The sequence below is a fragment of the Streptomyces sp. NPDC048258 genome (assembly GCF_043201995.1).
Taxonomy (GTDB): domain Bacteria; phylum Actinomycetota; class Actinomycetes; order Streptomycetales; family Streptomycetaceae; genus Streptomyces.
In genome coordinates this window covers 1-55,903 of record NZ_JBICZH010000030.1, presented here as the reverse complement: position 1 = coordinate 55,903, position 55,903 = coordinate 1, and the positions used below count along the sequence as shown (strand labels likewise).

Annotated in this window: 55 protein-coding genes and 3 pseudogenes (1 of these 58 cut by a window edge); 32 read left to right on the top strand and 26 right to left on the bottom strand. The window is 67.9% G+C overall.

Annotated elements, in window-relative coordinates:
* The 4 genes from ACGFYQ_RS38170 to ACGFYQ_RS38155 all read right to left on the bottom strand — a co-directional run.
* Positions 1 to 859, bottom strand: partial view of a tyrosine-type recombinase/integrase gene (locus ACGFYQ_RS38170; protein ID WP_393751334.1) — the 5' portion only. It extends 74 nt beyond the left edge of the window; 859 of the gene's 933 nt are visible here — the first part of the coding sequence; its start codon is at positions 857 to 859; the stop codon falls past the left edge of the window.
* A 723-nt stretch (positions 860 to 1,582) separates the two neighbouring features.
* The gene (locus ACGFYQ_RS38165; RefSeq protein ID WP_393751332.1) at positions 1,583 to 1,897 is read right to left on the bottom strand and encodes a helix-turn-helix domain-containing protein; all 315 of its coding nucleotides are present in this window, start codon (positions 1,895 to 1,897) and stop codon (positions 1,583 to 1,585) included.
* On the bottom strand, positions 1,894 to 2,538 hold the full coding sequence (locus ACGFYQ_RS38160; protein WP_393751330.1) for a tyrosine-type recombinase/integrase: 645 nt from the start codon (positions 2,536 to 2,538) through the stop codon (positions 1,894 to 1,896). The genes ACGFYQ_RS38165 and ACGFYQ_RS38160 overlap by 4 nt, the downstream gene beginning before the upstream one ends.
* A gap of 43 nt (positions 2,539 to 2,581) precedes the next feature.
* The gene (locus ACGFYQ_RS38155) at positions 2,582 to 2,956 is read right to left on the bottom strand and encodes a hypothetical protein (RefSeq protein ID WP_393751328.1); all 375 of its coding nucleotides are present in this window, start codon (positions 2,954 to 2,956) and stop codon (positions 2,582 to 2,584) included.
* 100 nt (positions 2,957 to 3,056) lie between these two features.
* Here ACGFYQ_RS38155 and ACGFYQ_RS38150 point away from each other — a divergent pair, with 100 nt between their 5' ends.
* The 5 genes and pseudogenes from ACGFYQ_RS38150 (at position 3,057) to ACGFYQ_RS38130 (ending at position 8,187) form a co-directional block, all read left to right on the top strand.
* Positions 3,057 to 3,266: an ATP-binding protein gene (locus tag ACGFYQ_RS38150; RefSeq protein ID WP_393751326.1), complete on the top strand. Its 210-nt coding sequence runs from the start codon at positions 3,057 to 3,059 to the stop codon at positions 3,264 to 3,266.
* An 854-nt stretch (positions 3,267 to 4,120) separates the two neighbouring features.
* Positions 4,121 to 4,560: pseudogene (locus tag ACGFYQ_RS38145) on the top strand (transposase).
* A gap of 111 nt (positions 4,561 to 4,671) precedes the next feature.
* Positions 4,672 to 6,330, top strand: a complete 1,659-nt coding sequence (locus ACGFYQ_RS38140; protein ID WP_393751324.1) for a hypothetical protein — start codon at positions 4,672 to 4,674, stop codon at positions 6,328 to 6,330.
* A gap of 11 nt (positions 6,331 to 6,341) precedes the next feature.
* Positions 6,342 to 7,262 (top strand): hypothetical protein, encoded by a 921-nt coding sequence (locus ACGFYQ_RS38135; protein ID WP_393751322.1) that lies wholly within the window; start codon positions 6,342 to 6,344, stop codon positions 7,260 to 7,262.
* A 28-nt stretch (positions 7,263 to 7,290) separates the two neighbouring features.
* Positions 7,291 to 8,187, top strand: a complete 897-nt coding sequence (locus ACGFYQ_RS38130; protein WP_393751320.1) for a helix-turn-helix domain-containing protein — start codon at positions 7,291 to 7,293, stop codon at positions 8,185 to 8,187.
* Positions 8,188 to 8,343: 156 nt separating this feature from the next.
* Here the strand turns inward: ACGFYQ_RS38130 and ACGFYQ_RS38125 are convergent, their stop codons facing one another.
* Both ACGFYQ_RS38125 and ACGFYQ_RS38120 read right to left on the bottom strand, forming a co-directional pair.
* On the bottom strand, positions 8,344 to 8,559 hold the full coding sequence (locus tag ACGFYQ_RS38125) for a hypothetical protein (protein ID WP_393751318.1): 216 nt from the start codon (positions 8,557 to 8,559) through the stop codon (positions 8,344 to 8,346).
* Positions 8,560 to 8,804: 245 nt separating this feature from the next.
* A complete protein-coding gene (locus ACGFYQ_RS38120) occupies positions 8,805 to 9,074 on the bottom strand; it encodes a lamin tail domain-containing protein (protein WP_393751316.1) in 270 nt (89 codons plus the stop codon).
* A gap of 484 nt (positions 9,075 to 9,558) precedes the next feature.
* Here ACGFYQ_RS38120 and ACGFYQ_RS38115 point away from each other — a divergent pair, with 484 nt between their 5' ends.
* A complete protein-coding gene (locus ACGFYQ_RS38115) occupies positions 9,559 to 9,990 on the top strand; it encodes a hypothetical protein (RefSeq protein WP_393751314.1) in 432 nt (143 codons plus the stop codon).
* A 108-nt stretch (positions 9,991 to 10,098) separates the two neighbouring features.
* Complete coding sequence (locus tag ACGFYQ_RS38110) at positions 10,099 to 11,133, top strand: ATP-dependent DNA ligase (protein WP_393751312.1); 1,035 nt, start codon at positions 10,099 to 10,101, stop codon at positions 11,131 to 11,133.
* A gap of 17 nt (positions 11,134 to 11,150) precedes the next feature.
* Here ACGFYQ_RS38110 and ACGFYQ_RS38105 read toward each other — a convergent pair whose 3' ends face one another.
* Entirely contained in the window at positions 11,151 to 12,098 is a 948-nt protein-coding gene (locus ACGFYQ_RS38105; protein ID WP_393751310.1) for an AraC family transcriptional regulator, read from the bottom strand.
* Positions 12,099 to 12,241: 143 nt separating this feature from the next.
* Between ACGFYQ_RS38105 and ACGFYQ_RS38100 the strand changes: the two genes are divergently transcribed.
* The gene (locus tag ACGFYQ_RS38100; protein ID WP_393751308.1) at positions 12,242 to 12,958 is read left to right on the top strand and encodes an SDR family oxidoreductase; all 717 of its coding nucleotides are present in this window, start codon (positions 12,242 to 12,244) and stop codon (positions 12,956 to 12,958) included.
* A 320-nt stretch (positions 12,959 to 13,278) separates the two neighbouring features.
* On the opposite strand, the gene ACGFYQ_RS38095 is transcribed toward ACGFYQ_RS38100, so the two are convergent.
* From ACGFYQ_RS38095 to ACGFYQ_RS38085, 3 genes are all read right to left on the bottom strand, one after another.
* Entirely contained in the window at positions 13,279 to 14,826 is a 1,548-nt protein-coding gene (locus ACGFYQ_RS38095; protein ID WP_393751306.1) for an IclR family transcriptional regulator C-terminal domain-containing protein, read from the bottom strand.
* A gap of 67 nt (positions 14,827 to 14,893) precedes the next feature.
* Entirely contained in the window at positions 14,894 to 15,445 is a 552-nt protein-coding gene (locus ACGFYQ_RS38090) for an RNA polymerase sigma factor (protein ID WP_393751304.1), read from the bottom strand.
* Between the two features lie 44 nt (positions 15,446 to 15,489).
* Complete coding sequence (locus ACGFYQ_RS38085; RefSeq protein WP_393751302.1) at positions 15,490 to 15,753, bottom strand: hypothetical protein; 264 nt, start codon at positions 15,751 to 15,753, stop codon at positions 15,490 to 15,492.
* Positions 15,754 to 16,083: 330 nt separating this feature from the next.
* Between ACGFYQ_RS38085 and ACGFYQ_RS38080 the strand changes: the two genes are divergently transcribed.
* Positions 16,084 to 16,530, top strand: a complete 447-nt coding sequence (locus ACGFYQ_RS38080) for a hypothetical protein (RefSeq protein ID WP_393751300.1) — start codon at positions 16,084 to 16,086, stop codon at positions 16,528 to 16,530.
* A gap of 69 nt (positions 16,531 to 16,599) precedes the next feature.
* Here the strand turns inward: ACGFYQ_RS38080 and ACGFYQ_RS38075 are convergent, their stop codons facing one another.
* From ACGFYQ_RS38075 to ACGFYQ_RS38060, 4 genes are all read right to left on the bottom strand, one after another.
* On the bottom strand, positions 16,600 to 17,529 hold the full coding sequence (locus ACGFYQ_RS38075) for an SMI1/KNR4 family protein (protein ID WP_393751298.1): 930 nt from the start codon (positions 17,527 to 17,529) through the stop codon (positions 16,600 to 16,602).
* Between the two features lie 72 nt (positions 17,530 to 17,601).
* On the bottom strand, positions 17,602 to 18,012 hold the full coding sequence (locus tag ACGFYQ_RS38070) for a DUF6262 family protein (RefSeq protein ID WP_393751296.1): 411 nt from the start codon (positions 18,010 to 18,012) through the stop codon (positions 17,602 to 17,604).
* Complete coding sequence (locus ACGFYQ_RS38065) at positions 18,009 to 20,258, bottom strand: tyrosine-type recombinase/integrase (protein WP_393751294.1); 2,250 nt, start codon at positions 20,256 to 20,258, stop codon at positions 18,009 to 18,011. Before ACGFYQ_RS38065 ends, ACGFYQ_RS38070 begins: the two co-directional genes overlap by 4 nt.
* Entirely contained in the window at positions 20,248 to 21,468 is a 1,221-nt protein-coding gene (locus tag ACGFYQ_RS38060) for a tyrosine-type recombinase/integrase (RefSeq protein ID WP_393751292.1), read from the bottom strand. Before ACGFYQ_RS38060 ends, ACGFYQ_RS38065 begins: the two co-directional genes overlap by 11 nt.
* A gap of 85 nt (positions 21,469 to 21,553) precedes the next feature.
* Here ACGFYQ_RS38060 and ACGFYQ_RS38055 point away from each other — a divergent pair.
* The 5 genes and pseudogenes from ACGFYQ_RS38055 to ACGFYQ_RS38035 form a co-directional block, all read left to right on the top strand.
* A pseudogene (locus tag ACGFYQ_RS38055) lies at positions 21,554 to 21,871 on the top strand (HNH endonuclease family protein); the annotation flags it as partial.
* 231 nt (positions 21,872 to 22,102) lie between these two features.
* Positions 22,103 to 22,411 (top strand): DUF6247 family protein, encoded by a 309-nt coding sequence (locus tag ACGFYQ_RS38050; RefSeq protein WP_393751290.1) that lies wholly within the window; start codon positions 22,103 to 22,105, stop codon positions 22,409 to 22,411.
* On the top strand, positions 22,408 to 22,668 hold the full coding sequence (locus tag ACGFYQ_RS38045) for a hypothetical protein (protein ID WP_393751288.1): 261 nt from the start codon (positions 22,408 to 22,410) through the stop codon (positions 22,666 to 22,668). The genes ACGFYQ_RS38050 and ACGFYQ_RS38045 overlap by 4 nt, the downstream gene beginning before the upstream one ends.
* Positions 22,669 to 22,698: 30 nt before the next feature.
* A pseudogene (locus tag ACGFYQ_RS38040) lies at positions 22,699 to 23,731 on the top strand (transposase); the annotation flags it as partial.
* Positions 23,732 to 24,005: 274 nt separating this feature from the next.
* Complete coding sequence (locus ACGFYQ_RS38035; protein WP_393751286.1) at positions 24,006 to 24,410, top strand: hypothetical protein; 405 nt, start codon at positions 24,006 to 24,008, stop codon at positions 24,408 to 24,410.
* Positions 24,411 to 24,694: 284 nt separating this feature from the next.
* Here the strand turns inward: ACGFYQ_RS38035 and ACGFYQ_RS38030 are convergent, their stop codons facing one another.
* The 6 genes from ACGFYQ_RS38030 to ACGFYQ_RS38005 all read right to left on the bottom strand — a co-directional run bounded on the left by ACGFYQ_RS38030 (position 24,695) and on the right by ACGFYQ_RS38005 (position 36,099).
* A complete protein-coding gene (locus ACGFYQ_RS38030) occupies positions 24,695 to 25,861 on the bottom strand; it encodes a PIN domain-containing protein (protein ID WP_393751284.1) in 1,167 nt (388 codons plus the stop codon).
* Positions 25,862 to 26,469: 608 nt separating this feature from the next.
* Positions 26,470 to 26,952, bottom strand: coding sequence for a hypothetical protein (locus tag ACGFYQ_RS38025; RefSeq protein ID WP_393751282.1), 483 nt, complete (start codon positions 26,950 to 26,952; stop codon positions 26,470 to 26,472).
* A 212-nt stretch (positions 26,953 to 27,164) separates the two neighbouring features.
* A complete protein-coding gene (locus tag ACGFYQ_RS38020) occupies positions 27,165 to 27,698 on the bottom strand; it encodes a transposase (protein ID WP_393751356.1) in 534 nt (177 codons plus the stop codon).
* Between the two features lie 26 nt (positions 27,699 to 27,724).
* Entirely contained in the window at positions 27,725 to 28,114 is a 390-nt protein-coding gene (locus tag ACGFYQ_RS38015) for a winged helix-turn-helix domain-containing protein (protein WP_393751280.1), read from the bottom strand.
* Positions 28,115 to 28,388: 274 nt separating this feature from the next.
* Positions 28,389 to 28,811, bottom strand: coding sequence for a DUF4259 domain-containing protein (locus ACGFYQ_RS38010; protein ID WP_393751278.1), 423 nt, complete (start codon positions 28,809 to 28,811; stop codon positions 28,389 to 28,391).
* A gap of 4 nt (positions 28,812 to 28,815) precedes the next feature.
* A complete protein-coding gene (locus ACGFYQ_RS38005; protein ID WP_393751276.1) occupies positions 28,816 to 36,099 on the bottom strand; it encodes a ricin-type beta-trefoil lectin domain protein in 7,284 nt (2,427 codons plus the stop codon).
* 566 nt (positions 36,100 to 36,665) lie between these two features.
* On the opposite strand from ACGFYQ_RS38005, the gene ACGFYQ_RS38000 reads away from it, so the two are divergent.
* The 7 genes from ACGFYQ_RS38000 (at position 36,666) to ACGFYQ_RS37970 (ending at position 42,739) form a co-directional block, all read left to right on the top strand.
* Positions 36,666 to 39,791 (top strand): DNRLRE domain-containing protein, encoded by a 3,126-nt coding sequence (locus tag ACGFYQ_RS38000; protein WP_393751274.1) that lies wholly within the window; start codon positions 36,666 to 36,668, stop codon positions 39,789 to 39,791.
* Between the two features lie 156 nt (positions 39,792 to 39,947).
* A complete protein-coding gene (locus ACGFYQ_RS37995) occupies positions 39,948 to 40,070 on the top strand; it encodes a hypothetical protein (protein ID WP_393751272.1) in 123 nt (40 codons plus the stop codon).
* Between the two features lie 107 nt (positions 40,071 to 40,177).
* Positions 40,178 to 40,612: a hypothetical protein gene (locus ACGFYQ_RS37990; RefSeq protein WP_393751270.1), complete on the top strand. Its 435-nt coding sequence runs from the start codon at positions 40,178 to 40,180 to the stop codon at positions 40,610 to 40,612.
* Positions 40,594 to 40,758 (top strand): hypothetical protein, encoded by a 165-nt coding sequence (locus ACGFYQ_RS37985; RefSeq protein WP_393751268.1) that lies wholly within the window; start codon positions 40,594 to 40,596, stop codon positions 40,756 to 40,758. Before ACGFYQ_RS37990 ends, ACGFYQ_RS37985 begins: the two co-directional genes overlap by 19 nt.
* A 110-nt stretch (positions 40,759 to 40,868) precedes the next feature.
* Positions 40,869 to 41,249, top strand: a complete 381-nt coding sequence (locus tag ACGFYQ_RS37980; protein WP_393751266.1) for a hypothetical protein — start codon at positions 40,869 to 40,871, stop codon at positions 41,247 to 41,249.
* Between the two features lie 96 nt (positions 41,250 to 41,345).
* Positions 41,346 to 42,032 (top strand): hypothetical protein, encoded by a 687-nt coding sequence (locus ACGFYQ_RS37975; protein ID WP_393751264.1) that lies wholly within the window; start codon positions 41,346 to 41,348, stop codon positions 42,030 to 42,032.
* Between the two features lie 86 nt (positions 42,033 to 42,118).
* Entirely contained in the window at positions 42,119 to 42,739 is a 621-nt protein-coding gene (locus ACGFYQ_RS37970; protein ID WP_393751262.1) for a hypothetical protein, read from the top strand.
* 81 nt (positions 42,740 to 42,820) lie between these two features.
* Here ACGFYQ_RS37970 and ACGFYQ_RS37965 read toward each other — a convergent pair whose 3' ends face one another.
* Positions 42,821 to 43,774 carry a helix-turn-helix domain-containing protein gene (locus ACGFYQ_RS37965; RefSeq protein WP_393751260.1) on the bottom strand — a complete coding sequence of 318 codons (954 nt, stop codon included), beginning with the start codon at positions 43,772 to 43,774 and terminating at the stop codon, positions 42,821 to 42,823.
* On the bottom strand, positions 43,771 to 44,283 hold the full coding sequence (locus tag ACGFYQ_RS37960; RefSeq protein WP_393751258.1) for an RNA polymerase sigma factor: 513 nt from the start codon (positions 44,281 to 44,283) through the stop codon (positions 43,771 to 43,773). The genes ACGFYQ_RS37965 and ACGFYQ_RS37960 overlap by 4 nt, the downstream gene beginning before the upstream one ends.
* Positions 44,284 to 44,711: 428 nt before the next feature.
* On the opposite strand from ACGFYQ_RS37960, the gene ACGFYQ_RS37955 reads away from it, so the two are divergent.
* The 7 genes from ACGFYQ_RS37955 to ACGFYQ_RS37925 all read left to right on the top strand — a co-directional run bounded on the left by ACGFYQ_RS37955 (position 44,712) and on the right by ACGFYQ_RS37925 (position 49,030).
* Entirely contained in the window at positions 44,712 to 45,713 is a 1,002-nt protein-coding gene (locus ACGFYQ_RS37955; protein WP_393751256.1) for an NUDIX domain-containing protein, read from the top strand.
* Entirely contained in the window at positions 45,668 to 45,904 is a 237-nt protein-coding gene (locus ACGFYQ_RS37950; protein WP_393751254.1) for a hypothetical protein, read from the top strand. The genes ACGFYQ_RS37955 and ACGFYQ_RS37950 overlap by 46 nt, the downstream gene beginning before the upstream one ends.
* 91 nt (positions 45,905 to 45,995) lie before the next feature.
* Positions 45,996 to 46,676: a GGDEF domain-containing protein gene (locus ACGFYQ_RS37945; RefSeq protein ID WP_393751252.1), complete on the top strand. Its 681-nt coding sequence runs from the start codon at positions 45,996 to 45,998 to the stop codon at positions 46,674 to 46,676.
* Complete coding sequence (locus tag ACGFYQ_RS37940; protein WP_393751250.1) at positions 46,673 to 47,131, top strand: hypothetical protein; 459 nt, start codon at positions 46,673 to 46,675, stop codon at positions 47,129 to 47,131. Before ACGFYQ_RS37945 ends, ACGFYQ_RS37940 begins: the two co-directional genes overlap by 4 nt.
* A complete protein-coding gene (locus tag ACGFYQ_RS37935; RefSeq protein ID WP_393751248.1) occupies positions 47,128 to 47,688 on the top strand; it encodes a WhiB family transcriptional regulator in 561 nt (186 codons plus the stop codon). The genes ACGFYQ_RS37940 and ACGFYQ_RS37935 overlap by 4 nt, the downstream gene beginning before the upstream one ends.
* Entirely contained in the window at positions 47,688 to 48,536 is an 849-nt protein-coding gene (locus tag ACGFYQ_RS37930) for a histone-like nucleoid-structuring protein Lsr2 (RefSeq protein WP_393751246.1), read from the top strand. Before ACGFYQ_RS37935 ends, ACGFYQ_RS37930 begins: the two co-directional genes overlap by 1 nt.
* A 2-nt stretch (positions 48,537 to 48,538) precedes the next feature.
* A complete protein-coding gene (locus ACGFYQ_RS37925) occupies positions 48,539 to 49,030 on the top strand; it encodes a hypothetical protein (protein ID WP_393751244.1) in 492 nt (163 codons plus the stop codon).
* A 259-nt stretch (positions 49,031 to 49,289) separates the two neighbouring features.
* Here ACGFYQ_RS37925 and ACGFYQ_RS37920 read toward each other — a convergent pair whose 3' ends face one another.
* Positions 49,290 to 50,213 (bottom strand): hypothetical protein, encoded by a 924-nt coding sequence (locus tag ACGFYQ_RS37920; RefSeq protein WP_393751242.1) that lies wholly within the window; start codon positions 50,211 to 50,213, stop codon positions 49,290 to 49,292.
* 141 nt (positions 50,214 to 50,354) lie between these two features.
* Here ACGFYQ_RS37920 and ACGFYQ_RS37915 point away from each other — a divergent pair, with 141 nt between their 5' ends.
* The gene (locus ACGFYQ_RS37915; RefSeq protein ID WP_393751240.1) at positions 50,355 to 50,870 is read left to right on the top strand and encodes a hypothetical protein; all 516 of its coding nucleotides are present in this window, start codon (positions 50,355 to 50,357) and stop codon (positions 50,868 to 50,870) included.
* Positions 50,871 to 50,934: 64 nt separating this feature from the next.
* Positions 50,935 to 51,177, top strand: coding sequence for a hypothetical protein (locus tag ACGFYQ_RS37910; protein ID WP_393751238.1), 243 nt, complete (start codon positions 50,935 to 50,937; stop codon positions 51,175 to 51,177).
* 211 nt (positions 51,178 to 51,388) lie between these two features.
* Here ACGFYQ_RS37910 and ACGFYQ_RS37905 read toward each other — a convergent pair whose 3' ends face one another.
* From ACGFYQ_RS37905 to ACGFYQ_RS37895, 3 genes are all read right to left on the bottom strand, one after another.
* Positions 51,389 to 52,522: a ParB/RepB/Spo0J family partition protein gene (locus ACGFYQ_RS37905; RefSeq protein ID WP_393751236.1), complete on the bottom strand. Its 1,134-nt coding sequence runs from the start codon at positions 52,520 to 52,522 to the stop codon at positions 51,389 to 51,391.
* Complete coding sequence (locus tag ACGFYQ_RS37900; RefSeq protein WP_393751234.1) at positions 52,519 to 53,667, bottom strand: ParA family protein; 1,149 nt, start codon at positions 53,665 to 53,667, stop codon at positions 52,519 to 52,521. The genes ACGFYQ_RS37905 and ACGFYQ_RS37900 overlap by 4 nt, the downstream gene beginning before the upstream one ends.
* Before the next feature lie 151 nt (positions 53,668 to 53,818).
* Complete coding sequence (locus tag ACGFYQ_RS37895) at positions 53,819 to 53,983, bottom strand: XRE family transcriptional regulator (protein WP_393751232.1); 165 nt, start codon at positions 53,981 to 53,983, stop codon at positions 53,819 to 53,821.
* Between the two features lie 128 nt (positions 53,984 to 54,111).
* Between ACGFYQ_RS37895 and ACGFYQ_RS37890 the strand changes: the two genes are divergently transcribed.
* Both ACGFYQ_RS37890 and ACGFYQ_RS37885 read left to right on the top strand, forming a co-directional pair.
* Positions 54,112 to 55,140: a restriction endonuclease gene (locus ACGFYQ_RS37890; RefSeq protein WP_393751230.1), complete on the top strand. Its 1,029-nt coding sequence runs from the start codon at positions 54,112 to 54,114 to the stop codon at positions 55,138 to 55,140.
* A 354-nt stretch (positions 55,141 to 55,494) separates the two neighbouring features.
* Positions 55,495 to 55,903 (top strand): relaxase domain-containing protein (locus ACGFYQ_RS37885; RefSeq protein ID WP_393751228.1); only part of this gene is annotated, 409 nt, incomplete at its 3' end.

The window sequence follows — 55,903 nt, the reverse complement described above, 5'->3', positions numbered from 1 at the left end:
CGGGATCCATGCCGAACGCGGCGGCAACGAGCTTGGGGTCCATGGTGTTGACCAGGTCGAGCAGTCGAGTGCAACGGATCACGCGGGGCGGGAAGCCGCAGGCGTCGAGGACGTGACTGACATAGGCGGTGGACGCCGGGCCCCGGCCGGACTTCGTCTGGCGGGTGACCATCACATGCGGGTTATCCGTCCGCTGGTCTTCACGGTGGGCCAGGCAGCTTTCCACTGCCGCCCAAGACGGCGGATCCAAAGGAATCGGATGCGGGCGGTCTCCGAGCCGGACAGTCCGGGCACGAAAGTCGAGGTCACCGGACTGCAGCATCTTGACCTCGCGGCTTGAAGCGCCGTGCAACAGGGCGAGCATGCCCAGCAGCGCTTCGTGTGGGTGGACAGCCGGATCCATTGTCCAGCGGCGGAACAGCACACGTTGCTGGTCAAGCGTCAGCGTCGCGCCAGTGAAGCCGCTTGGTCCTCGGGCGGTCAGACCGCGGGCGGGATCGATGAGGACGATCTTCTGGGACCGCGCGAAGCGGAAGAACTGTCCGAGCACGACCAGTCGACGCTTTCGGGCCTTGGGCGAGCCGGCCAGGAAAGCTTCGAGATCGTGCACATCGGTCAGCGCCCAGTCCCGCTTGCCGCGCTCACCGGCGAGGAACAGGGCGAGGTCACGCACGATGGCCAGTGCGGCTTCGATGGTGGCATCGGTGCGGGGCAGCGTTCCCGCACGCCGGGATCGCTGACGCGAGCGGATCATGAAGTCGGAGAAGGCCTCCACCGAAGGTCGTAGGGTGTCGGGGACCGCGAGGACGCGGCGTTGCCGGCGGCCGACCGCGAGCCGCTCGGCCTGGTCGGTGGCCATGGCCAGACCGCGACTGGTGAAGAAGGTCTCCAAGGCACGGGCGAGGGAGCCCATCGAGCGGCCCGGGCGGCGGGAGCGTTCGAGTACGGACTGGGGGAGGTTGGGCTGGCCGTCCCGAAGAAGCCGCCCGAGGGAAGTGATCATCGTGCAGGCCCGGCCGACGGAGTACTTCGCGGCGAGATCTATCGTGAAGTCCTGCAGCCAGTCGGGCGGATTGTCGAGTTCCGCGATGAGGTTCTCGGCTCGGACGAAGGGGCGGTCGGGGTGGCGCTGCCAGCAGGCCGAGCACAGCCCCAGGCCTGCGTGCTTCCGTACTCTCCCGCATTGCTCGCAGGCTCGGGGCGGCTGTTTGGCCTGCCGGGGACGCGAGCAGTGCCCGCACCAGCCGGTGTCCTCGCGGAGATATCCGGGCCGCTTGCAGCGAGGGCACGTGGCCTTGGCGGCGTCGCGTTCGGACTCCCGCAGGCAAGTGCGGCAGAGAGCCGAGGATTTACTCCGCACCGGGTGCCCGCATACGGTGCATACGCGTGAGCAGGTGATGCACCGGCCGGTGCCTGCTTGGAGGACGCGCTGCTGGCCGCACCGGGGACAAGCGGCCACGGTCGCGGCCTCCTTCTGCTGGGCAGTGCAGCGGCAGTAGTAGTGCCGGTCGATGAAGCCGACCGGGGCTCCGCAGCCGGTGCAGTCGCTCTGTTTAACGCCCACGATGCCGCCCTCTCCACGTCACAGAGGCGGCATCGAACGGCCCCGCGCGGAGACTGCCTTCGGCAGGTCGGCGACCGGCCGCATCGGGGCCGCGGGACGTTCGACAGGGGTGGTGTCGACCTCGAACAGGTCGTTGGGGGTGCATTCCAGCGCGGTGCACAACGCAATCAGCGTGGACATCTTCACCTGGGAGGGCTCCTTGCTGAACAGTGCGGACACCGACGCGGAGGACATCTGCAGGCCGGCCCGTTCGGCCAGCAGCCGCTGCAGCTGGGTGCCGGTCCAGATCTCGCGCTGGGCTGCGGCCATCCGCAGGCGCCATCGGATCTTCATGCGGAGCTGTCCCCCTCGGCGGTCAGTTCGCCAAGCGTGGTGGTCACCGCGCGGCGATAGGCATCCTCGATGAACGTCGCGGAGGGACGGACATATCTCATGGTCGAACTGACCGTCCAATGACCAAGGAGCTGCTGGATAGCCACCAAATCCACACCACGCTCGTAGTTGTGCGTCGCGCAGGCCCTCCGCAGGGCATGCGGACTGAACCGGTCGGTCGCCGGACGGCCTTCGAGTTCCATCAGATAACGCAAACGGTTGCGGATCGTCCCACGGTGCAGACTCCCGCCGGATTCGTCCGCAAACAGCACCGGGGAGTCGGGGAACCTCCCACGGACGTCGTCGAGAAACCAGCGCAGGACAAGGTCGAGCCCGTCCAGCATCGGCACCCAGCGCGGCCGGGGCCCGGAGGTGCGGGCACCTTTACCGAACCGGACGTGGAGTTTCCCGAACGGTCCCCGCGTGAAGTGGAGGTCCGGGCGGTCCAGAAGCGACACCTCTTCGGACCTCAGGCCGGCGTGATAGAGGGTCCGGAACATCGCATAGTCCCGGGCGGCGGGTGCGTACTTTCGGGCGGTGGCGATCCGGGCCTTGAGGAAGTCGAAAAACTCCGCGACCCGCTCGGGGGTCGGCGGCGGCAACTGGGCCGGGGAGTCATCACCGACATGCCGGGACGCGTTGAACTCATCGACTGGGCAGACCAGGCGGACGCCGAACCCCGCTTCGATCTCGACGGCTGCGGACCTGCAGGAACCGGTGGAAGCCCTTGAAGATCTGCACGTACTCGCGCCGGGTCGAGGCGGCCCGCCCGGCAAGGGCGAGGTCGCCGACGACACGGTCGATGTCTTCGGGAGTGACATCCCAGGCGGGCCTGCCCAGCGCGGTGAGCGTCCGTTCCAGCAGGCCGATGTCGTTCTCAACCGTCACCGGGCTGAACCCACGGGCCCTCGATGAGGCAACGAACGCCTCAACGCAGTCGGCCTGAAACTCCCACGGATCGGCGGTCACCGATTCCAGCAGGACAGCACCACCCTGGACCACCCTCAACTGGGATGCCACCGGCACACCTTCCTCGCACCTGACCCTTCAAGGCAGCACCTGGAGAATCCGGGCACCACCACGAAGACCAACGAGGACAGCAGAAGATGGATACGGGCCGGTGGCAGCAGCGATCCACGAAAACGAACATGTGCCAGCCCCAGATGACTGGGCCGGCGCCTTCGGCGACGCCACCGTTGCCGCCGCGATGCTCGACCGACTCCTTCACCGCGCCGCCGTGGTCGGCATCGACGGCCCGTCCTACCGTCTTCGCTCGCACCAGTCCCACTCCGACAACCTTCGCAGGGCGGTGACCGGACGTGCTGGTTGAATTCCGGGAGTGCCCCATCTGCTGGACGTCATTCCAGGTCAACCCCAATGCCGCGGCCCGGCACACCTACTGCACACCCCGCTGCAAAGCAGAGGCAGGCCGGCGCCGGCGCCGCGAACGCGGCGAAACCGCTGACGCTGCTGAGGGCGAAACGATGACGCCAGCGTCGCCAGACCCGACGCCACTCGCGCCCACGGCCGTCCGGAACTGCCCACACTGCGACAAGCCCGTCACCATCGTCGCCCTGCTGGCCACTCCCGAAGCCGCACGACCCACGATCCCAGCAGCAGCCAGCCGGGACGTGATCCCTATGCGCAGAAGCTGACACCGTCCGAGGGGAATCGGCACGACATGATCAGCCGCTGTTTACTACTGTCACACCGGAAAGGATGTGGACATGGCACTGGTCAAAAAGGGATCGCGGCTCATCACCGTGGATGGCACCACCTACCGGTGGCGACTCCGGGGACGGCCGACCTACGACCAGGGACTGGTCCAGTCACCCCTTACTTACGCAGTCGGACACGCCGAGACTTCCGGCCACACTGGTGGTCACCACCAACCAGCCGCACCCGAACAACTGGTTCGGGACGCAAGGCAGCCCGGTCCTGCCCCCTCAGGTCGCTGACAGCATCCGCACCGCTCTCACCGCCGGCTGGACACCCGAGAACCCCGGCTCACCGTTCCACCTCGACCAGTCAGCTGGCTTCGTCTCGTCCCACTGACCCACCCGCACTCAAGGACTCACCGACCCAGCCATCGGTGGGTCCTTCTGCTTTCCGCTCCCCACATTCCCCAGTTAGTTCACTCCGTGAACCAACTGGGGCGAAGAGCCGCAGTGAGGAAAATTCGAGATCCGCATCAGCAACCACCTCCTCCTCAAGGGCGCCCGGAAGAGCTTCTGCTGGAAGGACTACCGGGACCTGCTGGTCCGGGCCCACATCCAGCTCGGCGGCCCGATCGTGGTGGTCTGGGACAATCTCAACACCCACCTGGCCGCCGGACTGAAACAGTACGAGGCCGAACACGACTGGCTCACCACCATCCGCCTCCCGCCTTACGCGCCCGACCTGAACCCCGTCGAGGCCGTCTGGTCACTCGTGCGCAGAGCAATGGCAACACCGCCTTCGACACGCCCGACGACCTCGACCGTGTCCTCCGCCGCGAGTTACGCAGAATCCAACTCCGACCCCACCTCATAGACGGCTGCCTCACCGTCACCGGCCTCACCCAACCGCCCCCTGAAAAGCTCAGTAGCCACTCGCAGTGCCGGTCACAGCCTCACTGCCGCTGATCTGGGGAATCCTGAGGGAACTCTGACGCGTTGACGGCTGGGACCGTTTGCTGGGTCCTACTGTGCTGGTCGGCACGCAATTGCGCCGGTGCCGTCAGGGTTAGGACGCGTATGCCAGCCCACTCGCAGGACGAATCGTCGGATGGTGACAGTCGTGGCTCCGTGTGGCTGTGGTCGCTGCTCGGTGTCTTCGCGGCGTGTGTTCCCTGTGCGCTGCTCGTGGTGGAGAAGGCTGGTTCCGCTCTTTCGCCGGTGCCGCTCGTCCTTGCGATTCTTGCCGCGCTCGCCGGGTATGTGCTGGCAGTCCGTGCCGTGGTGGGGGAGAAGTTCGGACAGCGTTCCCGCCGGTCCCAGATCCTGGTGTGGGCGACGGCCGCGGTCCTCTTCCTCGGCAGCGTGAGCGTGCTCTTCGCATTCCGTCCCCCGCCGCCCCCACTCACCCGGATGAGCGGGGCGCGTGACGTGGCCGTGGTCGGATTTACCCAACACGAGGGGCGCCGGGACAAGCGGGTCCTGATCGATCTTGCGGACACCTTCGCCCACGACATGGCGGGCCGTATCCCCACCGCGACCAGCGTCCGCAGCTACGCCGGCGAGGTGTCGTTCCCGCTAGCCGAACTCCAGGGAACCCACGGGGGCGGGCTGGAGCGGAAGACTGCCAGGTTCGCTGACGAGACCAACGCCGAGATCGTCGTTGGCGGCCTAGTGAGTATGGACCCGGCCGGCCAGACTTCACTGCGGCCAGCCGTCTATGTCAGGGCCGATCAGGTCCCGGACTCGCCCGAGCTCGCCGGCTGGTTCCTCAGCGGACCAATCCTCGTCGCCCGCGGCTGGGAGTCGGCACGAGGCCGCTCCCAGCTGAGCGCGGAGCTGACGCGCCGACTCGGCACCCTCGCAGAGTTCGTCGACGCCTTGGACACCTGGCGCAACGGCAGTCCCAAAGAGGCCGCCCGGATCCTCGACGGCCTGCTCGATCTGAAGCGACAGGCCAGCAGGGACGGCTTCGTGCCGCTTGATCTGGTCCGGCTGTTCCACGGCCATGCCCTCCAAGACCAGGCGACCGGCCAGACCAGCTCCAGCCGCCAGAAGCTGCTGGAGGCAGCCCGAGCCGACTACCTCGCTGTCGACAAGGACTCGCCTGCGGGGTGGCGCTCTGCCCTCAGCCTGCAGGGCAACACCTACCGCCGTGCTTTGGGCCCGGCGCACAACTGCAAGCCAGGGACCGTCCACGCACGGGATCTCGCTCAGGTGTCGCAGGCGATGCGCGCCTTCGCCGAGGACCGGGACATCACCGAACGCGGACGGCTCACGGCCACGGTGTACCTGGCGCAGGTTGAGCAGTGCAGAATCACGGCCGGGTTGGTGAAGGATGACGGCACGGTGGAGCGGGTCGTAGCGACAGTCCGAGCCGCCCAGGACGTCACCGGTACCGCTGACCTCCTCGCGTTCGCGGAGTCCATCGTCGCCGTCCAGGCCGCGAGCCGTGGTGATATCGAGGCCGCCGTCGGCCACATTCACGAGGCCATCGCGCACGAACAGGACCCGGTCCGACGGGCCATCTGGCACGGCCTTCTGGCCGCCTGGAGCCTGGACCGCTGCGATCTGGCAGGCGGCCGTGCAGCCCAGCAGGACGCGTTGCACCAGCTTGCTGCAGCAGAACAGGCAGGCCGGGCGAGCAAGGAGCTCCGCCACCAATACGAGCAGGCCTTCGCGACGGAACTGCTTCAGGCCGAGCAGACCTGCGAGGCCCAACGAGGGCAAGACCCATGAGAGGACGAAGGGTGAACAGACGTCTGTCGTGGTGGCTGGCCGGGCTGTGCGTGATCGCCATCACCAGCTGCACGGCGGAGCACGAACCCTCAACGCCATCGCTTACGAAACGCGGCAACGCGACTGCCACACGGCCAACACCATCGAGCCATGGCGCCCCGGATTTCCTGCTGTCCCAGCAGTTTGACCTCGGGGGGACCGGCGGGACTCGGTTTGGCTGCAGCGAGGACCTGAAGGATCGTCCGACCGACCGTCCACTAGTCTGGTTGACGTCGAGCGAGGATGAGAACGTGCGGGCAATCCTGAACACAGAATCGCTTCTGTGTCTGTACGGGTTTCCGAAGAACAAGCCGATCACGGTCACGGTGACAGCGGGAAGTCGGGCCTACACCACTCCCATCAGGCCCGTAAGCGAGTTCAGCACCGATGGAGGAGGTGGCGACCTCTTCAACGGACGGCCGATCGAGGTCCAAGACCTCGGCGACGGCGTGCTGCAGAGCGGATTTCTGTGGTTCTTCCCGCCCGAACCGGCTCGCGAGGCCATCGCCCTGGACGGTCGACTCCGTCTGGCAGCAAGCTCGGGTGATCTACGTACTGCAAACGAGGTACCACTGAGCTGGGAAGAGGGGGCCGGCGCTACCGAGGCAGAGTGGAAGCGCCACCAGATCGCCGTCTACGGATATCCGCCCGGCACTCGCGTCCCGATCGGGCTCTACCGAGTACAGAACGACCAGGAAGACACGGGAGACGAACTCGCGGTGCTGGAGCGTCCGGTAGGTGAAGTTGTCATGCCAGAATCACGAATCGCGGTCTTCACCATCCCCCAAGACGTGTTCCGCATCATCAGCGTGGAGCCCGAGTGGGGTGAGGACTACTACTGCCTGTCCGTTCCAGGCGCCGAAATGCGGCAGCCGCCGACATGCGTCAGCTAACGCCGAAAACAAAATCCCCCACCCCGACATGGCGGTGGGACGCCTCGCCCAGAGCCTGCGCACCGTCCGCTCGAACGCGGGCCTCACCTATGACCAGCTCGCCCGCCGCGCCGGATACAGCCGCGCCACCCTCCAGCGCGCGGCCTCCGGCGAACGCGTGCCGCCCCCGGAGGTGGTGCGCGCCTACGCGATCGGCTGCAATGTCAACCCGGGACTGGTCATGGGCCTGTGGCACCAGGCCCAGAAGGAGAAGGTGCGCCATACCAGCGGTGCGCACTCCTCCGACGCTCCGCGTCTGAACATGGCCCGGGACGAGGCCGACCTCGGTGCGGTCCTCGCCGGCCTCCACGACCGTGTCGGCGCCCCCTCGCTCCGAGTGATGCAGCGCCGTACGGAGCTGGCCCCGGGCATACAGCGCTTCTCACGCTCCACACTGCACCGGATCATCCGCCGCAGGCTCATTCCCCAGACCCGGGAGCGGATGGAGGCCTACCTCGTCGCTTGCGACCTCGCCCCGCACAAACGCCCGGCATGGATGGAGGCATGGAAGCGGGTGCGCGCCACCGCGGAGAACGAACGGGACCGGCGCAGACGCGATGAGCAGGCACGCGCACGGGAGGTGGACACGTTCCTGGCCGGTCCCCGCAGCGACGAGGCGGCAAGGCGCCTGATCAGGAAGGCCGGGTTCGCGCCGACCGAGAAGTTTCCCGGCCCCCGCCAGCCATGGGGTGCTCGCTGCGTGACATGCGGGAAGTGGGGCCGGTTCCGGCTGGCACAGATCATCCTCGGCGAAGCCGGGTGCGTGGTCTGCCGAGCTGCCCACCTAGGCAGTCCCGAGCCGCCCGCGGCCGCGCAGCACCTGCCGGTCCTGGTGAGGGGAGCGACCTCGGCATTCGACTGCCTGCCGAGGGCTGGATCGCCCTGACGCCGGTGGCTCCGCAAGGACGGCTCGGGCACGGCGGGGCTGGCCGGCTCGGACGGGCTGGGTGGAGACCAAGCTCCGCTGGGGTCTGGCGGCGGACGACCGCGAGCGCGAGGCGCTGCTTGGGCTGGTGGAGGACTGCCCCGGCGCGACCGTCTCCTACGAGACCGCGTAGTAGGACTCCTGGGGCGGCGGCCAGGCGGGAGCCGAGCCTGAACCGCACTCGCCGGCGGCCCTTGTGATCTTCTCGGGCTGGGTGTCGTCGTCGAGCACCGCGAGCAGGACCATCAAAGCCCTGGCCTCGTCCTCGCTGTTCAGCTTCAGCCGGGTCTCGTTCACACCGTCGAGCAGTGCGTCCAGCATGTCGTCGTCCATGCCGACAACAACGCCTGACAGCCGCCGTCGTCACAGGCGCGTCGGGCTGAAGTCCGCTTCGTTGCGTCCGGGGGCGGTCGGGCCTTCGCCCGTGGCCTGGGCCGGCCGGTTCGGCAGGTCGTGTGCGGAGGGTGGTGGTGCCGGTCTGCATGGGTGTGGCGTGCCGCAGCTGGTTTGCCGTGGCACGCCGTTCGGTTCAACTGGCGGCAGCTCACGCACCCTGTGGGTATGGCTGCCAAAGCGGACTAGCGGTGGTGGTGTCCGCGGCGGCCCCAGGACTGGGTGTCGATGATGTTGCCGCGGTTGTCGCGGAGGGTGGCGGTGTCGCGCTCGTCCCAGATCTGGTGGCGGCGGTCCTGGTAGACGTCGCGGCGGGTGTCGCGGCCGTGGCCGGTGTGGACCTTGACGCTGGAGCGGCCGTCGAGGCGGAAGTCCCGGAAGCGGTAGCGGTTGCCCTGCTTGTCGGTGAGGGTGAAGCCGCGCAGGTCGACGCTGTGGCGGCCGGTGTTCTCCATCCCCCTGCGGAACCTGGACAGCGGGACCCTGGCAACCCGGCCCCAGGGCGAGCCCATCTCGGGCGGGGGGTCCGGCATGCCGTCCTGGCCGTGGCGAAGGGTTGGCAGGAGTGGATCGGCGGCGTCGCATCCGGTGCTCGCCGCCGTGCCCGGTCACTCCAGGACATCGGGGGTCCCGGCGCCCTCCGCCACTCCCGCAACGATCCCGTGGCTGGAGGGGGGCGGCCCGCCCTCGGCTCTCGGTATGTAGAGACGGCCCCGGCCGGACGCCGCACGGCTCGCCCCGGAGGCCAGCAGCTTGTACCAAGATCGGTTCTGGTTGTCCAGCCACGTATTCGAGTGGCGTGACGTGTGTCCTCCGGCAGGGTTTATTTGAAGTACGTCCTCACCGGGGAATTCCCGGAGAATATGAGGCCGAAAAATTATCCCAGATTAGTTTTCGGGACAGTTTTCAAACCTCTTAAATTCCGAATGGAGAATTCCCATGCGCAAGCTGCTCTCGACTCGTCGTGTTGTTCTGGCCGGTGCTTCCCTGGCGCTGGTGGGTGGCGGAATCGCCCTGCCGGCGACCGCGATGGCCGCGCCGGCCGCCGTCCCGCAGGCCGTCTCCCTCCTCCCCAGCGACAGCGCCGACGGCATCGGTACCGGCGGTGACGCCAACGCCGAGAACACCACGGTCGGGGGTACCGCTACCGGCGGAAGCGCCAACTCCGGTGTCGGCGAGTGCAAGGGCAAGTGCACGATCACCACTGGTGCCGCCACCGGCGGTAACGCCAGCGCCGACGCCATCAACACCGGTGACGCCACCTCGGTGGGCGGTGACGGCACGGGCACGGGCGGCACCGTGAGCAAGGTCAACAAGCAGGTGATCAAGAACCAGCTCAAGCAGGACCTGAAGGCGAAGCTCGGTAAGTGAGCGACGACATCCCCGCAGCCCCAGAGAACAGCCAGACGCCGGAGCGGCCACAGCCTCTCCGGCGTCTGTCGGCGGTCCTCGCGGCGTCGACTTTCGGAGGCGGACACAATGATCGCCGCTCATTCGTTCAGCAGGCAGGCGACCCTGGAAGGGAGGAGCGATCGTACGGAAGGTTCCGCGGTGACGTTGCAACCGCCGGTGGAGCCGATGCTGGCCCAGACCGTGGAGTCGGTGCCAGGACCCAGCGTGCTGGGCGAGCTGGCGTTTGAGCAGAAGTTCGACGACTACCGGGCGCTTCTGTTCACCCCCACCGGAGCGGGCGGCCGGCTGCTGGTGCAGACCCGGCGCGGGACGCTGGTCCAGGACCGCTTCCCCGATCTCGTCGCCGCCGCCGACCAGCTGCCGGACGGCCTGGTCCTCGACGGGGAGCTCGTCGTCTGGGACCCGCACGCGGGCCAGCTGTCGTTCGAGGCACTGCAGCGCCGCGCTGCCGCCCGCGGCCGCAGCGCGCGTTCGCTCGCCGCGTCCCTGCCCGCGTTCTTCATCGCCTTCGACATCCTGCAGCAGGACATGACCGAGCTGCTGAACTACCCCTACCGGCAACGCCGCGCCCGACTGGACGCCCTGTTCACCACGCACAGGCTGTCAGCCCCTTGGACGCTGTGTCCCATGACAACGGACCTGGACAAGGCGAAGGAGTGGCTGGAGTCCTGGACCGATGTGTCCGGTGTCGAGGGCATCGTGGTGAAAGCCATGAACCAGCCTTACCGGACCGGCTACAGAGGCTGGTACAAACTCAGACGCCGGGACACCACCGAAGCGATCATCGGCGCCATCACCGGCACCCTGAACCGACCCCAGCTCCTCCTCCTGGGCCGCCACAACCCACACGGCCACCTCCGCCCCATCGGCCGCAAGTCCATACAAACCCTTGATCATCTCGCGGTGGCCGCACGCATCAGGCGTCGTAGTAATCGCCGTCGTCAACCTGGACCTTCGCCTCCAGAACCTCCGCCACCGCGCATCGTCGCGATCACCGCATCGCTGGGTTCTTGGACACGATCCGCCCGGCGCTCCACCACATCGGGGCCACCGCGAGGCCGGGATCGGCAGCGACCGCCGCTTCCCAATCCGCTGCGGTGATGTCCTGGCCCTCACCGTCAGTTGTATCCGCCTGGTTCGTCGCCTGCCGTCTTGACCTGCTTGCGGTAGGCCCCCGGCGGCGACCCGAAGTGTCGTTTGAAAGCTTTGGCGAAGGCGAACTCCGACGTGTACCCCGTGTGCTGTGCGATTGTGCTCAGCGGGGTCGGCGTTTGGTGCAGCAACCGCGCCGCTGTGGCCATCCGCCAGTTGGTCAGGTAGGTCAACGGCGGCTCGCCGACCACCGAGGCGAAGCGGCGGGCGAACGCCGCGCGGGACAGCCCGGCGCGGGTGCCCAGAGACTCCACGGTCCAGGGATGGCCGGGATCGTCGTGGATCGCCTTGAGGGCCGGGGCGACTGCCGGGTCGGTCAGCGCGGCCGCCCAACCCCGGGTCCGCTCCTTCGGCAGTTCGGCGTACCACGACCGGAGGATGTACAGCAGCAGCAGATCGATGAGCGCCGTGACGACCGCGTCCGAGCCCGGCTGCGGCGCGTGGAACTCGGCGCACAGCTGATCGACCGCCGAGCGCAGCACCGGGTGGCGGCCGGGAACCGCGGGGAGGTGGATGACCTCCGGTAGATCGCTGAACAGCGGATGCGGGCGATCAACGTCGATCGCGTACGCGCCGCACACCAGCACCGTGTGCGGCCCTGGTCCGTCCACGGTGACCTGGCCGATCGGCGAGGAACGGTCCACGCGGTCCGGTACGAAGTCCACCGGATCGCGGTCCGGCACGTCGCACAGGGTGTGTCCGCTGCCGCGCTGCAGGAACACGATGTCGCCGGGTCCGAGCGCGAGCGGTTGGCCGTGCGGTGGCAGCAGGTGGCAGTGCCCTTCCATGACCACGTGGAATCCGGCTCCTGAGATGGGTTGGAACTTCAGGGCCCACGGGGCGTGCGCGTTGGTGCGAGTCACCATCGGGCGTCCCGTGCGCAGGACTTCGAGGGTGTCGCTCAGGATGTCCATAGCACCACTCTAGTGTCTGTATAGCGAGACGATATGACAGGGAATCGAGATCTTAAGGCATTCATCGTCTCGATGTGGAGGCGTAAGTTCTTGCCATGGCGGTTGCCGAACCCCGGCACTGCATCGACGAAGGAATGGATCCCATGTCTCTGGCCGGCAAGAAGATCGTGATCATCGGTGGAACCTCCGGCATCGGCTTCGCGGTAGCCCAACAGGCCGCGGCGGCTGGCGCGGACGTCGTGGTCGCCTCTAGCAATCAGGACCGCGTGGATGCCGCGACGAAGCGGTTGGGCGAGCCGGCCGAAGGCCGCCGCCTGGACGTCGCCGACGGCAACGCCATCGCCGCGTTCTTCGAGCAGGTCGGGGAGTTCGACCACCTCGTCTACACCGCGGGCGAATCTCTGCTGATCAAGCCGTTGGTCGACACCACCCCGCAGGAGGCCAGGGCCGTCTTCGAGCGCCGGTTCTGGGGCGCGTTCCTCTCCGCCAAGTACGCTGCACCGCGACTGCGCGACGGCGGCTCGATCACTTTCAGCTCCGGCGTCCTGGCGATCCGCCCCCTGTCCGGAACCGCGCTCGCGGCAGGTATCACCGGCGGCATCGAGGCCCTGTCCCGGGCACTCGCCGTCGAACTCGCCCCTCTGCGCGTCAACGTGATCCAGCCCGGTGTGATCCGTACCGAGCTGTGGGACGGCAGTGTCCCGGACCCGGAGGCTTTCCTCCAGGGTGCCGGGTCCGAGCTGCTCACGCGGCGTGTCGGCACTGCCGAGGAAGCCGCGGCGGCCTATCTCTTCGTCTTGGCCAACGCCTACGTCACCGGCACGACGCTCGCGATAGACGGCGGCGCGGCACTGGTGTGACATAGGCGCCACACATAACAGCCAACGGAGCAACGCCGCACCGACGCGACGTGTTCCTTGCCGCGGCAGTCGACGACGCGAGGCCGACCAGACGTGCGGATGCGAGCCGCCCGGCCCGAAGCGGAGACTGGTCGACCTGACCGTCCCGGAGATCCGCCGTCTGATCGGCGCACTGTTCAGCCCGCCGATCACAGCCCTGAACGCACTCCTGCACTGGTCGAACTGGCGCAGAAGCCACCAAGCTTCGGCACGTCGCAGCCACTTCCGGCAGCGGCTCTCCGCCCCCTCCAGCGCGTAGATCGCGAAGTCACACTGGAGTACTAGGGGGCGGTGGCGTAGCCGGCGTCGATGGGTTCGAGGGTGACGACGTCGTCTTCGCGGCCGGCGAAGAGGTCGTTCCACTCGGCGGGCGGGGCGTCTGGTGCTGTGTGGGGCGCGGTGGGAGCAGGGGCGGTCGTCTCTTCTTTCTCTGGTGCCCGGGGTCGGGATCCGGCGGGTCCTCGCAGGATGACGGGTGCGGGGCGGTGGGCGCCGGGCGCTGGCTGGCGTTGGAGTACGCCGTGGGGCGGGACGACGGCGATCTGGTGCTGTGGCGCGCGGACGGGTTCCACGGGCGGATTCGCGGCGAGGAGCAGGGACAGCAGCACGGTGGTGGACTGGTCGGAGAGGATCTTCGCTGCCTTGTCCAGGCGGTGCAGCTGGTCCGCGGGCAGGGACAGCGCGAGCGCGTCAGCCTGGTTGCCGAGGTTGATGGGGATCGCGACGCAGACTTCGCGGGTGGAGTATTCCTGGAGGTCGAACTGGGGGGCGCAGGGCCCGCGACGGTCGATGTCCTCGAAGAGACGCTGCCGGTCGGTGATGGTTCTGGAGGTCAGGGGAGGGGTCCGGTGGCGTGAGAGATGGTCCATGCGCTGCTCGTAGGGCAGTTGGGCCAGGAGGCTTTTCCCGACGGCGCTGGCGTGCGCGGCGAACTTGAAGTCGACCCACTCGTAGACGCGGGGAGCTTCGGGGCCGTCCGAGAAGCGGGAGATGTGGATCTCACCGTCGGCGTAGTTGCTGACGTACACGGCGGCGCCGACGGCGTCCCGCAGGGTGGCGAGATTCTCCTGGAGCGCGGCCTCGGCCAGCCCGCCGGCGGGCTGGGCCAGGATCTGCAGCTTCGGGCCGGGCAGGTATCCGCCGTCGTCGAGACCCGCGGCCATGCCCAGCTGGCACAGCCAGTGCAGCAGCCGCTCAAGAACCTGCTTGGGAAGACTGGTGCGTTTGGCCAGCTGGGCAGAGCTGAGAGCGACGGAGGATCCGTGCAGCACCTGCAGGATCCGCAGAGCCCGCTCGACGGCCTTCCACTGCCCCGGAGCGGGCCCCCGGCCCGGGACCTGGCGGGCGGCCACCAGCTGCGGCGCACGCAGAGGCGACCCGGAGAACCGGGCGCTGCGTCCCGGAAGCGGTCCGAGGCGGAACGCGGACCAGACCTCGTCGGCGAACTCCGGGTCCTGTGCCCCGATGGCCGGCACCGGCCGTCCGCTGGTCTGCGCGAGAAGCACACGCGCATCGCCGTGGCCCAGCCGTGCCGCTTCCCCGACCAGGTAAGACACATCGCCCTGGGACCCGGGAGCCCTCACACGGTGCACGACGGCCGCCAGACGGAACAGGGCACCAGGGTGACCGTGCTCGGCCGCCTCACTCAGCCAGTCCGTCGCGGCCTCCAGATCGTTCCGGCGCAGCGCCCTGGACCCGAGCTGGTAACAGGAGTTGGCGTGGATACGTGCCTCCAGCAGCGTGCTGCCGGCGAGAGCACCGGGCTCGACCCCGGCCCAGTCGCCTTCCGGGCGGTCCCAGAAGTCGGCCGGTCCCTGCAGCTGTGCCATCAAAGCGGTGAGCCGATCGGCGACCTCGGGCTCGTCACGGTGCTCGCAGGGACCTTCGTTCCTCGCTTCATTCACCTGAGTCCCCTTCCCCCTGTTGTTGCTGTTTCCGCTTCCTCTTGAGACGAATATGACTCCGGAGTTTGTGCCGCAGCTCCCGGATCGCTCTGGTGCGCTGGACCTGGACCTGCTTGCGAGGTATGCCGAGCTCGGCACAGATCTCGTCGTCCTCCGCACCGCCGCTCTGCAGCTCCACGACCGCCCGCCGCTGCGTGGGAGCCATCCTTTGGATGGCGCGGATCACGACATCCAGGCCCTCGTCGCCCCTGCCCAGCGGCACGACAACACGGTCCGCGCCATCGGGGCCCTCGTGACCGAGAGGCACCCGGCACCGCTTGCGCAGGCTGTCGACCGCCAGATTCCGCGCCGTGCGGATCGCATACGGGACCGGATCGTACTCCGGCCCGAGCTGCTCCCGCAGCCATTTGCGTGCAGTGCGCTCGTAGGCGACCTGGACGATGTCCTCGCGCTCCGCCGCCGGCACATCCCTGAACTTCGCACCCAGCATCCGCCCGGCCTCGGTGCGATAGCGGGAGTAGGCCTTCACCAGCTCCTCGCCCACGGTGTCCTCCCAGCGAGGCGGTACCTGGCTGGCAGGCTCCTCGGCTACCACAGGCCATGCTCCTTGTGGCCAGCCGCCACCGCGAGAACGGGCCCGACCGTCCAGACGGTCAGTACACCTCCGTCCGCGGCTTCGTACCGCAGGACCTGCCGCTTGACGCGGCCGCCGGCCCCGGCCGGGGGGCCGGTCAGACATGCGCAGGTAGTGTTGGGTGGCTTGCGGCGGGCCAGGCGCCACACGGCACCCAGTGCGCTGAGCGCGCTCACGGCGGCCGGCAGGTACCCGGCCATCTCGGGGAGCGACGACATGCTGGGCTCCAACGGATCGAAGGTGTCCGGCGCGGTTCGTGCCGGCACCTGTCCTACGGATCAGCCCCCACCGAAACTAACAGCCGATCACAACTGCCCCACACTGACCGGTCACCACTCGACCGGTGATCAGATCCGAGCGTCCGCGGAGCGCATGTGACACAGCCAGCGGCTGCGGGCATCGAAACTGCGGCCCTCGGTGACGGCCTGGCCGGCAGGCACCCGCCCGATATGAGTGATCGTTTCCGCAGTGAATCAGACCGCCCGCACGGGTGAGTTGGCTGCTCACGCCCTGTCGCAGACCAAGCGAGCCGCGCTACACCCACCCACGTGATCAAGAACCTGATGCTGCGCGGCCTGCCCGCACTCACCCTCGCCGCCCTGCCGCTGCTCACCACCGCCCCCGCCTCCCACGCCGCAGGCATGCGGCCGACCGCGGCTGCCACGGTCGCCTCTTCTCCCGCCGTACCGGGTGCGCCGGGAGTGCGCGCGCCGCTGCCGTTGTTCGAGGCGATCGACCTGATGCCGGTCGCGGAGGAGCACCGGGAGGGCTACAAGCGGGACCTGTACAAGCACTGGAACAAGGGCCTGATCGCCTCCGACGGATGCGATACCCGCAAGGAGGTCATCTTGTCCGAGGCGGTCGTGGCGCCGCAGGTCGCGGCCGGCTGCAAGCTGACGGGCGGGTCGTGGCGCAGTGCTTACGACGACGTGGTCGTCACGGACGCGGCCCGCCTGGACGTCGACCATTTCTTATCTGCACCTCCGACGGCTTGACCTACAGTTCTTGCTGGTCAAAGCGTCAGCGGCATGCCGTTCGCGGGTATCGCGGGCCCAGGGAGAGTGTCACGTCAGGTTGAGTGTTCTCTGAATGGCTTCTCGTACCGAGTCGTCCGTCTCGTTCGCCAGGTGTTGGCTGAGGGCTTCTCGTCGCTGGGTAGGTAGGCGCCACGCCTGCGGAGTGCGCGTCGTCATCAGGATGGCTGCGAGGGAGCGGACGCTGGGGACCGGATCGGCGAGTGCCGTGGTGAGTAGGTCTCGGCCGTGTTCTCCCTGGGCGGCCAGGGCGCGCAGGATCGTTTCTCGGACGGCTGGGTGAGTCTCTGCAGTCAGCGCCTGCACAAGTGTGCCGGGCAGGTCGATGCTCGGGCCCGGGTGGGTGATGAATGTGTAGGCGGCGGCTCGCCGCCTTGTCGCGAGTTCGTCGTCCAGGAGTGTGGCCACGAGCTGGACCTCGTTGCCGGCCATCTGGTCGGCGAACCAGGTGAGGTCCCGGTGTCCGGTCAGGACGAAGTCGAGCCACCGCTCGTACCAGGACAGGAAGTCAGAGTCGGCATGAAAGCGGGGAGCGAAGAACCCTTCGTCGTTGACCTCGACCAGGCGCCCGCGCCCGGAGCCTGTGACGACCAGCAGCGTGAAGTCGCTGCAGCCCCGGTAGACGATCGTAATGGTGCCGGGGAAAGAGCCTGTGAGCTCGCCTCGGTCATCAGGACCTGTGGGGACATCCAGGTCGGGGACAATCGGGAACGGTTTGGCGAGCTGTCCCATGCCAACCTGCCCGGCCCACCGCTCCATCGGCAGCAGCCCATAGGTGGGACCGTATCCACCGTGGCCGATTCGGGTGAGGAACTGGCGGAACTCCTCGGGCAGTCGGACACCGTGGCTGTCCTCGAAAGCCGAGATCTGTGCCTCGGTGAGAACGGGGCCGAGTACGGCCTTCTCAGTTCCCGGGAGCATGGCGAGCTTGCCTTGGATGCGGGCGATCCTGTCGTCCACCGGTACTTCTTCTCATGTCAGAAGGTGGTTCGAGCCGCGAGCATAGTCCACCATCGGGCTGACCGGCGGTTTTCAGTCTGCGTCGAATATGGCAAGACGGCGCCGCAGCTCCAGGTTCTCGCCGTGCGCCGCCTCCAGAGCCTTCCGCAGCCGCGTGATCTCCTCGCGGTGCGCCTGCTGTAGCTGTGAAAGGCGCGTGCTGAGAGCACGCACGGCAGCTGAGGTCGACGGCAGCGGTTCCGTGTCGGCGTGACGCGTTCGGGGAACCTGGCCATGTTTGACGCGGTTGCGTTCGATCAGACTGCGGAGTTCGGGGTGCCGGTACAGGAAGTCGGTACTCACGCCTGCCGTACGAGCCAGGGCCGTGAAGCTGACCGCCTGGCCGGTCTTGACCATCTGGGCGAGGGCGGTTCTAGCCCGCGTGTCCGCCTCCGCAGTGCGCGCTTTCGCGGCCTGGTGGAGATGGTCTGGCAATGGGGTCATGGCTTGGGTTCCTGACTATGGGCAACGGACGGCTCCGCCCGATCGGGTGTGCCGGCCCCGCGGACAGCGCGAACTGTTCCGCTTTCCAGAACGCCCACGCGATCGAGGGCGACAAGGACCTTGGAGATGGCCCGTGTCTCGGCGAGGCGTCCGCCGAGCCAGACATTGTCCTCGCCCATAGGCTGTCCGTGTCGCGAGGTGAATTGAGCCTGTCGCCGGGCGATCAGGGCTTCGGTCTGCTCGAGCTGATGCTTGAGCTCGTCCTGGTGGCTAGCGTCCGTGACGAACTTGTCGCAGGTCAGGCAGGCGTTTCCCTTTGAACAAACCTGTTTGGGCGGCAGCATGCACCATCCGTTGGGCAGTACCCGGTCAGCTCGCTGGTCCAGGTGCAAGAGGTCGTAGAGATCGCTCGGGTCGAGGTTTGCGGTCCTACCGTCGGAGGTCACCTTCTTGTAGCGCAGGAACTCGCGCTCGGCTGTGACCGCGAGGGTCTTGGCGTAGTGCATGGTCATGGCCGGTGTCAGGTGACCGAGGTAGCGCATCACCACGTGGATCGGCACGCCGGCGTTGATCAGGTCGGTCGCCCGGGTGTGCCGGAAGGTATGGGTCTTGGAAATCTGGACCGGGCGTCCGACGCTGTCGCTGATGGCGAGTGTCCGGGTCAGGTCGCCAAGACGGTGGTGAAAGGTCGCTGCCGCGTACGGTCTCAGGCCGAGCCGGTTGCTGCGGGTCTGCAGGAACAGGTAGCGCGGGTTCGTGCCCTCCGGTGCGCCTCGGGCAGTGACGAAATCACGGGCCCACTGCTGCTGGATCCGGATGATGTCAACGATCTCCTGGTCCACGGGGATCGTCGGCGGGGCACCGCCTTCGATTTTCGTCTGTTGGTAGGAGAGGCGGGCGACGAAGCCGTCCGCCTCGCGTCCGTCCTTACCCTTCACCGGCAAGAGCGGCAGGAGCGGCTCGAAGTCCATCATCAGGATCTCGTTCATCCGCCGGCCGGTACGGATCAGCAGCATGAGGGCGTGAAACGCCTGCCTGTCGTCCATTCCTCCTTCGGCTTTGGTAGCGGCCAGCATGCCTGAGCCCGCTGCGATCTGACTGATGGCCTCATCCTCAAGGGCCATGTCGTCCGGGAGCTGATTGGTCAGCCGCGGCTTGTCGTCCAGCCGGAACAGAACCGTGTGGTGCAGCCCCAGCCGGCCCCAGCGCGGCTCCCTGAGAACCTTGACTGCCTCAGCGCGGTTGTCGTGCATCCAGCGGTAGAACTGCTCCATGGTCACCAACGGGCCACGGCGGCTGTTCTTCGCGAGCCTGCTCCCCTTGTTCGGTCCGGTGAGAGCGGTGTGACTGTTGAGCGCGTCGACCAGACCGAGCAACCACGGCCGCAGCTCCTCCGGCGAGTCGACGATCTGCGGGCCGACACAGCCTGCCTGCTCGATGTACCAGTGCAGCCAGTTCAAGTGGTCAAGGCGACTCTTCACCGACGACCACACGTACCGCTCGGTAGAGAGCTGGACGGACAGCCACCACTTGGCGGCCTCACGGAACCAGTCTGTCGTCAGCTGACTGAAGTTGACCACGCGGCGACCCTCCGGCTCGTGCTCCCGCTGCGGGATACGCCGGTCCAGGCTTGGGTTCCACAGGTTCAGCCGCCACCACTCGCCATCGTGGTAGGCGTAGGCCAGGCGATCCTGAAGGTGTTTGACGCTGTGAAGAACGACGGTCGGAAGATGGGCGTTGGCAGACGGCGTGGTGCGCATTACCGCAAGCCGCACTTCTCGCTCCCATTCCTCGTGGGACAGCGCGGTCAGAGACCGTGCCCTTCGCGCCGCCGGCCCGCCGTGTTCAACGGCCAGAACCAATCCTCGTCGCAGCTCTTGGAAACGGGCAGGGTTGATGCTGTACCCGTCCGCTACCTGGCGATCGATGCACCACGCCAGCTCGAACAGCATCGGATCGGGGAGGCCTCGGAGGCTGACTGCCTGAGTTGACCAGCCGCGCTCGCGGTTGCTGCTCAGGGTGGTGAACGCCTGGCGATAGTCGGCGGGCATGTTCGTGGAGTCAAAGTGGTCCTGCCGGTGCCCCTCGGAAAGGCTGTCCCACAACTGCTGGGCGCGCTCTTCGCTGAAGAGCTCGGCAATCGGCAGGCGAGGATCGCGCTTGTCCTGACGATTGCGGACGCGAGTGCGTGGTGATGGGAGAGCCGGATCCGGACCGACGTTAAACGGCGCCGGGTCAATGTTCATCCCAGCTACCCCAAGCCTTCGTGATCTTCTTCCAGTCGGTGCAAGACCGGAGTTCCGCGTCGTCGGTCACATGGGCGTAGGTGTTGATGGTCGTCTGGATATCTGCATGTCCGAGCCTGCGGCTTACCACGTGCTCAGGGATTCCGGCCAGCAGCAGGGCCGTCGCATGGGTGTGCCGGTACCAATGCGGGGTCATGTCCGCAGGAAGGCCGAGGCGCCGCTTCATTACCCCAAGATGCTTGTAGACAGTCTCCGGGCGGAGCGGTGCAAATTGGGAACCGCGGTGGAGGTTGCAGAAGATGTAGGCGCTGTCCCAGTCGTTCAGTGCGACGTCCGCGCCCGCCTCGCACAGGGCCCAAACCCAGTCGCCGTAGAGCCGGTCCAACTCAGACCCGATGAAGACACGGCGGTAACCGCTCTTCGCCCGCAACCCGTGTGGATGGTCCTCGCGGTGGACGATCTCGACCTGGGCGGTCGTCCCGGTACCCGGCTTCCAGTCCCGGTGCTGCAGCCCGAGAGCCTCACCGAGCCGCAGGCCTGTCTCCTCCAGCAACGTCCACAGCAGGCGATATCGGAGCTCGCCCAACCACTTCGCATCCACGCCATCCCATGAAGCCTCCGCCTGCCGAAGCGCCGACATCTGCCCCGGGAGCAGGACCGGCACCGGCTTCGCCTGGACCCCGATCCGCACGGCACTCGATCGCCACCCGTGCTTGCGCGCCACATGCTCAAGGAACGGCAGGTAGTTGCCCGGTCGGGAACGCACCGTCTCGTAAAGTCGGTCTGCCACCTCCACGCCTCGGGCTGCGTGGTAGCGGTAGAAGCCCATGACGGAACGAACCCGGCTGGCCACCGTCGAATCAGGAGCCCGGTCCGGGGGGCGGAGCTGGACGATGTCCTCCGCGACACTCCTACGACGAAGCTGCCCCACGAACGTCCCGAGGTCGGCCGCACCGACCTCGTCCCAAGCCTGATCGCGGCCTTCGAGGAACGACCACCACAGGGCAAGCCCCCTTGCGTAGCTCTTGACCGTATTCGGCGAAGACTCAGTGGACCGCAGGTACTCAAGATACTGCTCGACCGGGCCCACGACGGCGAAGTCTCCCGCCAACACCGTCCAGGTCGGCCCCTCCACGGTGGCTACCCGCTGTGTAGTCGCCAAGCCGTTCTCCCGCCACGTCGTCGCTGTCAGCGGCACGATCTGCTGCACTGGATAACGCACCTCCCACAGCGAGGAAACGGGCCATCCCGGGCTGTCGCAGATGTCGACGGCAGCGTCGCTGAGGTACGGATAACACTTCGTCCCGCTCGCAGAAGTCTTCGACTCCGAGCAGACACCGTGGACTGCGGCACGGCGGGAGGCGTACGCGAACGACCAGAACAGCCCGGACACCCTCATCGCGGTCTCCGCCGCCTCCAACCGCTCCAAGGCCGACAAGGATCCGGCGGAGTGGCTGCCGACGGACGCCTCCTACCACTGCACCTACGCCGCGATCTGGGTCGGCACGAAGCTGCGCTGGGACCTGGCCGTGGACGAGGCCGAGCGCCAGGCCCTCCTCGGCCTCGCGGAGGACTGCCCCGACACCACCGTCGTCTACGAGCCCGCAGCCTGACCCCGATTCGGTACAGCCACCTCATCGCGCGGGGGTGTTCACGGATTCGGCTTTCCCAAAGTCCAGGTCCGGGTCGCAGCTCCTGTTCCGGGTGAGCGTCTGCTGGAGTCCGCTGCAGGTCATGGTGGAGCGGTCGGGGATGCCTGCCGTGGTGCAATCTGACCATGCCCGCTTCCACGGCCTCCCGTCGCGCGTACCGTGGGGGTGACGACCTGCCGGGAGGAACAGCCGATGAGCGCCCAGCCCGCCCACCACGCACCCGTCAACCCGTACGCGCCCGCGCCGGGCGCTCCTGCCGAACTGCTCGCGCAACTGCGCGCCGACCGCCGCGCGGACCGATGGGTGCCGGCGTTCGAGCAGGAGTGGGCCACGGCGCTGGAGGAGTCACGCCGCACGTTCTCCCTCGCCGCGCTGTACGAAGTCCTCCAGGTCTGGCAGGCGCGCGTGGCGTCCGCCCCGGCGGTCGACGTGTTCCTTGCCTCGGGCCGTGATGAGACCGGGTTCGTGGACCTGGAGGAGCTCCGGGGCAGGCGCCGGTGAGTGCTCAGCCGTACGCGGTCCGGCTGTCGCCGCCGGCCGCGAAGGTGCTCGCCAACCTGCCCGAGCACGCGGAAGAGACGGTGTGGGACCTGCTGGACGCCGCTGCGACGGACCCGTGGGGTTTCCGTCAATGGGGCGCCGGTGACCCCGAAGGCGAAGACGTCCGTATTGCGTCTGCCGGCCAACTGTCCATCGTCTACTTCGCGAACCGGGCCCTTCGGCACCTGTCCGTCCTGGACATCGTCTGGCTCGGTTAGCCACTCGTGGCAACGCTCCGGCCCGCCCCGGTGACGCTGTCGCTCTGGCAGGGCGTGGCGCTGGCCGATCTTTACTCGTGCCTGCACGGACACCGTGACGAACTGTTCGAGCTGACGGACGCCCTGTTGTGTGCGGACGGGCCGGTGAGGACACCGGTGGATCTGAGTCTGCTGGCTGAGCACCGCCGCGGGCATGGCGCGTTGTACGCATCCTTGAATGACGGCCGGATCGACGCCAGACGGCTGCGGAGAACGCTTGCCGCGCTGTCACAGCCGCAGGCCGCTGACGGCCGGCTCGTCCTGGCAGTGGACGTGAGCAACTGGCTCCGGCCGACGCCGAGTGCAGCCCGGTGCGGCTGTTCTGCCACACCTTCGGCCGCGGCCGGGACCAGCACCTGATGATCCCCGGCTGGCCGTACTCTTTCGTCGCTGCCCTTGAATCAGGCCGCACCTCCTGGTGCCAGCTGCTGGACGCCGTGCGACTCGGCCCAGAGGACGACGTCGCCGAGGTCACCTCCGCCCAGGTCCGCCGTGTCGTCGAGGACCTGATCGCCGGCGGACGGTGGCGCGAGGGCGATCCGGACATCCTGGTCGTCTTCGACGCCGGCTACGACGCCCCGCGCATGGCCTACATGCTTGACGCGCTGCCCGTCGAAGTCCTGGGGCGGATGCGCTCGGACCGCGTCATGCGCCGGCCGACGCCCTCGCTCAAGGAGTACGCCGAGGCCTATCCCCGGGGCGGGCGGTATCCGAAGCACGGCAAGGAGTTCCGCTTCGCCAGGCCCGAGACCTGGGGCGAGCCGGACACGGCGACCGTCCAGGGCACCGACCGCTATGGCACCGCACAAGCGATGGCCTGGGACCGTCTCCACCCCAGGCTCACCACCCGTTCCGCCTGGATCGACCACGACGGCGAACTCCCGATCATCGAAGGGACGCTGATCCGCCTGGAGGTCGACCGCCTGCCCGGTGGCGGAGATCCGCTGCCCCTGTGGCTGTGGTCCCCGCCACCGGCCTGACCGGCGCCGACGTCGATCTGCGCTGGCAGGCGTTCCTGCGACGCCCGCCGAGGGTGCGCAGCCGGGATGCCGGGCGGACGCCGTAGCCGCCGCCCTGGGCGTGGTAGCTGGGGGATGAGTCGAGTGCGGCGCGGGCCCCTCACCCGCGCGGAACGGGTGAGCGCCCTACTCGCCGGCGGATCGGCCAGCCTGGGCAGCATCGTGACTGGCCTCTTCGTCTGGCGCGGGCCACGGGGAGGCTGCCGGGGCTGGCCACGTCGGCTAACGGATATCTCAGAACGCCAGCGCCTGGCGGGCGACGTACGGCACGGTTTGACTATGACGACGCTGCCGTTCGTGCTCACCACCTCAGGTAAGTGGGTTCAGCTGGAATGCGACCCACTTGCCCCCTTTCGACACCTCGACGACTGGGACGAGGAAGTCAAAAACGCGGGCTACGACAGGTGGGGCGGCCTTGGTCGCCGTGACGACAATCCTCTGTGGCTGGAGATCTACCGTCTGCGCACCGATAAGGAAGGCAGTGCACCCTGCTTCCTCGTCGTCCTGTCGAATAGCGGCTACTACGAAGTGCTGTACGCCGAGAGCGCGCCTGCGCTGATGGAGCTCCAGTCCCGATGGGCGCCAGCGATTCAGGCGGCTGCCGTGGCCGACCTTCTCGGACGGCTCGACGACAGCAGTTCGAAACACGGATTTGCCGGACTGGTGCGGAAGGCATTGACGTAGCGCTCACTCAATGCTGACGGCCGGCGGCCGACCACAGGCGCGGCTGGTCGAGCTGCGGCTGGAAGCTGGTTGAGTTCTATGCCAAGCCGCTCAGCGCCTCGGAGATCTTCAGCGCCTACTGCACGGATGCGGCGACGGGTGAGGTGATCGCTCCGGAGTGGGGTGTGGAGTACGTGGCTGCGCCTCGCCTGAGGGTCTGATCTGCGGCTCTGGGGTGCGGGCGGAACGGCCCGCACCCGGATGGGTAGGGCCGGGTCCCTGCGGGTGGACGTCGCTACCCCGGCCTACTCTTTGTCGCCGGGCTCCTGCCACAAGTCGCGGACGGCCTCTGTGATCTGCTCATTCATCTCGCGGGACGCTGCGCTGTCGTTGAGGGCGCAGCGGAGCGCCTCCTCGACCGGCGACAGGTCCGGGCCATGCTGCGCCATGAGGCGGGCCATGGTGACCCGCATCGCCGGAGTGTTCATCAGCGACGCAATGTGGTCCGCGCCCAAGCGCGTCAGGCGCTCCTCCGTCGTCAGGGGGAGCGCCGGCACGTTGGGGACGTCCTCCTCCGAGATCGGTCCCGGCCGCCGGAAGTCGAGGACCGTCATGGTTTGGTCCGCCGCCGTGCTCAGCAGGGCCCGCGTCTCCCAGGCATACCCCCGCTCATACACCTCGCCACGGATCATCAGGTCGTCCCTGAGTAGCCACCGCACCCAGGCCGTGAAGTAGTGGTGGCCGCCGACCTCGTGGCCGCTCACCTCCAGCACCTTGTCCAGTGCCACCGCTGTCGGGGACCAGTTGCTGGTGGCCCTGTGGGTCCTCCGCGCATCACCGTTGGCGGCCGAGGGCATCGGCGTGCCGCTAACCACCCGGTAGCGCCTAGAGGCGTTCCTCGTCGCGGCCAGGACCGTGGCGTGACTCTCCTCGGTGTCCAGCAGCTCCCGCACGTCGTCGGCAGTCGCCTCCACCTTCGTGGCGAACTTGGTGACGACGTCGTCAAGCGACGTGAACAGATGGAACCGGTTCTCCATGCCAGCGATGTCCCGCTGCATCTCCGGATGGAACTGGCCGTCCTTGGACATGTCCGAGTCGTTGCTGACGAAGTAGACCGTCTCGTCCTCGTGTGCCGCCGCGTACTCGACCGCCGTCAGCCAGATCGCGGCATCCCGGGACCCGGTCTTGTGGTCGCCGACCGTCTTGCACGGGGCAATCTGGTTCGTCTCCCGGAACAGGGCCTGCTGGTAGGCCGTGTGGGACGTCTCCAGAACCTCCGTGATCGAGGAGTACCGCTGCCGCCAGTGCCTCCGCACGTGCTCCGCCGACCACGGCTTGGGGTGGTGGACGTGCTCCCACGGGGTGGCTTTCCGGAGGTCGTCCAACGCCTCCATGGCCGCCTCGTGCTTCTCCGCGTAGGACAGGGCCTGCTGAGCGGCGATCTCCTCCACGGCGATCCGCGGCGTGGCCACGCGCTCCACATTCTGCGGCCCGGATGGCGCGGAGGACGTCCGCGACAGGACCCCGCAGCGAGGTCCCCTTAACGATGTTCGCGTCCAGGATGATCAATGTGGGGCGCTCCGTCTTCCTCGGCTCCAAGGCGTACAGGGCCACCCTCTCAACTTCTGATCACCGGGGCAGGGGGAATTCCGGCACCAGCGGCTAACCCAGGGTTGTCCCGTAAATGATCTCCTGCTCGCCTCGGGCACGGTTGGCCGCTGTGCAGCCCGCCATGGATGAGCCGTGTGGCGTTCCGGCGCTGCGCTCCGTCCTGGCTGGCCGTGCCCGCATGGCCCGGCCGACCGGCGGCCCGCCGGGGCCCGGCTCCGTAGCTGGGCCGTGGCCGGGCCGGGCCGCGTTCCGCCTGGGCCCGGCCGGCGGGCTCGTCCGGGTCCGTTCCGGGCGCGTCCCGTCCGCGGGGCCGGGCCGCCCGGCGTCCGCCGTCGGCCTGCGCGCCCGTCCCGGGCCGCGCCCCGCCCCCGCCCTTGTCGCGCCCGGGGCCCCGGCCTTGAAGGCGTCGGTTTGAGCTGCGAGTCAGCGTGGGGTCGCCCAGCCAGTCCTGGACGGCTTCTTCCGCCCGTCAGGCCTTCTCGACCGGCTTTGCGGCGAGCCGCCGTACGGTGCGCTTGATCGAGCCAAGCTCTTTCAGTACCTGATCCATCGCGGAGTCCATCACCATGATCGGGTCATCGGCGGACCAGAAGCGCACTGTCTGAGCCACCTGATGCTCCCAGAACCCAGCATCCTCGGCGGCTTCGAAGCCGAGCTGTGACGCAAGTTCGGCAAAGCCGTTCCCGGGCCGACCGGTTGCCTTGCGAATGACAAGCGCCGACAGCAGAGGCCGACCGTGCTGGTGCTCATAGACGCTGATGTGGCCGAGCTTCGGGTAGAGCCCACGCATCTGCCCCTGCGACGTGTAGGGGTCTAGACCATGTGGGTCAATTCGTTGCGCGAATTCCTTGTAGCCGATGCAGGCAGAAAGGGGGTCGACTGGGTCGCCGGCCTTCGCAAGGGAGCGCAGAAGACGGTGCATGTCGCGTTCGATGGGTGTGAGTGAGAGCACGCGAGCTCCTCGTAGAGAGGACCCGTAGGTCCGAGTGTCCGTGGACGCAACGCCCGTGGGCGTGGTCTGACGGTAGCTCACCTGGGTCCGGCCCCGCTACGCCCTGCTTCCTGCCGTCGGTTGGGACAGGGGGCTGGTTGCGCTTGCGCTGGCCCTTGCGTACGCGGGGGCGCCCGGCCTGAGGCTGAGGTTGAAAGGGTGGGGTGACAGGGCTACGGAGGCTCCAGTCCGAGTCCGGTCTCGGCTATGAAGCCGTTGAGGATCTCGGGTCGGCGTTGGATGCCGCGTAGGCGGTTCTTCACGAGTGGGGTGAGGTCGTCGATCGTGCGGGGTGCGAGGTTGGCGAGTGACTTCTTCAGGTGGGCCCATACGCCTTCGACGGGGTTGAGGTCGGGTGCGTAGGGCGGGAGCTTGACGATGGTCAGCCAGTCGCTGTTGCGGTCGCAGAACTCCCGCAAGGGCTTGGCGTGATGGGTGCTGGCGTTGTCCCACACCACGATCAGCGGGGCACCGCCGAGCTGCCGGTGGGCGGAGGTCAGCAGGTCCGCGAACTCGCGGGCCCGGAAACCCTTCTTCTCGCCCGCACGACCCCGGTACGTCTGGGTCCGGTAGATCAGCCTGCTTTCATGACCCGGTCTGACGCAGATCATCCCGGCCATCAGGACCCGGCCCGAACCTTTCCCGGTCACTTTGATCAGCGGAGTCCGGCCACGCCGCGACCAGGTCCGGCCCTTACCGGGCTTCAGGTCCTGCCCGGCCTCGTCCTCGAAGACTATCCACCCCCCCAGGAGCTGGGCCGCCCTCTTACCCGTGACCACTGCTCCGTCCGCCACCGCGCTACGGCCTGTTCGTCGCGCTCGACCGCCCGGGGCGCGGGGACCTGCGGGGACCAGCCCAGCCGGTGCAGCAGATACGACACCCCGCGCGGGGTGTACCGGTGCCCGAACAGGCGGTGGATCAGCTCCGCGACCCTCGCCAGGGTCCACCGCTGGTCCTCGCTCCAGCCGTGCGCCGCCGGTCCGGCCTCCAGCGCGACCTGCAACCGCTCGGCCTGAACATCGTCCAGCCGGCAGGGAAAGCCGCCCGGCCCCTTGGAGGCCAGGGCCGCGCTGCCGCCCTCGCGCCAGGCGGCGTGCCAGGCGTACGCCGACTTCCGCGACACCCGTAACCTGCGGGGCCACCTCCGGCGGCCGCACCCCCTGCCCGAACATCTCCGCGGCATCGAAACGCACCGCTTCACGTTTCACCCGCCCCACAGCGGTCAGACCGCCGCCATCCGCGTACCTCATGACGAGGATGTAGCACCGTCAACGCCCGCTGTCACCCCACCCTTTCAACCTCAAGCGTCAGCATGCAGGAAGCTCCGCTGAAGTGACCTTCAGCGGAGCTTCCCGTTTAAACTCGAAATTCGCCAAACCGCGACACTTTGAACTTTCCTAAGCGTCGGCGAGTACGGCCTTGATTTCGTCAACCTGTCGAGTGATAGCGGCGCGATCGCTATCATTCTTCCATCCCGATAGCAGGAAGGAATTATCCCCCTCAGCAACCTCACGCAAAGCCATGAGGGCTACGCCACGCAGTTGACTCTGAGGTTGAATTCCCCGGATTGCATCCAGGAAATTCTCGTCATCCATCCATGCGTAATTGCGCGATTCGTTGCCCAGCGCCGCAACGATTGCTACGGCTGCAATTACCTCTTCCGGAAGGAATTCCCGATTGATGAGTGATGCGTCTGCTGCGACCTTCCCTAGGAGATCTGCCACGGGGGTCAATCGCCCCTCAGCAGGCAAGGCTCTCACCTGGTCGATGAAGTCTTGTGCGGTGTCACTCTCCAGAACACCGAAACCCCATGTCCCCATGTCGCTACCTCCAGTTCTGTTGGCCACCGAGACCGGTGACATCGAATTCAGGATCTCGTCGGTTGACGAGAGAAACCCCACGACTCTTCAAGCCCTCCATCACCGTCTGCTCCACTCTTCTAGCAATTACGGACTTGACACCTACAGGGAGAGGCATCCAGGTCACGTTGCAGATGTCTGCGCATGAATAACCAGCAGTGCCCACAGCGTGGGACGGCTTCGTTGCAGCCATTACGCGATCCTGAATATTCGAGGTCGACATTCCGACATACTTCTCTCCACCCTTCAGGTGGATGGTGTAAACCCCTGGCGTGTTCGGAACATTGAAATCCTTGACCGGATTACAATTGTGGACGAGGACTGGAGTGGCGCCCGCCAGCACATAGTACGTGTGGATCTCGTCGATGGTCAGGTCGTGGGTGCGCTGGCGTTTGGTGTAGCGGTTGAGGGCAACGATCTCTACGTGGTTGCCTGCGCTGGTGCGGAGCCTGGTGCCGACCTGGAGGTCGCCGGCTTCGATCCATTCGTTGAGTTCTGGGATCCAGAAGGGGTGGGTGTCTGTGGCGATGATGCTGGACGGGCCATCCTCCGTGGCGACGGTGAGCTCGGTGAAGTCCTTGTCGTCTTCGGTCTGAATGGTGTCGACGACAGTCTTGGTGTAGCTCTCGCCCGTTTCCGGGTCTGTAGTGAGAACGACATCCCCGGCTTCGATGTCCTCGATTTTCTTGCTGGAGCCGTCTGCCAGGAGAACTTCGGTGCCCGGGAGGAAGGAATGGCAGAATCCAATGGGAGCCTTGGCTTCGGAGGTGGCACCTCCGAGTAGGAGGCCGGCGGCCATCGCGAGGCCTTCGCCGTCTTCATACGCCGGGTCCGTCGTATCGACTCCGGCTATCCCCATCAGCCCGTCGTATATGTCTGCCGCGTCGATCCCGAGTTGAGTCGGGATGACGGTGTTGAAGCTAGAGGCGGCATGTCGCCCCGCACCGGCGAACGTTGTCCAGTTCAGCTTCAAACTGCGTGCCTTGAGGGGGGTCCATCCGCCGGATTTGAAGGTATCGCGCTTGTAGGAGCGCTTGCCTCTTGCTTCTTCGGTCCACGAGCTCCATTTCCAGTCGTTGCCCGTGTACTGGTAGGACTCGTGGTAGTCGACTGTCGCACCGCTTTTGGAGTCGCTCGGTACGCAGCGGCTTGTGTTGCCGCCACACAGTCCGTCAGGGCGGAGGCCGGTGGGGTCTGAGTTGGTGAGTGGGTTTCCGTAGGAGTAGGTGTAGCCGTTCATCTGGAGTGGGTCGGTGACGTCGATGATGGGGTCGACGGAGATGAAGCGGCCGGTGGTGGGTTCGTATTCGCGGGCGCCGATGTGGGTGAGGGCGGTGGTGTTGTCGTCTGTGCCGGTGCCGAGGAAGGTGTGGTTTCCGGGCCAGTCGGAGGGCTGGGTGCCGCGGGGGTTGCCGTAGGGGTCGGTTTTCCGGCGCGTGATTTTCTGGCCGGGGGCTTGTTCGATGCTGGTGGTGGCGGTGTTGTGGTGGTCGCTGATCAGGGTCGACAGGCTGTGGCCTGTGGTTTTGCCGTTGGTGCGGCGGATGGTGGTGGGGCTGCCGGGGCTGGCGTAGTAGCGGACGGCGTCGATGGCCTGGCCGGCCAGGTTGACGGTGACTTCGGTTCCGCCGAGGTGGAGGGTGCGGGAGCTGCCGGTTTCTTCTATGACGCGGTTGCCGGCGGCGTCGTAGAGGTAGGAGGTGGCGTTGCTGAAGTTCCACTGCTGGGCAGGGGTCCCGCGGCATTCGAAGATGTCGAGGTCGTTGCCGTCCGTGGCGTTGTCGTTGGGGACGGTGACGCAGCCGTTGGTGCCGGTGTAGAGGGCCTTGTCGCTGGTCCGGTAGGTGAACTTCTGTGTGGTCCTGCCGTCACAGGGGTAGAGGCGGGCCTTGCCGCCGTCGGCGGTGAGGCATTTGCCGAGCGCCTGGACGGTCTCGCCCGTGATGCGCCACTGCTGGGGCTTGGTCTCGTTGCAGGTCAGCAGTTGGACGGGGGTGGCGTCGGTGGTTTGGCCGTCTTGGACGTCGAGGCATTTGCCGGTGAGGCCGGTGACGGCGACGGAGCCGATGCCGGGGCTGGTGGCGGACTGGAGTTTGTTGCGGCGGTCCCAGTTCAGGGTCTGGGTGTCGCCGTTGATGGTGCGGGTTTTGGTGTTGCCGGCCGCGTCGTAGGTGTAGGTGGACAGGGAGTCGACGGTGGAGCCCGCGGTTTTGGTGGTCTTGGTGACCTGGTGCAGGGCGTGGGGCTGCTTCCTGACGACCGGCTGGGCGCCGCCCGCGAGGGGCACGCCGTACTCGTAGTTGGTGACGTCGTCGTATGCGGCGCTGGTCAGGTCGTGGTCGGTGAGTTTGGTGCGGTTGCCGATCGCGTCGAACTGGTAGTCCTGCCAGTAGGCGTCACCCGCGGTGCCGGAGCCGACCTCGGTGAGGGCGGGGCCGCCTGTGCCGGTCGGGCAGCCTGCGGTTTTGCCGGTCCAGGCCCGGGTGAGCTGGCCGAGGGTGTCGTAGGTGAAGCACTGGCGGTCGACGCGGGGGGCGGGCTGGGCGTCGGTACCGGGCTGGGTTTCGGTGATGGAGGTCGGGTTGCCGACCGTGTCGTAGGTGTAGGTGACGGCGGAGATGAGGCTGGTGGGGTCCGAGGCGGGGGTGGTGAGGGTCTCGCGGTGGCTGGCGGCTTCGGTGACCCGGCCGGTGTGGGGGTCGTGGGTGTTTGTGGTCCACACGCGATGGGGTGCGCTGCCGGTGGCGGTGCGCAGGACTTCGCCGAAGGGGCTGTAGATGGTGTCGGCGGTGTACCAGGACAGGCCTGACATGGTCTGCACCATGCCGTCGGCGTCGTAGCGGGTGATCAGCTTTTCGGCGGCCAGACCGCCGGTCGTTGCCGGGAGGGTCGTCGACTGGACCTTGCCGGTGGGCGTGTAAGTGGTGCTGTAGGCGTAGGTGCCTGCCAGGCCCTTGGTGCTGGGCAGGTCCGGGATCGTGATCTTCGATCCGGTGGGCCGGTACTCGCTGTCGTAGCCGGTGACCTCGCTCGTGTACGAGCCGGTGCCCCAGGTGCGGGTGGAGGCGACGGGCTGGCCCTTGGCGCCGGTCAGGGTGTCGTACGTCCAGGACGCGACGAGGGGGCCGGTGGCGGAGTTGTCGCGCAGTTCCGTCTTGCGGCCGAGGGCGTCGTACTTCGTGTACTGGGCGAGGCCGTAGGTGTTTGTCGCCGATTCCTGCTGGTCGAGGGTGTTGTAGGTGAACGTCGCGGTGCCCATGTCGGGGTCGGTGGATGAGGTCATCCGCCCCCGGGCGTCGTAGCTGTACGTCCAGTTGTTGCCGGCCGGGTCGGTGACCTTGGCGAGCTGTCCGCGTACGTCGTAGCTGTAGCTCGTCTTGTTCGACGTGATGTTCTGATTCGTGGGGTCGAGGTTGGTGGTGGTGTAGTGCTCGACCTCCTTGGTGCGGTTGAGGGCGTCGGTGGTGGTCAGGACCGCGCGGCTGCCGGGCAGCGGGGTCGTCCCGGTGGGGGACATGGCGCTGCGGGTCCGGGTCCAGTCACCGCCGTACTGGGTGATGGCGGAGTGCTGGGGGATGCCCTTTTGGAGGGCGGTGGTGCGGACCGGGCGGCCGAGGCCGTCGTAGGCGATCTGGGTGGAGTTGTGCACCTCGGTCATCGACACAGGGACGAAAAGGGAGGTGGTGAGCTTGTCGTCGGCGAGGTAGCCGTTGTTGGTCTGGCTGACGGTGCCGTTCGCGGAGTGCAGGGTGTCGGTGACGATGAGTGCGCCGCCCGGGCCTTCGGTCTTCGTCTGGCGGGGCCGCAGCAGACCGTCGTAGATCGCGATTGACGTGGCGTAGGTGCCGTCGTCCTTCAGTGTGCGGGAGGTGACGGCCGGAGTCTTGAGCTCGACGGTCTGGTAGTCGAACGTGTAGGCGGCCTTGTCGGTGGCCGGATTCTGTGACGGGGTCCAGACCTTGGTGCTGCGGCCGAGCTCGTCGTAGGCCGTGGTGACCTTGCGGTCGTTGGCGTCGGTCGCCTCCAGCACGCTGCCTCGGGCGGGGTCGACCTTGGTCGTCACCGTGTGCCCCAGCGCGTTCGTCGCGGTGACGGTGAACGCCGGCCCGGTGGCCGGGCTGAAGGCTATGGCCGAGGGGTTGCCGACGGCGTCGTAGGTCTTGACCGGCCGCCCCAGCGGGTCGTATTCGGTGCGCCCGGAGGTCGTCCAGCCGGTGCCCGCGGCGTCGAGGCTGTCGACCTGGTAGGGGAGGCCCTTGACGGGGGCCGTACCGAAGGCGTTCACGGCGTCGAACGACGTACGTCCGGCGGAGAGGACTGTCCCGGTGGAGGTGGCGGCGTCAGTGCAGTCCCCGACCGTCTCGCGGACTTCCGCGGTCAGGCCGATCAGGTTCTTGTCGGTGTTGTGGACGTAGGTGGGTTTGGTGCAGGACTGTTCGACGGTGGTCCAGCCGGTGCCCTTGTTCTCCAGGACCTCGGTTTGCGTGGTCTTGGTCAGGCCATAGAGGGTCTCGTAGGTGTTGCGGGTCCGCATCATCCGGGACTTGCCGCCGCTGACGGTCCGGATCTCCTCGGTGTGGTCGATTCCCTGCCGGTAGGCCTCCAGGGCGGTGGTGTCGGTCCGGGGGCGGGTCGCGGTCGGTGTGCCCTGATCCCAGGGCCAGGTCAGGACGCGGGTCTCGACGCTGCCGCCGGCCTTGGTGTAGGTGATGGTCTCGGCGGTCTGGCCCTGGAACCGGTCCTTGTCCTCACCGAGGTCTTCGGTTCCGGTGGAGTCCTTGACCGTGATCTTCGCCGCGGTGGTGGACAGGCCGCGGAAGTAGCGGGTGCGGCTCTGGGACTGCTCGGTCGCGTCCGGCTTGCCCGCGTTCGCGGTCTCACCCTTCGTGGTGACGACGCTGGCGTAGCCGCGCCACTGACTGTAGGTGCGCAGTTCGGGCTTGGTGAACTCGTCGTCCTCCTTGGCCCAGGCGGCGCCGCCTTCGTAGGTGTAGCTGGTGGTGACGTCGGGCCGCTGCGCTACGCGGTCCTTTTCGACCACGCTGTCCACGACGTACTTGTTGAACACTTCCAGCGGTGGGGTCTTCAGGTCGCCGTCGGGGGACCAGTGGACGGGGAAGCAGCGGCTGGTGTTCTTCGCCGGATCGGCAACGGTGGTGCCGATCGCGCAGGGTGCGGAGTAGTTGACGTGGATCTCGCCGCCGGTCTCGGTGAGGATCGATGCCACGCGCAGCCGGTCGAAGTCCGGCGTCGCGTCCGGCTTCCCGTCCTTGGGGGCCCTGGCGACACGGTTGGGCATGTCGACTGCGTTGGCCTTGAAGGAGACGGCCGGCAGCGCAACGCCGTTGGTGCTGTCCTTGGGTCCGTAGCCGGTGCGGGTGATGGACTCCAGCCACAGCGGGGGGCTGGTGTCGGTGCGCTGGTGCGGAAGCGACTGCTTCAGTGCCCACTGGTCGACCTTGGTGAGGGCCGTGGAGCCTTCCGTGCGCTGCCCGTAGGTGGTGACGCTGTCCAGGCGCATGCGCGACCAGAAGGTCGGCGCCGAGACGTAGCAGTTCGCCGCGTTCATCTTGCAGTTCAGGGAGCTGGGGGTGTCCCACCAGCCGATGGCGTTCTTGGTGCCGAACTGGGCGTCATCGCAGTTGGTGTCTTTGTCTTTGAAGCACCGCTGCTCTGTCTTGAACTCGACGCGGCCTGCGGGGGCGCCGGCGAGGTTGTCGGCGCGCAGGCCGTAGAGGATGCGGACCGGGTAGCCGCCGCGGGTGTATCCGACCTTGGCGGCGTCCTTCTCCTCGTACTTCTCGTTCTTGGCGTAGCGGTTCTCTTCCTTCTTCCAGTCGATGACCATGGCGTTGCCGTGGACGTCTTCGACATAGTCGAGGTTCCAGCGCCAGGCCTGGGTGCAGGAGGAGTTCGCGTAGGCCGTCTGGTAGCAGGGCTCGCCGGGGTGGTTGCCGAAGACCGGGACGGTGAAGACGGAGTCGGTGACGTTCTGCGGCGAGGTGCCGTCTCCGTGGGTACCGACGTTGTGGCGCCCGTAGTGGTAGCGCGTGCCGTCGCGGGTGGTGACGACCCAGTACTCGCCGTCCTTCGCGCCGTTGGATCCGCCCGTCTTCAGCTCGACCCTGGAGCCGTCATCGGACGCCGGAATCCACTTCCCGCTCGCGGCGTCGTGGACGAGTTCGGTTGTTGTGCCTCCGAGGGAGAGGACCACGTTGTCGCCGTTGCCGGCCCAGCAGAGGTCGCCCTTCTTCTTGTTCGTGTCGTTGTCGTTGTTCGGCTTGCTGGGGGTGGGCTTCAGGTCTTCAGAGCAGGTGCGGTAGCGGCGCTCGATGAAGCCCGGGTTGTAGTCCCAGCCGTCACCGACCCACGACGCCTGCCCGTTGGTCACGGACGTCTTGCCGTCGACCGCCTGGGACGAGTACGAGAACGCGATAGACGGTGTGGGACCTGCCGGAGCCGGCGGCACCGCCAACGGGTAGGTCCAGGAGAACACGCCCCCGCTGCCGCCCGCGGTCCACTTTCCAGAGGAGGACAGAGACGTGGCCTTGTAGGTGCCGCCCGCGCCTGACCCTCCGTCCGAGGCGGCCAGCACCACAGGGCCGGCGCCGCCGGTCATCGTGTGCATGCCCTGGACGGTCGCGGCAGCCGGGTCGAGGGTCGCGATGACCTTCTTGTCCGCGGGAAGGTTGGAGCTCGGGATGTCCTTGGAGACGGAACACTCCGGCAGAGCCGGAGTGTCAATGAAGCAGGCGGGGAACTGCCGCAGCTTCAGGCGGGAGGCCCACTCGGTGCCGTACAGGTCTTCGAACTTCGTGTAGTCCAGTGCGATGTCGACCGGATTCACCGCGTCAGCAGGCGGCGTGATCTTGATGAGGGCGCCGTCGATGCTGGCGGCCTCGGTCGCCGTACGGCCTTCGACGGCCGCCGACCACGTCCCCGACGGAGCGGTACCGGTCCCCGTGGTCTTACCGATGCTGACGGGGAGCGCACCGACCTGCGTGAACTCGACACCGTCGGCAGGCGCCAGCGTGACACTGGCAGAACCCGCCGCCGGCGGCGCCACCGCGCTCGCCTCATACCTGGCAAGCGGCGTCAGCCCCTCACCGTTCCATCCGTCGAGCTGAGCGGTGGCGACCTGGTCGGGCTCTGCCTTCAGGCCTTTCTGGAGGCTTGGCAGGGTGACGCCGCTGCGGTCGCCCGGTGGCGCTGCCCAGGCCTGGGCGGGTAGGAGAGATGCAACGAGCATCACGGAGAGTGTGATGCCGGTGCGCCCGGCGAGGCGCGCGCGTTTCGCGCGTGCCTTTCTGTTTCCGGGCAGGCGGAAATTCGCCGAGAACGGCGACATGTGGACCCCCCACGCTCTGCCGCCGCGGCCGAGGGCCCACGGCCGGCAGGAAACTGACAATTAGCCAGCTGATTCTGCGGCCGAAGCGCCGGAAAACCTACGGTTCCGATATTCGGTGTGGTCTTTATCACTTTACCCACTGCATACGATGGGGCAATCGGCGCAAAATGGTCGTATTGGCTGGTCGGTGGGTTGATGCGGGGAGTGAAGATGTCGGTGGGAGGGCTCATGCTCAGCTCGCACCTCGTGTGTGCGAAAGGCAGGCGGGGAGTGGGCCTTTCACATATTTCCGGCCGTAGGCCGAATCATTCTTTTGGTGAGTTCCGAGGGCTGCCGAAGTGTGTGCCCGAGGGGGGAGAAGTACACCTGTGTCTGACAGTGAACCGGTGGATGAGAGTCCGCCAACCATGGCCCCGGAAAAGACAGTTGCCGCCCCCGCGCCCCGCTGGTACCGGCGCCGCAGGACTATGGGAGGGATTGCCGCACTCCTGGCAGTAGCGGTCGCCCTGCCCGTCGGCGTGCACATCGCGGGGAACAAGAAGCCGCAGGCCAGCCAGGCCGAGGAAGCGCCGGTCGCGGAACCGGAAGCGCGGCGTCTGGCCGCTGAGTCCGGCAAGGAGGTCGAGGTCACCGCGGCCCGCGGCGCCAACACCACCACCTGGGCGCGGCCTGACGGGACATACCGCAAACAGGTCTTCAGCTCGGCTGTCCGCGCCCAGGTGGGCGGGCGGTGGAAGCCGATCGACACCACCCTTGAGCGCGTCGAGGGCGGATTCGCTGCGAAGGCAGTCAACGGACGGGTCGTCTTCTCCGCCGGATCCAAGCAGGCAGCCGGCGGCGAGCAGCGTTCCTCGCGCTCCGTCACCCGGGTGGCCCTGCGGCAGGACACGCCTGGTGAGGTGTGGACCGAGCTGGTGCGGCTGAACACCGACGGCCACGACATCACCGTCTCCTGGCCCGGAACCCTGCCGCAGCCGGTCATCGACGGCCCCCGCGCCCTCTACGAGAACGTCCGGCCCGGCATCGACCTGGTGATGACCGCCCAGGACGGCGGCTACTCCCACCTCCTGGTCGTCAAGGACAGACAAGCCGCCGCCGACCCGCTCCTCGGACAGCTGAAGTACCGCCTCGCCTCACCCGACCTGGCCTTCCGCCTGGACGCGGAATCCGGCGCGGTCAGCGCCCGCAACTCCCAGGACGAGGAAGTCGCGGGCTCTCCGACGCCGATGATGTGGGACTCCAGCGGGAAGGTCGCCACCACCGACAACGAGCCGGCCTGGAAGCCCACCGACCTTGCGGCCCAGCATCCCACCCTCGGCTTCGCCGGCCTGGCCGGTGCGGAGGGCGCGCGCCTGAAGCCCGCCAAGGCGGCCCTTGGGGAGAACACCCTCTCCATCACCCCGGACACCACACTGCTGAACGCCCCGGAGACGGCGTATCCGGTGTTCATCGACCCCTCGTTCAAGGGACACAAGCACTCCTGGTCCTTGCTCTACAAGACGGAGGGCAATTCCAGCTTCTACAACGGGCAGAACTACAACGCGAGCGGCACGGACGAAGCCCGCGTGGGGTACGAGTCCACGACCGGCGGCACCTCCCGGTCCATCTTCAACTTCTATTTCGGCAGCGAGCTCCACGGCGCCGGCATCATCTCCGCCAGCGTCCGGGCCCTGCAGACGTACTCCTGGTCGTGCAGCCAGAAGGCGATGGACATCTACTCCACCCCCTTCGTCACCTCCTCCAGTACGTGGAACAACACGAACAACGCGACGTGGTGGAACCGGAGGGTCGCCACCGAGTACGCCGGCTACGGCTACAACAGCTCCTGCCCGGACAACTGGATCGCCCCCGACATCAAGGGCCTGGTCACCGACGCCGCGAACAGCGGCTGGGGCGCCCTGTCGCTCGGGTTCGCCGCCCCGAACGAGTCGGACTCGTACTACTGGAAGAAGTTCATCGCCAACGGCGAGACCGCCCCGTACATCGAGATCCTCTTCAACCACCCGCCCGACACCCCGACGGCGGCGAACCTGCAGACCTTTCCCGGCGGCCCGTGCCTGACCACCAGCCCGGGCACCGGCATCGGCAAGACGAACGTGATCTTCCAGGCCAAGGCCAGCGACCGCGACGGCCTTGAAACCCTCGAAGCGGTCCAGATCGAGATCTGGGACTCCGAGACCGGAGCCCAGAAATACAACGCGTGGCTGGAGCCCAACAGCGACGGCGTCGTCACCCACGAAGTGCCGTTTGGTGATTTCACTGACGGCAAGAAGTACCACTGGCTCTCCCGTGCCCGGGACAGGAACGGGGCGGTCTCGGGCAGCGGACCGAACGATTCCGGGGGCGGCGGCTGGTGCACTTTCACCGTCAGCCACTCGGTCCCGCAAAGCCCGGCCGTCTCCTCCGCCGACTTCCCGAAACCTGGCGAGTACTTCTCCGAGTGGAGCGCGAAGCCGGCCAGCACACCCCACCAGGTGATCAGGGTCAGCGGCAACGGTGCCAAGGCCGAGGACATCCGCGAGTACCAGTGGAGCCTGAACCGGCCGCTCTTCGACAAGAAGGAGGTGCCGTCCCCCACCAGCGGTGAGGCCGAGATCCACCTCCAGGTCGACACAGCCGGCCCCAACATCCTGTACGTCCGCACGGTCAACAAGTACGGCAACATCTCCCCGCAGACCACCTACCAGTTCCTCGTCACCCCCAAGGCCGGCCAGGACAAGCCCGGCGACGCCAACGGCGACGGCCACCCCGACCTCTTCGCCATCGACAAGGACGGAAACCTCCGCTCCTACGCTGGCGACGCCGCCGGAGACACCGACGTCTCCATACCCGGCGCCATCCTGGACGGCATGCCCGCCACCGGCCACTGGAAGACCGGCCCCAACGGCAAGCCCGCACTCATCGGCCACTCCACCGACTGGTTCCCCGGCGACGGACTGACCGACCTCATCGCCCGCATGCCCGACGGAAAGCTGTACGTCTACCCGGGCATCGGCACCGGCCAGTTCGACGTCGGCCGCCGCATGGAAATCCTGCTACCCGCCGGCGCACCCGATCCGGCGACCTTCCGGCAGATCGTCGTCACCGAGGACATCGACGGCGACGGCTTCGCCGACATGTTCGCCATCGCCGACGACGTGCTGTGGTCCTTCTCCGGCTACACCGGCTCCAGCTTCACCTCCTACAAGAAGGTGGCCACCACGGTCTGGGCCGACCGCGACGTCATCGGCGTCCGCGACATCTCCGGAGACAAGGTCCCCGACCTCCTCTTCCGCGACAACGCCAACCCCAACCGCGGAATCGCCCTCCGCAAGGGCAAGCCCGGCGCGAACGGCGGAGTCGACCTCGTCTCCCTCAAGGACGCCGCCAGCGCGGCCGGCGGCGTGGACTACACCTACGCCACCACCGGCTGGGGCCGCACCACCATCCCCATGATCCTCGGCACACCCGACGCCACCGGCGACGGCATCCCCGACATCTGGGCCGTGGACACCCTCGGCAACCAATGGCTCTACCAAGGCGGCACCGCCACCCTCGGCGCCGCATCCGGCAGGGACGAGGACGACTGGAACACCTTCCTCACCATCGGCTAGAGACCCACACCCACCATGGCGGGGGGCCGGCGGGGGCCCCCCCCCCCCCGGCCCCCCCCCCGCCGGGGGGGGGGGCGCCCCCCCCCCCCCCCCCCCCCCCCCCCCCCCCCCCCCCCGGCCCCCCCGCCCCCCCCCCCCCCCCCCCCCCCCCCCGCCATGTCCGGGGACATGGGCCGCAGCGACGAGCCCCGCCGAGCACGGCTCGCCCTCGCGGTCGACACGATCCTCGCCGCGCTCGCCCTGCTTCTGGTCGCCGCCGTACTCGCGGTCGCCGGATGAGCAGCTGGCCGTACGCGGTCGTCCTGGTCCTCTTCGCCGTGGCTGCCATCGCGGCCCGGCGCGCTCACCCCGCCGCACGTCCCGACACCGACAAGGAGCAGTAGCCCATGGCACTCACCCTGTTCACCCGCCGCCCCGAGCCCGTCGATCTGGCGGCCGTCGAGCCCGAGCCGTGGCCCGAGATCGGCGAGACCTGGAAGCCCGAGGGCGTCACCATCGCCCAGCGCTACTACAACCAGGCGCACGCGGTCGTCCTCGTCTTCACCACCGACGACGGCAAGTACGGCACCTACTACTCGATCGCGTGCCTGGGCTGCCACTACGCCACCAGCGAGAACGGCGAGCGCACCTACAACACGCGCTACGGCCTTGCCGACGCCGCGAAGGTCGCCAACGAGCACGCCACGACCTGCCGGGCGCTGCCCCGCGACATCCCCGCCCGCCCGGACGAGACACCGTCCGCGAGCGGCTGCACTCCTGGGTGCGCGGCGCCCGCCACAAGGACAAGGACGTCCAGCTGTGGTTGTCCTACCTGGATCTGATCCGCCTCACCCTCCAGCGCAGCAACGACTGGATCGTGGACGTGCTCCAGCAGCTGGCGGCCGACGAGCCCGACGTCCTGCGCACCGAGCGCAGTGAGTACAGCGACCACGTCTCCTACTACGCCCGCCAACTCCCGGAGAACTGACCGGCGCTCTCCGCGCGCTCCCGCCCGCCGACTTCTCCGGTAGCCGGGGGCGACGCGGTGTCCGCCCGGTCAGCCGAGACCGGACGACCGGCCCTCCCCCGGAGGTCACCGTGTCCCTCGCCCGCCGATCCCTGATGGAAGCCGCCGCCGCCCGCTTCGGGTGGCGCCGCGCCTACGGCGACACCACGCAGGTCGACGCGCTGCTCACCGAGCAGACCGAGACCGCGTACACCGAGGCCGCCGACAACGCGGCCCTGGCGACCGCGAAGAACACCGACGCCCGGCACGTGCAGCCCTGCGTCCTGGACGTCCGCGGCCGCGTCCTCGCCGACGTCCTCTACCTCGAGGGCCTGCTGACCGGCGCCCGCACCCGCGACCTGCCCCCCGAGCTCATCGAGCGCCTGGAGGACGCCGTCGACCACGGCCACGAGCTCACCGTGCTGCTCGCCGACACCGTCCGCACCACCGCCGCCGCCCACACGGCCAGTTGAGCGCCCGGGGCGGCCGCTGGCGTCGGGCCCGGCCGCCCCGGAGCAGTACCCCTCCCCCTCCCAGAGCGCACTGACAGAAGAAGGAGCTCCATCATCATGACCGCAACCCTGCGCCAGACGGCCAACAGCGTCGCCAACACGATGATCGAAGGCGTCAGCATGACGTCCGCGCTGATCGGCGGCGCGGCCGGTGCCTACCTCGGCTACCAGCTCGCCCCTCTCGCCTGGTCCGACGACTCCCGCATCGCGTTCGCCGGAGCGGTCGCCGTCGTCGGGGCCCTCGCCATCGACGGGCTCGCCGAACTCGTCCTCGCCCCGCTGCGCCGCCTGATGCGGACCCGCAGCCCGCTGCCCTCCACCCGCCGGTCGGCCCCGGCCCCGGCCGCCACGCTGGACGAGGCCCTCGCCCAGGTCACCGCCGCGACCGAGGAGGACGCCGCACACCGCGCCGCTGGCGCTGCCATCCGCATCGACGAGAGCGACAACTTCCTGGGCGACGAGAACCGGTGGCGCGGCTACGAGGACGGCGAGGCCACCTTCTACCTCGCCCCCGGCGTCGTGCTCCACCACCGCGCCAAGAGGAGCGAGTACAAGCACCACTTCACGCTGCTGACCGGCGACGGCGAGCAGCCGGTGCGCATCACCGGCATGGAGCAGATCCGCCACCACCTCGCCGCCCGCGCCGCCGGCCTTCCCGCCGTCCCCGCCACCGCCGACCGCAACGTCGACGGTGACAAGGACGAGGTCCTGGACGACGACCTCACCGGCATTCACGCGGTCTGACGGACTGCCCGTTCCGCCCCGGCCCGCGCGGCCGGGGCGGTGCGGTGGTCAATCAGCCCCACCCGATCGAGCCGGAAGGCCCCCGCATGTCGCAGCCCACGCAGATCACCGTCATCCGCGACGGCCTGTTCACCTCCCGCCGCCTGACCGCCGACATCAACGACACCGTCACCACCGCGCAGAAGCTCGTGAGGGAGCACTTCGGCCGGCGCCCGCTGACCGCCGTGGAACTGGTGGTCACCTCCCCCAAGAAGATCCCCGGCCTCGCCGCCGCGGCGCAGGGCGCGGCCGCAGGCATCCCGGAGAACGTCTACGCCGAGAAGCGCCTCAGCTTCACCGCCAAGCCCGACGACCTGTACTCCCTCACCGTGATCGCCCCGAAGAACACGATCCGGGTCCTGATCAACGCCAAGCGGCTGCGCCGCCGCCCGCGCGAGATCGGCGCCACGCTGGTCTGGGCGTTCGTCGAGGTCGACCAGCTGTGCCGCAAGGGCTCGCTGGAACGGCGCATCGCCCTGACCCGGCACGAGATGGGCACCCACGTCCTGCCCAAGGGCAAGGCCCGCAGCCTGTACCGGATCGAAGCCGCGATGGAAGACGAAGCCGCGAAGGTCACCGGACAGATCGTCGGCAAGGTCCTCCAGCAGAACCGGCAGGCCGAAGCCGCCGTCCGCGCAGAGACCGCCTCCGCGCAGAACACCGCCTGACGGATTCGCGACGCCGTTCCCGCCAGGGGGTGCGGTGTGTACATCCCCACGGGCAGGATCTGGCGTCCAGCCTGACGACGGTCAGGATCCTGTGGCTCGACCATTGAAGATCGAACTCAAGTAATCGCCCACCGCCTGCTCGGATACCCGGAGACTTCGATCGGCCCCAACGGCAGGCAACTCTCCGCTATCTACCAGCTGGTAGACGGACATCGGGGTCATTTGCAACCGATCCGCCACTTCGGCGATCGTTAGCCAATGTTCCTTGTCTCCTGGGCGGCGTCGGTTTCCTGACGTCGGCTGCCCGTGCGTTCCAGGATCGGGCGCGCCGCTTGAGTCAAAGCGAGCTTTCAGAGTTCGTGCCTGGGAGGTGGCGCCGGCTGCTTGAAGTACGTGGATCAGATGGTCGAACGTGGGTGTAGACACATTCACCACGTCGATATCGTCGATGAGTTCGGGTGTCAGCAGCGTTCTGATGGCCTCGAATTGAGCGCTAAGGCATAGCGTGTGTAGCAAGGCTGTGATGTCGTGGACTGTATAGAGATCCGCATGCCTGACCAGCGAGTGTGCGAGGCGCCGGGCTGACTGTTCAGAGCCCGCAAGGCGCAGACCAGCCAGCACCCAGATGAATACGCCGTACCCCCATGTATCATCGACAATCCCACGAGCAAAAGTAACCATGCCGGCATCGTCTAGTACTTCCTCAACCACATTGACGAGCGGCTCAAGCAGCCGGTCATTGATGTCAGCAAGGTCGATTGGCGGCTCGCTTCGGGCGAGGTCACTGCTGACCAGTTCTGCCAGGGTTTCCAACACTTCTGCCGTGTCGGTTTCAGCCTTCTGCAGCACATCGAAAAGCAGAGCAGCATAGCGCTGGCTCGTTTTGCCTGGCAACGGCACCGCGGCCGCACCAGTAGTCGCTTCCTCGGTCAGCCGAGACTGAAGACGTGCAAGCCGGGCTTGTGCGGCATCAGGATCCGTCCACATCTCATTCACCGCAGCAGCTGCTTCTCGCAGCTGGTCTTCAAGGCTCACAGTTCACCCCCATCGGCGACGAGCAGAGACTTAAGGGCCTTGCGAGCGTGGTGTAGGTGTGTCTTCACCGATCCGGTGGAGACACTCATGATGTCAGCGATCTCGTCCAGAGGAAGATCGTGTTGCATCTGAAGCGCGATTGCGGCTGCCTGTTGTGGTGGAAGCTTGCGTACAGCGTCCAGGATAGCCAGCCTGTCGTCCCGCAGAGCGTATTCGTCTACTCCTCCCGGAGATGCAGTGTCCGGAAGATCCTGTGGATCGGTGCTCACTCCTGCCCTACCGCGTGCCTCCTGGGCATCGCTGAGGCGCTGCCCTGCGACCTTGAACAGCCAAGCGCTCGGCTTCTCCAGATCCTTGACCTTCTCCCAATACCTGTACGCGCTGATCATGGTTTCCTGAGCCGCATCGTCGATCACGGCGCGATCTCCCTCCAACCAGATCAGGTAGCGGCGAACCTGCGGCTCCCAGTGCAAGAAGAAGTCAGAAAAGCCTTCGGCCTCAGGCTGCACGTCCTCTGCCCCCCTGCCTGCCGCTTCATATGGCTACCCGCGCTGATCGTCGCTCGATGCTGCGCTGTCAATCACAGTGCGTCGACCCGCCCGGTTACCGTCTGTATCTTCCACCCGAAGGGTGCCCCCTGGCAGGCAATCGAGCATCATCCGCAATGTTGCTCGTCGTTCTCGCTCGATCCCGGCTGCGGATCGGCCACGCGCGAGCTCATGCAGGACGTCCCAATGGTTCGAACTCCCATTGCGAGAACGGAGAAACAGTCCAACCACCGCCACCACGGCGGGCACGAGGATGGCCAGCAGGTCAAGATTCACTTGTGCACTCCGCCTGTTTCGCACCGTGGCGCTCTACCCGGTCTGCCCACTACAGGGTTAAGGCAGACGAAAGGTTGAACTCCCGAGCGAGTAGTTCATCCAGTCTGCGCTAGGTGCAGCGCCTGGGCCGCGGACCGTTAGCGGCTGACGGCCGCGCAGATCGGTGCGGAAGAACGTACTGGCGCGCCCGGTGCTCCCGGCGCGAGGCCGGCCTCCAGGCGGCCAACCAGCTCGCCGGTGACGCCGCCGGGCAGGCCGCGACCGCCGCCGGCGCCGACCCTCACGCCGTCGCCCTGATCCGGCTGCGGGCCCGCTGCCTGGTCGCCGGACAGCTCATGCACGACCGGATCCGCACCGGCGAGTACGAGCAGTCGATCCGCGGCCTGCTCCTCGGTGCCGACTCGACACCCCCGCCCCCGTCCCGGCCTGACGCTGTTCCGCCCCGGCCACCGGGGCTCCGCTCCGAGATCAGGAGACACCTCTTGAGCACCGACACCACCAACGAGACGATCCGCTACACCGCCGACGTGGTCCTGTTCGCCGCCGGGCACGTCCTGCTGATCGAGCGGGGCTGGGACCCGTTCAGGTCCCGGTGGGCCCTGCCTGGCGGTCATGTGGACATGGGGGAGACCAGCCTGGTCGCCTCCGTGCGCGAGCTGGAGGAGGAGACCGGTATCTCCGTCCCGGCCGCCGACCTCCGGCAGGTGGGCGCCTTCGACGCCGTCGGCCGTGACCCGCGCGGCCGGTACGTCAGCGTCGCCTACACGGCCACCCTGCCCGCGCTGGTCGAGCCGACGGCCGGGGACGACGCCACCGCCGCCCGCTGGTGGCCCCTGGACGCGCTCCCCAACCTCGCGTTCGACCACGCCGAGATCGTGGCGGCCGCCGCGAACCACTGCCCCCGTCCCGCGCGAGCGCGGCGTTCCTCCGTGCCGCCCCGGCCTCACCGGCCGGGGCGGTCGCGGTGTTCCGCCACGACCAGCGACAGGAAGGAGAGGGCGTCATGCCGCAGCTGGAGTTCTATGAGGTGGACGTGCCGATACACACCAACGACCGGGCGCTGCACGGTGTGCACGTCTTCACCGGCAAGGCGTCCTCGGCCAACGAGGCCCTGACCCGCGCCCACCAGGTCTACGACGCGGCGTTCGCCGCGCGGCAGGCCGGGCTCGAGGTCCCCGGGCAGCAGGACGGCGGCTGGGGAGCGCGCGGAGTCCGCGACGGCTGGGAGCTGGACTGGGCGGCGGCGAAGGCCGGCCGCTGGTCCAACCCGAACGACTGGACCCGCAAGACGCCCTACGAGCTGTAGATACGCCCCGAGGCAGGCGCACCAGGTCTGGAAACCGTCGCCTGCCTCGGGCCTACCCATCCCGTACAAGACGAGAGAGGGAGCAACCAGTATGGCCTCCACCGTGCGCTTACAGGCCCCCATCGGGCAACGTGCCCTGCTCATCACCAGCCTCGCCGTGCCGCTGACCGGCTGGACCTTGCACGCGGTCAGCCTGCACCGCAAGCTCGCCGCCGCCCGCCGCGACCCGCTCACGGGTCTGCTCGGGCGCGACGGCTACACCGCCAAGGCCCGGCAGATCACCGACCGGCACGGCGACAGCGCCCTGGTGGTCCTGGTCGACCTGGACCACTTCAAGCAGATCAACGACGGGCCCGGCGGGCACGCCGCCGGCGACCGCGTCCTGGCCGCCACCGCGCAGCGCCTCACCGCCTGGGCGGGCAGCCGCGGCGCGGTCGGCAGGCTCGGGGGCGACGAGTTCGCCGTTGCGGTCCGGATCGGACCCGCCCGCCGCGAGCTCCGCCTCGCCCAGCTCACGCAGCTGCTCGCCCAGCCCGTCTCCGTCGACGACGGCGCCCTGGTCGACGTCGCCGCGTCGGTCGGCGCCGCCTCCCCCGACATCCTCGGCACGACCGACCTGAGCGTGCTCCAGCGCGCCGCCGACGCCGCGATGTACGCGGGCAAGCACACCGGCCACGCCGTCCTCGCCGGACCGCAGCACGCCACGGTGCCCTCCATCAACGGCCGCCGCGCCGGACGGCCGGGCACCAACTCCCTGGGACGGGCGGCATGAGCGAGACCACCACCACCGACCCGGGCACCTGGATCCGGGGCCTCACGATCCGCCAGCCCTGGACGACCTGCATCCTCGCCGGGAAGGACGTGGAGAACAGGCCGACCCCTTGGTCCTGGCGCGGCTGGCTGCTGCTGCACGCCGGGCAGGCCACCGAGCGGGCCCCGATGCGCGACCCGCTGGTCGCCACTGCGATCCGCAGCCGCGCCCTGCACACCCGGGCCGTCATCGGCGTCGCCCGCCTCACCGACTGCCACCAGGACGCCGCCGGCACCCCGCCGTGCTCGCGGTGGGCGCAGCCCGACGCCTTCCACCTGGTCCTCTCCGACGTCCACGAACTCGCGCTGCCGATCCCGTGGCTGCACGGACAGCTCGGACCGTGGCGCCCACCGCAGGACCTCGTGGACCAGATCCTCCTCCAGCTCCCCCACCTCGCTCCGGAGGCCACCTCATGAGCCGCAACCGCACCGGCGTCCCGCAGACGCCGGCCATCATCGTGGCCGACGACAGGGTCCCCTTCCCCGAGACCGACCACGCCCTGCGCTGCCGTACGAGCCCGGCCCTGTTCTCGATCGAGGACATCCGCAACACCGACGAGGACCCCCGCGCCCGGGAGAAGGCACTCGCCAAGGCCAAGCACGCCTGCTCCGGCTGCCCGATCGTCAAGGACTGCCTGAAGTGGGCGCTGGCCAACCCAGGCCTGACCGAGACCGGGGTGTGGGCGGCGACCACCAAGCGCGACCGCACGCAGCTGCGCAAGCAACTCGTGGACCGGCTCGGTGAGGACTGGGTCGGCGTGGTGGCCGAAGAGGACCGGCGCTGGCGGAAGCGGGCGCACGCGGCGCGCGTCGTGCCGCCGACCGCCCGCGAACTGGCCCTCGCCCGCCTGGAGCTGGAAGGCATCCCCACCCGGCCCGCGCCGTACAACCGCTGGAAGGAACCCATCACCCAGACGCAGGCGGCGTCCAACCTGCGCGTGCTGGCCCTGGTCGCCAGCGGCAAGGCCGCGTGATGTTCACCGACTGGACCGAGGCCCTCGAAGCCGAAGCGCTGCCCCTGAACCCGAACCCGGCGCAGCAACTCGCCGCCGCGGCCCGGGTCACCGCCCGCAGCTCCCGCGACAAGGACGACATGGCGTTGCTCCTAGACGTCCTCGGGCTGCCCACTGACCCCGACACCCTCACCGCCCTGCTCCCCCTCCTCCCGGAAACCGGAGACGCACCCACCATGACGAACACCCCCGCAGCCCCGGCCCTGTCCGCGCACGAGTCCGTGGCGATCTCTATGCACAACAACGGCGACAGTGAGCAGGCCATCCGCGAGGCCACCGGCCTGACCGAGACCGAGCTCAGCGACCTCATCGCCGACTGCGTCCTCGGGCTGCCCCGCCCGGCCGCCGCCTCCCCGGTCATCGACGTCCCGGTCGTCGCGCTGCCCGTCACCAACGCCGTGCAGAAGCTGCTCGACTGGGCGGCCGCGCACCCGGCCGCCGGAGTACGCGGCCGCGCCGCCCGCATCACCGCCGACCTCTCCGAGCTGACCGATCGCCGCGACAGCGAGGCCGCACAGCGCGAGGCCGAAGAGAAGGTCGCCAAGGCCCGCGCCGAACTGGAGAAGGCGCAGGAGGAACTGCGCACGCTGAAGGCCGGCACCCGCACCACGGCGGCCGCCACCGCGGCTGCCGCGCCCACCCCGATCCGCGCGGGCCTGGGAAGCGGCCGCACCCGGGAGGAGCTCGCCGCCATCAGGACGTGGGCGCGCGAGCACGGCCACCAGGTCGCCGACCAGGGCATGGTTCCCAAGCGGGTCCTGGAGGCGTACGACGACGCGCACCAGGCGCCGGTCCGGAAGGCCGGCTGACCGTGGCCGACGACGACGCGATAGCCCTGGACGGCTTCCTGGACGAAGAGACCGTGCCCGGCGACCTGCACGGCAGCACGGCGCGGTTCCGGCTCACAGTCTCCCCGACGGACGAGCGCACGGACGAGATGATCCTGCCGTGCAGCGTCGCCGACCCGGAGCTGGCGCACGCGGTCATCCACGACCTGGTCCCCGGCGACAAGCTCCGCGTCACCGGCTACCTCCGGCTCCCTCGCACGCCGGACGAGCCGATGTGGCTGGCCGTCAACACGCTCGCCGTGCTGGAGACCGCGCCGCAGCTGTCCGACCCGGCCGCCGTCGCCACGGCGGTCATCCATCGGTACGGGCCGTACATCTGCTGGTTCGACGCCGACACCACCGACGTGGAGGTGTTCACCGAGACCGGCGACTGGGTCGGCACCGCACCCGAGCCGAACGACCTGGGCGAACTGCTCGAAGCCTTCGAGCACCGCCAGGCCGCCGGCGGCGAGTAGCGGAGCCGCCGTGCCCATCCGTCCCGAGAACCTGCACCGCTACCCCCGCGACTGGCCCCAGATCAGCGCGCGGATCCGGTTCGAGCGGGCCCCGCGGCCGCTGCGAGTGCACGGGCCACTGCGGCCTCGCGCACCCCGGCGGCCGCTGCCCCGCCGTCCACGAGCAGCCCCACCCCGACACCGGGTCCGTGGTCGGCCTCACCACCGCCCACCTCAACCACACCCCCGAAGACGTGCGAGATGTTGGTAAGTCCGGCTATCAGAAGTTGTGGAATGGTCCTCCATCCCATGAAGATCCACGGACTTCACTTGGCTCCCAGTCCGCGTAGAAGTCGGTTGGTGGCTCATCCAGCTTGACCTCCTCCGCAAGCCCCCCCAGCTCTTCAAGTTCCTCGTGCTCGACACGCAGGTCGCAGGCTGGGCAGGTGAAGACGAACGGGGTGAACATGACCGCCCACTCATCCTCGTCCACGTGCGTGTCACCACTAAGCCAGCCCTGCGAGTCGCATGCCGGGCAGGTGGCGGGCTCGTCGTGTTCGATGTAGCCGGGAGGAGAGACTCGTGCAATCGTGCCGAGGACGAGCTCGCGTTCCTTCTGGGGCAAGTGGCCGTAACGTTCAGAGAAGACATCCTTGGCCCGAGCAAGTTTGCTCTCCAGCCGGACACGGACAGCTTCCACGTTCTCTTCGAGAAGCCGGTCGTGCAGGGACTCGTAACGGCCCCAGTAGGAAGTGTCGATCTTGAGCTCGACGAGCAAGGGGTCGATCAGCCGGAGACACGTGGTGAAGACGGCATTGACCTCTGACCGGTCGTACATGCCACTGTGTGCGACGCCGTTACGAGCGTTGGCTAGCGGTCCAAGCGCCCGCTGATCGACCGGCATCTTCTTCCGCAAGATCTTCTGCGCTCGGGCATGGGCTTCGGCCAAGCCGATGGTCTTGACCTGCTCCGCGGGAACCGAAGCGTGTGCCCCGTGACCCGTCGCGTGCAGCAAGGAGTTGAAATCCTTGCCCTCCACTACGAGAGCCGGGTGCAGGCTGGCCAGGTATGACTTGAGGAGATGCTCGGCAGCGATCCCGGCGTGGTGGACCGCCAGGTCATGAGACGACGGGCCTTCGGCGAGCGCGGCGAAGGCCGCGATCATCCATTTGCGCGAAGAGAGCTTGAGTCGTTCAGAGTCCATGGCCAGGACACTAGGCGGCTGGAGCAAACCCATTGTCGGAATTTCGGTGGCGCTCAGTAGTGCCACCGGCGACATGTCCGCTTCTGCCCCAGCGCCGAGCAGGTCGAGGTCTCAACGGCAGCCGTTCTCGCAGTCCGGACCGTGTTCGGGCAGGAGAACCAGGCCGCAGTCGAGAACCTGCTCGCCGCCTGCCAGCTCTGCCACCTGCGGATCGACCACGGACACCACCGGGTCACCCGCTCCCTCACCCTCGCCGCCCGCGCGGCCGCCGCCGGACAGCTCGGACTCCTCCCCGAGACCGCGCTCACCCGCACCGAGCCGCCCACCCCGCCGCGCCCCACCCGAGGCCGCACCCCCGCGGCCGCGCTCCACCAACTGCCCTTCCCCGACCCCGAGCAGGAGACCAAGCCCATTGCCCGCATCAGCGTGAAGATCGCCCCGCTCCACCCCGACGGAACCGAGTGCACCCACGCGGTCCGGCCCTCCGGCAAGCCCCGCGACGCCGACTCCGGCTGCACCGGCCGCCGCAACTACGCCGTGGTGTGCAGCTCCTGCGGCCCGGTCGGTGAGCCGCGCAACCTGCGGGTCCTCGCCGAACCGGCGCAGAGCGCGCACCGCGACAGCCACAAAACCGCGCCCGCCCCCGCCACTCGCTGACCCCCACCTGCCCGGCTGCCCGGACCACCACGGTCCCGGCGCCCCAGGGGAGATGTGAGGGCCGATGCCCGCCACCGTCTTCGACCAGTTCACCGCCGCACCGCCCGCCGACCCCTCCGACCCGTGGGCCAGTAACTACGCCGGCCCGATCGCCCGCTCCACCCTCGCCTGGTGCACCGTCACGATGCTTGCCGACCAGAACGACACCGGCATCTACCGCCAAGCCCTCGCCGCCGACGCTGGGACCGCTCAGCTGATGCCTACATCTGACCAACAGCAAAAGGCCGGTACCTCACGCGATGCGTGAGGTACCGGCCTTTTGCTGTTTCGGGGCCGCATGAGAGAGGCGACGCTGTTGGTTGTCATGCCACGCCTGCGGCTGCTTCAACATGACTCGACTGCGACGGCTGATAACGCCGTTATCACCGCCGCCCTCAGCAGATGACGCGAGGCCTGCTCATACGTTGCTGCGCTGTCCGCGGCGCCGAGCGCTGCCGAGGACTCTGATAACGGCGTTATCAGCCGTCGCTGCCTTGTGCCTCGGACTCGCCTACCCGGCTGCCCAGGAGGGCTGCAGAGAGCCGCTCGAACAAGATCTTCTGCTGATCCGCATCCATCTTCTCCAGGATGAGGTCGGCAACGCCATGACCGTCGTGCCACGGCACTCGCGGCAGTCGGCGCATGTCCACCAGGAGCGGTCCGGCATCCTGCTCGACAGCCACGGTGCTGATAACGGCGTTATCACTACCGTCCGAGGGAGAGCTCGGAGCTGAGGCCAGCTTCGCGCTGATAACGCCGTTATCAGTGCCAGCGCCGTTCTGACCGACATCGAGGCTCGCTTGATCCGCACTGGCTGCGGGCGCGGTTCGGCGCTCCTTACGAGCCGCGGGCACCTCGGCACGTCGTGCATCCGCCGTCGTGCGCTGCTCGCTGTGGCTGAGCTTGGCCAGCCCTCGCACCTGCTCCACAGTGCGCCGCCCTTCTACGAGGTCGGCTTGAAGGTCGGGAGCCAGCGCGAGAAGCGAGATCCGCTGGGATACGTACGGCTGAGTCAGGCCGAGCCGCTTGGCCACCTTGTGCTGAGAGCCGTAGTGCTGCACGAGTCGCTGGAGCGCCTGGGCCTCTTCGAGCTCGGTGAGGTCCTCACGCTGGGCGTTCGCGACGAAGGCGGCCTCCAGGAGCGATTCGTCCGTGGCCGCGAAGGCATCGTTGACGGTGACTTTGAGCGTCGAGAAGCCAGCCTTGCGTGCAGCAGCCAGCCGACGGTGCCCGTCGACCACGACGTACTGCGCTCCCGGTTCCAGCTCGCCCTGCCGGTCGGGCCGCCCCTTGAGGTAAGCGTCGACGCTGGCCACGGTGATCGCCGTCACCTGGCCGACCTCCCTCAGGCTGCCCGCCAAGCCTTCGAGGTCCCCAAGGAGCTCACGAGGATTCTCTGGATTGGCGCTGACGAGTTCCAACGCCAGTTCGGACGGGACCGTCTGCCCCGACAGCCGTCGCTGCTGCTGCTCCTCCCACTCCCGCATCTCCTTCTCGCGGGGATCCTCATCCGCAGACGCGGAGATGCCATAGTGCGCGAGGATCTCGTTGCGCGAGGGACCTGCAGCCTCAGCGGCCCCTGCGTAGCGGGGGACAGAGTCCTTCTTGCTCACGCCGCCAGCTCCTTCGCCAAGCTCCGCAGCCCCTTCGACAGGGAGCAGTCGGGTTCCCACTCGAGCAACGGCGTCTGACGGTCCTGCGCGTCCCTCTGCTCCTTGAGATCTGGGAAGACGGCGAGAACACCGGGAGCTGACCGCTCCTCCCACTCCTCACGCCTTATCTGCACGGAGGCGCCACGGCGGCTGTCGTAGGCGTTGATGACGAAGCCGACTTCGTCCACCTGGATGCGGGCGAGCTTCTCCAACTGCTGCCGCTGCGCGTTGAAGAGGTCGTATGCCTCGAAGCTCGGCAGGTCTGCCCATACCGGCATCACGACACCTGAGCGGTCCGCAAGCTCCCCTTCGCGGCGTTGTACGTAGTGCATGCCGATGTCCATCGCGAGGCCGAGGCTGGGAGGCCCATCGAGGATGACGATGTCGTAGTCCTTCTCGACCGGCTCCAACGCACGCGCCAGCGACTCCTCACGACCGGCGCGCATCGTGCTCATCACAGCGTCGAACAGGAACGCGTCATTGCAGGAGGGCAACAGATGCAGGCGCTCACCGAAACGCTGCTGCGGCAGGACCACAATGGAACGGCGGATGTGACGGGTCGCCTTGCCCAGCATGTGCTCGAGGAGGCTGCCGCCGCTGTCCATAGCGATGGGCTGCTCTCCCAGCCGGCGAGTGAGGTGGCCCTGCGGGTCGTAGTCGACCAGCAGCACGCGCAGTCCGAGTTCCGCGAGAGCCTGTGCCAGACCGCCGGCCAGGAACGTCTTCCCCACCCCGCCCTTCTGTAGAGCGACAAGGAGTCGCCGAAGCACGCGCGGGCGAGGCGCCGCCGGAACGGGCTGGTCGCTGCTGATCCACAGTGACAGCGCCTGCGCGATTCCCTGCACCTTGGTCAGCTCACGCTGCTCACACTCGGTGTAGAAGCGGGCTACGCCGCCAGCGGGCAGCCACGTACCCCACGACTTCGCTTCCCTGACTTCTATGGCCGGCGCCTCCGGAGTCCGGAACCAGAGGTCAAGCGCCTGGCTCGTCGCCTCGGAGATGTTCAGCCCGCGCTGGGCAGAGACACTGCGGAGACGCATGCGAAGCTCTGCTGTCAGGTTGACGTTTAGTTTTTCGTTCTCAGAATCGCTGTTCCCTGCGGTCATGAAGGCAACTTACCAGTGGGCTCCGGTAGATTGCGCCCTGTGCGCACCAGGTTCGTCCCGTTTTGTTGATCTTGCAGCCCGCAGTGTTAGCTCCGGCCGGGCAGGTCGGCAAGTGAAGGGGGCGGTCCTGGGCTGAAGCTCCTATTGGCTGTCAAGCGGCGGCGAGCCAGTCGCGGTAGGCGTTGGCGAGGTCGTCGTCACGGCGGGTGCCGCGCTCGATGCAGGAGATGACCGCGGGCCAGACGCCGAAGTGGTGGGCGACGGCGGTGAGGGTGATGTGCTCGGCCTCAACACCATTCTGCTGGTCAGTAACCATCCGTACGTCTCGCGCGCAGCCCTTCGCTACATCGACAGCATGAGCTCTACGCTCAAGCACCTGAGCCGCTACGACCTGCAGCAATGGATTGAATGGGGTGCGCCCCTGCGCTCGGTGGTGGGTTCCTGATGCACATCAACTGGCCCACCCCCGTGACGATGCCCGAGTACCCCAGCCCTCAGCTGCAGGAAGCCCTGCGACGTCACATCTCCGAAGCCACCGACGACGATCTACTTGCGGCCCACCTTCACTGGGTCGAGGGACAGGTTGCCATGGACTGGTTCGGCGCAGCAGATGACCTGGCCACTCAACTGAAGACAGAACTCGAAGGCGTAAACGCCCTGCTCCCCCCAACGAACAGCCCCTTCGCCGAGGACTACCACGTAGCTCACACTGCGCTCCGCGAAGTCCTCAACCAGGCGAGGAACACCGCAGTGAAGGCGAGGACGGAGGCCAGAGGCGTCTGGCGTCGGATGCTAGAGCAGACGACCAGCGACGTAGCGGCCAAATACAGGCGCGGCTCCGCTCCGGCAGATGCAGCAGCGAACTCCCTGGGGAACCTCAGGGGCAAGCTCACCCAGGCAGCTCAAGACGCGAGCGATGCACGGGCACGCCACCGCAACGCCATGCACCAGCTGGCGTTGCTCGAAGCAGAGATGGACAGGTTCCTCGACACTGACGACAGCATCTGCCTTGACGACATTCACGCCATGACACCCGCCGCCTTCGAGCAAGCAGTGGCTGCCTTGGCCAGACGCGATGGCTTTCGCATCGTGCGAGAAGGAGGCGGAGCACGCGACCTCGGCGCAGACGTCATCGCGGTGACGCCCGACTCCCTGCGCATCGTGTTCCAGTGCAAGCATCGCCAGGCCGGATTGAAAAAGGTCGGGTCGCCTGAGATTCAGACGCTCAATGGCACCGCCCGCCCTGAGCACCGGGCCGACATCGTCGTGGCCGTGACCAACGGGACGTTCACTAAACCAGCCGCCGACTTCGCACACGATCACGACATCCACCTCGTGGACCAGGCACGGCTGAACCGCTGGGCCCGGTGGGGCGAACCTTTGATGGCCGTGCTGGGCCTCGAAGAGACAGGCTCCCGCATTGCTCTATCTCATAGACGACGCGGCGCAAGCGTTGGCGTTGGGCGGGGGTGAGGTGGTGGAGGTCGGCGGTGAAGCGGGGGAGCGTCTCGAAGGTCGGCACGCTGAAGCACGAAGCCCCCCGGCGCGTGCCGGAGGGCGGGGTACGGAAGGGCGTGTGCGGTGAACTCGGGTCACCGGTGTGCCGGGTCGTGCTCGATCGCGTTCGGTGGGGTTCGGTGTGGTGACTCACCGGTGAGTGGGGGCCGGTGACTGGTGACCGGAGAGCGATGACATTCGCTGCCGGGGCCGGCGCCGCTTCCCGTCTGGCGGGCACTCGGGAAGAAAGTTCGTCCGCTGGTCCCGCCTGGCGGGCCGTATCGCCGACAGCCCTTTTCTTGCAGGTCAGCGCCGTGTGGCGTGGTCTGCATGACGATGGACGCGATGATCGTGAATGCCGGTCAGATGCAGCGCTACTACACGCGCGAGACGGTGGTCGGTGACGGCCGCCGCCCGGCCCGGATGCCGCTGAAGAAGGCCCAGGAGCAGGCGGGTGTCCCGGCCGGTCGCTGGATGGGCCGCGGACTGGGCGCTCTCGGGCTGGTGGCGGGGGAGGAGGTCACCGAGGAGCAGCTGCGCAACCTCTTCGGTGAGGGAGGCCGGCACCCGGACGCGGAACGGCTCGTGGCCGAACGGCTTGCCGCGGGGGACTCACCGAAGGTGGCGCGGCGGGCCGGGGCGCCGGGGCGGCGGGTGAAGGTCGTCGGCTTCGACTTCGTTTTCCGGCCGCAGCCGACGATCTACCTCCTGTGGGCCCTGGGGGATGAGGAGACCCGGC

Excerpts from the sequence above, each read along its gene's own strand:
- ACGFYQ_RS38070 (WP_393751296.1), bottom strand. The coding sequence starts at position 18,012 with ATGACCCCATTGCCAGACCATCTCCACCAGGCCGCGAAAGCGCGCACT.
- ACGFYQ_RS37895 (WP_393751232.1), bottom strand. The coding sequence starts at position 53,983 with ATGGTTACTGACCAGCAGAATGGTGTTGAGGCCGAGCACATCACCCTC.
- ACGFYQ_RS37910 (WP_393751238.1), top strand. The coding sequence starts at position 50,935 with ATGCCCGCCACCGTCTTCGACCAGTTCACCGCCGCACCGCCCGCCGAC.
- ACGFYQ_RS38120 (WP_393751316.1), bottom strand. The coding sequence starts at position 9,074 with ATGGAGAACACCGGCCGCCACAGCGTCGACCTGCGCGGCTTCACCCTC.
- ACGFYQ_RS38125 (WP_393751318.1), bottom strand. The coding sequence starts at position 8,559 with ATGGACGACGACATGCTGGACGCACTGCTCGACGGTGTGAACGAGACC.
- ACGFYQ_RS37900 (WP_393751234.1), bottom strand. The coding sequence starts at position 53,667 with ATGACCGCAGGGAACAGCGATTCTGAGAACGAAAAACTAAACGTCAAC.
- ACGFYQ_RS37890 (WP_393751230.1), top strand. The coding sequence starts at position 54,112 with ATGCACATCAACTGGCCCACCCCCGTGACGATGCCCGAGTACCCCAGC.
- ACGFYQ_RS38105 (WP_393751310.1), bottom strand. The coding sequence starts at position 12,098 with ATGGACATCCTGAGCGACACCCTCGAAGTCCTGCGCACGGGACGCCCG.
- ACGFYQ_RS37975 (WP_393751264.1), top strand. The coding sequence starts at position 41,346 with ATGACCGCAACCCTGCGCCAGACGGCCAACAGCGTCGCCAACACGATG.
- ACGFYQ_RS38130 (WP_393751320.1), top strand. The coding sequence starts at position 7,291 with ATGGCGGTGGGACGCCTCGCCCAGAGCCTGCGCACCGTCCGCTCGAAC.
- ACGFYQ_RS38085 (WP_393751302.1), bottom strand. The coding sequence starts at position 15,753 with ATGTCGTCGCTCCCCGAGATGGCCGGGTACCTGCCGGCCGCCGTGAGC.
- ACGFYQ_RS37935 (WP_393751248.1), top strand. The coding sequence starts at position 47,128 with ATGAGCCGCAACCGCACCGGCGTCCCGCAGACGCCGGCCATCATCGTG.
- ACGFYQ_RS38035 (WP_393751286.1), top strand. The coding sequence starts at position 24,006 with ATGACGACGCTGCCGTTCGTGCTCACCACCTCAGGTAAGTGGGTTCAG.
- ACGFYQ_RS38005 (WP_393751276.1), bottom strand. The coding sequence starts at position 36,099 with ATGCTCGTTGCATCTCTCCTACCCGCCCAGGCCTGGGCAGCGCCACCG.
- ACGFYQ_RS38050 (WP_393751290.1), top strand. The coding sequence starts at position 22,103 with ATGAGCGCCCAGCCCGCCCACCACGCACCCGTCAACCCGTACGCGCCC.
- ACGFYQ_RS37945 (WP_393751252.1), top strand. The coding sequence starts at position 45,996 with ATGGCCTCCACCGTGCGCTTACAGGCCCCCATCGGGCAACGTGCCCTG.
- ACGFYQ_RS38110 (WP_393751312.1), top strand. The coding sequence starts at position 10,099 with ATGATCGCCGCTCATTCGTTCAGCAGGCAGGCGACCCTGGAAGGGAGG.
- ACGFYQ_RS38115 (WP_393751314.1), top strand. The coding sequence starts at position 9,559 with ATGCGCAAGCTGCTCTCGACTCGTCGTGTTGTTCTGGCCGGTGCTTCC.
- ACGFYQ_RS37940 (WP_393751250.1), top strand. The coding sequence starts at position 46,673 with ATGAGCGAGACCACCACCACCGACCCGGGCACCTGGATCCGGGGCCTC.
- ACGFYQ_RS38165 (WP_393751332.1), bottom strand. The coding sequence starts at position 1,897 with ATGAAGATCCGATGGCGCCTGCGGATGGCCGCAGCCCAGCGCGAGATC.
- ACGFYQ_RS38095 (WP_393751306.1), bottom strand. The coding sequence starts at position 14,826 with ATGGCACAGCTGCAGGGACCGGCCGACTTCTGGGACCGCCCGGAAGGC.
- ACGFYQ_RS37995 (WP_393751272.1), top strand. The coding sequence starts at position 39,948 with ATGTCCGGGGACATGGGCCGCAGCGACGAGCCCCGCCGAGCACGGCTC.
- ACGFYQ_RS38100 (WP_393751308.1), top strand. The coding sequence starts at position 12,242 with ATGTCTCTGGCCGGCAAGAAGATCGTGATCATCGGTGGAACCTCCGGC.
- ACGFYQ_RS38140 (WP_393751324.1), top strand. The coding sequence starts at position 4,672 with ATGCCAGCCCACTCGCAGGACGAATCGTCGGATGGTGACAGTCGTGGC.
- ACGFYQ_RS38000 (WP_393751274.1), top strand. The coding sequence starts at position 36,666 with ATGGGAGGGATTGCCGCACTCCTGGCAGTAGCGGTCGCCCTGCCCGTC.
- ACGFYQ_RS37990 (WP_393751270.1), top strand. The coding sequence starts at position 40,178 with ATGGCACTCACCCTGTTCACCCGCCGCCCCGAGCCCGTCGATCTGGCG.
- ACGFYQ_RS38010 (WP_393751278.1), bottom strand. The coding sequence starts at position 28,811 with ATGGGGACATGGGGTTTCGGTGTTCTGGAGAGTGACACCGCACAAGAC.
- ACGFYQ_RS37930 (WP_393751246.1), top strand. The coding sequence starts at position 47,688 with ATGTTCACCGACTGGACCGAGGCCCTCGAAGCCGAAGCGCTGCCCCTG.
- ACGFYQ_RS37970 (WP_393751262.1), top strand. The coding sequence starts at position 42,119 with ATGTCGCAGCCCACGCAGATCACCGTCATCCGCGACGGCCTGTTCACC.
- ACGFYQ_RS37920 (WP_393751242.1), bottom strand. The coding sequence starts at position 50,213 with ATGGACTCTGAACGACTCAAGCTCTCTTCGCGCAAATGGATGATCGCG.
- ACGFYQ_RS38065 (WP_393751294.1), bottom strand. The coding sequence starts at position 20,258 with ATGAACATTGACCCGGCGCCGTTTAACGTCGGTCCGGATCCGGCTCTC.